This window comes from Bacillus suaedaesalsae, from assembly GCF_016890225.1.
Taxonomy (GTDB): Bacteria; Bacillota; Bacilli; order Bacillales; family SA4; genus Bacillus_BS; species Bacillus_BS suaedaesalsae.
The window spans coordinates 1-57,671 of sequence record NZ_JAFELM010000044.1 but is presented as its reverse complement, the minus strand read 5'-3'; the positions used below and the strand labels follow the sequence as shown (position 1 = coordinate 57,671).

Here is a 57,671-nt window from a genome sequence, read left to right as displayed (position 1 = left end):
CTTACATACTTAGACAATACAGAAAGTGTCAGTGTTACATTATCAGAGGAGCATGATGACTATCATTGGTGTAAAAATGATGAGCTTAGTCGTTACTTACAATCTGACCACATGAAGGAACTTGAAGAAAATCAGTGTTTAACATATTTACAGTAGAGGAGATTTACATTGAATAAAACTCAAATTCTATTAATATTTACTATCGCACTTATTCTAGGTCTTATTAGCGGTTTCTTGAATCTCCCAATTTGGTTTGCGATGATTGCCTTGTGTATGATTGTACTTCCAATGAGTTTATATCCTACTCTAAATAGTCTTTACTTTACTAAGGATATTAACTATGTTGAGAAGTTTCTAGTAGAGAGGAGAAAACAACCGATATACCGTTTCTATTATGCTCTTGCAAATGACAACAAAGCTGACCTAGAGGAAGCGTTAGAAATCTTAAAAAAGAAATATAAAAATAATCCTCACTGGCTAGCAGTTTTTGAAATTGCGTATGCATTGCATGTTAATCACCTTTTATCGGTAAAAGAAAAGATAGGAGATATTAAGCAAAAGGATATTAGAGATTACTATGAGGCATTAGTTTCTGTTGAACAAGGTGACTTTGAGGGTGCTATGAAAACTGAGAATCTAATGAAAAAGGTATGGATGAAGGAAAGTATACTAGCTTCAATTGCAATGAAAAAAGGGTTGAAGGAAGAAGCGAATACCCATAAACAATCTGCCATTGAGCATGCAAAAGGAATTCAAAGATATATTTTAGTTAAGGAACAAGAAAATAAAAAGTAAAGTATTCAAAAAGAAAAGGGACATGTCTTAAAAACTGACATGTCCATTATTTTTGTTCTGTATTATCTATCAAACAAAAGGAGAAATATAACGTCCGACATAAGGAATTCTCGCTACTTCATCCTTTTTTACTAGCTTAAAGATCAGTAGCAGAATGAAATATAAAATGGATGTTACAATGACTGCAATTAGTGTACGAATTGATAGGTGCAGTGATGTAAAGATATATTGTAAGAAATAATGTCCTCCAGCCCCTGCAAGTCCCATCGTAATAAAGCTTTTTACGTAATCTCTTACATAAAACGTATAGGAAATGACTTTAACAACGGTAAAGAAGTGTAATAGTGTGACAAGAACCATCCCGATGACAATAGCGAGTGCTACTCCCATAATACCAAGTTCTGGTCTTGTTGCTAAGGCGAAAATAGCTGCAATTTTTACTGCAGAGCCTATAAAGCTATTAATTAAGGCTGCCTTCGCTAGGTCCATTGCTTGTAGTACGGCAGTAAGTGGTCCTTGGAAATAATAAAAGAGAAAAAAAGGAGCCATTACTTTTACAAATATAGCAGAATTCGATGTTCCGTACATGAGCTGCATGGCAGGCTCTGCAAATACATATAACACCACAACAGCTAACCCACCGGTAACGAAGCTTAAACGAAGTGCCTGCTGCAATCGATGCTCAATCAATAAAGTTTTATTTTGCGCAGCCGCTTCACTTATGGCAGGAACGAGAGATACCGATAATGAGTACGTAATAAACGTAGGAAGCATTAATAACGGCATGGCATATCCTGTTAGCTCACCATACTGCCTTGTTGCAATAACAGTTGTCACCCCGGCTAAAGCCAAACTTTGAGCGACAACAATAGGTTCAAAGAAGTAAGACACAGAACCAATTAACCTGCTTCCTGTTGTCGGTAATGCAATATTCATGAGTTGTCGGAATGTTTCTTTACCAGATTTCACTGATTTGAAGAAATCCTTTCGAATCGGAATACGCTTTTTCATCTTAAACATCGTAATCATATAGATAAGTGAAGCTAGTTCACCAAGAACGACAGAAATCATCGCACCTGCTGCTGCATATTCTACTCCGTATGGAAGAAGTGCACTTGTGAATACAGCGACTAGCGTAATTCTCACAACTTGTTCAATTACTTGAGAAAACGCTGCTGGCTTCATGTTTTGTCTTCCTTGGAAGTAACCTCGAAGTACCGAGGATAATGCAACGATTGGTACAATCGGTGCAATAGCCAATATTGGATATAATGTTTTAGGATTTGCTAGTAGATTTTGAGATAAAAAGGGAGCGAGAAGAATCATTCCGGTTGTGAAAATAATACTTAATATACCTGTAATGGTAAGGGACACAACTAATATCTTCTTTATTTTTTTTCGGTCACCAAGTGCATCTGCTTCTGCTACGAGCTTTGAGATGGCAACAGGTAATCCTATTTGTGTGAGGGTTATCGCTAATAATAGCGTCGGAAAGGCCATCATATAAAGCCCTACGCCCTCTTCTCCCATTACTCTAGCTACTACAACTCGATTTATAAAACCTAAAACTTTCACAATGAGATTTGCTAAGATTAATATTAATGTCCCTTTTATAAATGTTTGTTTCGACATGTGGTACCCTACCTTCTCAAACGAAGTGTTATCATATACAATATTTATATGCATAATGGGTGGCCAAGCATGACAGAAAGAGAACAATGAAACGTGAAAACATGTTGGTCTAAGGAGGAGTATGTGAATGAACTGGGAAGAAATGAGAGAATATGTTCAGCCTGCAATCCAAAGTAAAGTTGAAGAGTTTCACTTATACGGCTTTGATCGTGCAAGTGAAGCTGAAGTATGGGAGTGCTTAAGAAAGAAAAAATGGAAACGAGACGAAGAACCAAAGCCTGTACGAGAAATTATGAATGATGTGCTAAGACTATCGATTAGTGATTATATGAGCTACATAACGGTTGAAGCTTATAAAATGCCATTTGATTTTCCGTCCTCTTAAATTTATTCTATTCTTTTGAAATATTTTGATATAATTGAGAGATACAATTAACTAATAGTGGATACGTTTATGTGTGCAACTTACTAAGGAGGATTCTCTACATAATGGTGAAAAAAGGACGCATTATTATTTTCTTTCTACTTGTCTTGCTTTTAGGTGGCCTAATTGGTACGACAACAAATCAAATCTCAGGAAACATCAAACTAGGTCTTGACCTTCAAGGTGGTTTTGAAGTACTTTACGAAGTTAAACCAGTAAATGGTGACACCATTAATCAAGAGGTGTTAATTAGTACGGTAAAAGCTTTAGAAAAAAGAGTAAACGTGTTAGGGGTAAGTGAGCCTAACATTCAAATTGAGGGAGAAGACCGAATTCGTGTTCAGCTTGCAGGTGTAAGTGATCAAGCGAAAGCAAGAGAGTTACTATCGACAGAAGCACAACTAACATTCCGTGATGTGAACGATCAAGAACTCATGACAGGTGCAGAGCTTGTGGAAAATGGGGCAAAACAAACGTTTGATCCGGAAACGAATAAACCAATTGTTGCTTTAACGATCAAGAGTGCGGAGAAGTTTGCAGAAGTAACAGAGCATGTATTAAATTTAGCGCCGAACAATCAACTAGTAATATGGCTTGATTATAAAGAAGGCGATTCATTTGCTGAAGAAGCAGGAAAAGAAAATCCAAAGTTCATTTCGGCTGCACGTGTTGGACAAGTATTTAACACTACTACAGTTACCATCACAGGTGACTTTACCATTGAAGAAGCAAAGGAAATTGCTGATCTTTTAAATGCTGGGGCACTACCAGTTGAATTAGAAGAAATGTATTCAACTTCTGTAGGAGCTCAATTTGGTGAAAAGGCATTACAAACAACTGTATTTGCTGGAATTATCGGTATTTTAGCTGTATTTTTATTCATGCTAATATTCTACCGATTCCCGGGAATCATTGCGGTTATTACGTTAAGTGTTTATATCTATTTAGTATTGCTTGTATTTGACTGGATGAATGGTGTATTAACTCTGCCTGGTATAGCAGCGATCATCTTAGGGGTCGGTATGGCAGTAGATGCCAATATCATCACGTATGAGCGTATAAAAGAAGAGCTGAAAACAGGTAAGTCTGTTATGTCTGCTTATAAAGCGGGGAATAAGCGATCACTTTCAACGATTCTTGATGCCAATATTACGACATTGCTGGCTGCTGGCGTACTATTCGTATATGGTACAAGTTCTGTAAAAGGCTTTGCGACAATGTTAATTTTAAGTATTTTACTAAGCTTCTTAACAGCAATATACGGAACACGCTTATTCTTAGGTCTTTGGGTGAATAGTCGTTTCTTGAATAAGAAGCTCGGCTATTTTGGGGTTAAACCATCAGAAGTTCAAAATATTGATTCTGATGTCGGTGACTTCAAAGTTCCAACACGATATGATAAGTTTGATTTCGTGAAGCATCGTAAGAAGTATTTTGCATTCTCGATTGCCATCGTAGTCATAGGAATTGTTTTATTATCGACAATGAAACTAAACCTTGGAATTGACTTTGCAAGTGGTTCACGAGTAGAAATTGCCTCAGAACAGAAGTTAACAAAAGAGCAAATTGAAAAAGATATTGAATCATTAGACTTAAATATAGAAGCAAAAGATATTCGATTATCGGGTGATAATTCTGAACTAGGTGTTGTTCGATTTGTAGGGGAGTTATCACAAAAAGAAATCAATGAACTAAAAGGGTTTATAAAAGATAAATATGGTTCTGAGCCGAATGTAAGTACGGTATCTCCAACAGTAGGAAAAGAGTTAGCTAAAAATGCAATGTTTGCGGTTCTAATCGCATCCATTGGGATCATTATTTACGTCACCATTCGTTTTGAAATTTACATGGCGGTTGCTGCGATTGTAGCATTGCTATACGATGCATTCTTTATCATAGCTATATTTAGCTTATTTAGACTTGAAGTTGATTTAACCTTTATTGCAGCTGTCTTAACAATAGTCGGATATTCCATTAATGATACAATCGTAACCTTTGACCGAATTAGAGAAATTATGAAAATTCGTGGCAAGAAGGTTAAAAACTTTGATGATTTAGCCGAAGTTGTAAATGACAGTTTACGTCAAACTTTAGGCCGTTCTGTAAGTACAGTATTCACGGTTGTGATTGTAACAGTTGCTTTATTGCTACTTGGTAGTGAATCGATCTTTAACTTCTCATTAGCCCTATTAATAGGACTAATAGCTGGTACGTATTCATCACTATTTATCGCTTCTCAACTATGGTTAGTTTGGAAAGGTAAAAACATTGGTAAGAAAAAGCCTGTGAAGCTAGTGGAAGAAGATTTAGAGCCTTAATAAGTGATAAGAGGCTGGGACATAAGTATTTCAGCCAATGATAAACCCGAACTATTAGGAGAGATTTTAATGAATCTTTCACTTTATAGTTCGGGTCTTTATTTGTTGCTTTCAATAGATATGTTTGATTTTGCATACTATTTATAATAACTAGTGGAATGGAGCGGAAAGCGAGTGTCTGCAGCGCAATGGAACGAACTTGTTCCTCCAGCTAAACTGATTAATAAATAAAATAGTATACGACAAAAAGTATACTATTTAATAGGTAGAATAATTTTGATATTATTCGCATTTGAGGATGATTTATTTAGTTTGTCCCAGTCTCTTTCTTCTTTTCACCGTGTTACGATTCACAGTATGCACTCTTGAAATTCTAAATTCATCAACAAACTTTTGAAGAACTTGGTTACACTAGTATTTAGATGTTCATTTTTAAAAGGATGTGACAACTTTTGGGAGAGAATCAAGATCGTTTTAGACAAGGAGAAATTGCAGCTTTATCGAGCATTGCAATGAATATTCTACTTGCGATTATAAAAGGGATAGTCGGGGTTATTAGTAATAGTAAAGCATTACTTGCAGATGCCGTGAATTCTGCATCAGATGTTGTAGGATCAATTGCAGTTTTTATTGGAGTAAGGGCAGCAAAGGCACCACCGGATGAAGATCATCCATATGGACATGGAAAGGCTGAATCGATTGCAGCAATCATTGTAGCAGTATTAGTTTTTATGGTAGGTATCGAAATTGGACGATCCTCCATTGAATCCTTTTTTCATGAAATTCAAGCTCCAACGATGCCAGCCATTTATGCAATCGTTTTTTCTATTATAGCTAAGGAAATCATGTTTCGATATAAGATTAAGGTGGGTAAGAGAATAAATAGTGATGCTATTATTGTAAATGCCTATGAAGACCGATCTGACGTGTTTTCTTCACTTGCTGCATTAGTCGGAATTGGTGCTTCTATATTAGGAGGTAAATTCGGCATTGACTGGCTTGTATACGCTGACCCTGTTGCCGGTATATTTGTATCTGTATTTGTTATTATTATGGCTTGGAAGTTAGGTTCTGAATCAATACATACTGCATTAGATCATGTGCTTCACGATGATGAGACAATAGAAATGAGAAAGCTTGTTCTTCAAGTAGAAGGCGTGAAGAAGATTGATGGGTTCTTCGCGCGCGAACATGGACACTATGTCATTGTAGACTTGAAAATCTCCGTCGACCCTTATATTACAGTTGAAGAAGGACACAAAATAGGAAAGAATGTAAAAAATGAACTCATACAGCATGCTAATGTACAAGATGTGTTTATTCATGTCAATCCATATAATGAAGAATAGAAGTTTTTGCTAGGAGGTTTTTGATGAAAGGACAATGGACGTTAATATTAGCTTTGTTATTTGCCCTGATTGTTGCCGTATTTGCAGTCATTAATGTGAATCCAGTAGAAGTGGACTATTTATTTGGGGTTGCCAATTGGCCGTTAATACTTGTCATTTTGGGGTCTAGTGTGATGGGAGCAATTGCTGCAGGCTCAATTGGAATATTCCGGCTGCTTCAGCAGCAAAGAAAAATAAAGCATTTACAAAAAGAAAATAATGAATTACAAAAGAAACTTCATGATCATGAACAAAACGATCAATTACGAAAGCAAAACTACGAGTTGCAAAACGCGACTAAACCTGATGAAAAAATTGAAGACTAGTATTTCCATTGTCACCCTTTGACCACTCTTGTATAATAGGTGGGTCAAGGGGTGATTTTCATGTTTTCGTCCAAAACACGGTGGATGCAAAAAGAAGTTAATGAACAAGTAACGGAACAATTAATGAACGGTCTATCAGTTCCGAAGTTAATTGCCAATTTATTAATTACTAGAGGCATCAATACCGTAGAGGATGCACAGACGTTTTTGAATATCGAAAGTCAGCCGTTTCATTCTCCATTTTTATTAGATGGTATGGAAGAAACGGTTGCGAGAATTAAACTAGCAATTAATAATAATGAAAAAATATTAGTATTTGGGGATTATGATGCGGACGGCGTTAGTAGTACAACCGTTATGATCGGCGCATTAAGAATGCTAGGAGCGACTGCGGACTTTTACATACCGAATCGCTTTTCAGAAGGATATGGACCGAATAGCGGGGCTTTTCAGTGGGCATATGATGAAGGATATCGATTAATTATCACGGTTGATACAGGTATCTCGGCACTAAATGAAGCGAATTTTGCCAAACAATTAGGTATTGATTTAATTATTACAGATCATCATGAGCCAGGACCAACACTTCCGGCAGCGTTTTCGATTATTCATCCGAAAAAGCTTGGAGGCGAATATCCTTTTCATGAATTAGCGGGAGTTGGAGTTGCGCTAAAGGTTGCGCAAGCTTTGTTAGAGGAAGTTCCTCAGGATTTTTTAGCTTTTGCAGCGATTGGTACGATTGCTGATTTAGTACCATTACATGATGAAAATCGTTTAATTGCAAGGAAGGGGATTAAAGCACTTCAACAAACGAAAAATCCTGGTATTCTCGCATTACTAAAAGCTTGTAATGTTAATCAATCCGAAGTGTCTGAAGAAACGATAGGTTTCAGCATTGGGCCAAGAATTAATGCAGTTGGTAGATTAGGAGACGCAGATCCTGCTGTTGATCTGTTCTTAACAAAAGACCCAGATGAAGCGGCATCAATTGCTGATGAGATGAATGCAATTAACAAAGAACGACAAATGATTGTAAATGAAATTACACAAGAAGCGATCGATATGATTGAGGCAGAGTTTCCTCTTACTGATCATTCTGTATTAATCATTGCAAAAGAAGATTGGAATGCTGGAGTAGTTGGGATTGTTGCTTCTAGACTCGTAGAAAAGTATTATCGTCCAACGATTGTGTTAAGTATTGATAGAGAAAAGAACATTGCTAAAGGTTCAGCTCGAAGTATTGAAGGCTTTGATTTATTCGAAAACCTTTCCACTTGCCGCGATATACTTCCTCACTTTGGAGGACATACGATGGCAGCTGGAATGACGCTTTCGTTAGAACATGTGGACGAGCTACGAAAGAGGTTAAACCTCCTTGCAAATGAGAAGTTGACAGATGAAGACTTTATCCCAGTCACTCATGTTGACATCGAATGTAGGATAGAAGATGTAACAATTGATACAATTAAACAATTAAATCTACTATCTCCTTATGGTGTGGGGAATCCTAAGCCTAAAGTAGCAATCCATGATAATGCAATTTCCCAGATGAAGAAAATTGGTTCAGATCAAAGTCACTTAAAGATTTTGCTTGAAGATGCTGGGACAACCTTAGATGGAATTGCTTTCGGATTTGGACATGTCACAGACCATATTTCCCCATTAGCAAAAATCTCGGTATTAGGAGAATTGTCCATCAATGAATGGAACAATCATCTAAAACCACAAATTATGGTGAATGATATTTGGGTAAGAGAATGGCAATTATTCGATTTGAGAGGGAATAAAAGTAATAGTAAGCAGGTAGCTTTGTTAAAAGATAATGACAAAATTGTAACGTTCCATCCTGAATCGATTCAGTCGTTACAACTTCAATCCTACACAGATAAGATTTTTGTTTATGACGAGCAGTCACTTGAAGATCTAGAATCAACGATTGAATCCATTTTCTTTGCGGATTTACCATCTACCACTCAGTCCATACGTACGATTATTGAGAAGGTAAAACCAAAGAGAGTGTACTGTTTATTTCATCCAAAGGAAACTCATTTCTTTGCGACGATTCCAACACGTGAGCATTTTAAATGGTTCTATGCATTTTTAACGAAAAATAAAGAACTAAACCTGTCAATTCATGGTGAGAAGCTAGCAAAAAGTCGTGGTTGGTCAAAAGAAACAATAGATTTCATGTCAAAGGTGTTTTTTGAGTTAGAATTTGTTACAATAAAGAATGGTATTATCACACTGAGTAATCAACCGACAAAACGTGACTTAACAGAATCCAAAACATATTCACAAAAACAAGATCAAATTGAGATAGAGAACGAACTGCTTTACTCTTCCTATTCACAATTAAAGAACTGGTTTGATCATGTTTATACAGGTTTGGTAACAGTATAGGAGGCAATTAACATAATGGATTTCAAAAAGTTTATAACAATCGTACCGGATTGGCCAAAAGAAGGAATTCAATTCAAAGACATTACAACATTAATGGACAATGGTGAGGCTTACAAGGCTGCTACTGACGAAATTGTTAAATTCGCAAAAGAAAAGAAGATTGACTTAGTAGTTGGACCAGAAGCGAGAGGATTCATCATCGGGTGTCCAGTTGCGTATGCACTTGAAGTAGGATTTGCTCCTGTAAGAAAAGAAGGAAAACTTCCACGTGAAGTAGTGAAGGTTGAGTATGGTCTAGAGTACGGTAAAGACGTACTTACAATGCACAAAGATGCAATCAAACCAGGTCAACGTGTTCTAATTACAGATGACCTTTTAGCAACTGGTGGAACAATTGATGCGACAATTAAGCTAGTAGAACAACTAGGTGGAGTTGTAGCGGGTATTGCATTCTTAATCGAATTATCTTATTTAGATGGCCGTTCAAAGCTTGATGGTTACGACGTTTTAACTTTAATGCAATATTAATAAAACCAACATGAGTGTCTAAATGGCACTCTTTTTCTTATACTGGCAGTATTTGTGAGTGAAAAGTTAGTGTTATTCCTTTACATCTGTACGTTTTTTCAAGATAATAGTAACAATAATAATTTTAATCTAATAGTTTGAATAAAGGAATAAAGAGAGAATACTCTCTTCTTTTTTTATTACACACTTAAAATCAGGTGATTCCATGGCAAACGAGCAAGTACTGACAGCTAATCAAGTAATTGAAAAGGCTGCAAAATACTTAAATGAAAAAGATATAAAACTCGTACAAAAAGCATACGAGTATGCAAATAAAGCTCATGAGGAGCAATATAGAAAATCAGGTGAACCCTATATTATACATCCAATTCAAGTAGCGGGTATTTTAGTTGATTTAGAGATGGACCCCGTTACGATATCGGCTGGCTTTCTTCATGATGTAGTAGAGGACACGAATGTAACATTGCAGGATCTCGAAGAGGAATTCGACAAAGAGGTTGCAATGCTAGTTGATGGTGTCACAAAGCTAGGTAAAATCAAATATAAATCTCAAGAAGAACAACAAGCAGAAAATCACCGTAAGATGTTCGTTGCAATGGCACAAGATATTCGTGTTATTTTAATTAAGCTTGCTGACCGTCTTCATAACATGAGGACACTTAAGCACTTACCACAGGAAAAACAACGCCGTATCTCGAATGAAACTCTTGAAATTTTTGCACCTTTGGCACATCGATTAGGGATATCAAAGATTAAGTGGGAGCTTGAAGATACTGCACTAAGATATCTAAATCCGCAACAATATTATCGTATTGTTAATTTAATGAAAAAGAAGCGTGCAGAACGTGAGCAATACTTGGAAGAAGTAATGAATGAGGTGCGAGACCGTCTAAAAGAAGTATCCATTCATGCGGAGATCTCCGGCAGACCTAAGCATATTTATAGCATTTATCGAAAAATGGCGATGCAAAATAAACAATTCAACGAGATTTATGATTTACTTGCCGTTCGTATTGTAGTGAACAGCATAAAGGATTGCTATGCGATTTTAGGAATTATTCATACATGCTGGAAGCCAATGCCTGGACGTTTCAAGGATTATATCGCAATGCCAAAAGCAAACATGTATCAATCTCTGCATACAACCGTTATTGGTCCACAAGGGGACCCATTAGAAGTTCAAATTAGAACGAGTGAAATGCACCAAATTGCAGAATACGGGATTGCCGCTCATTGGGCATATAAAGAAAATAAACAATTGAGTGAGCAAGAATCGTTTGAGAAGAAACTTACATGGTTTAGAGAAATTCTAGAATGGCAAAATGACGCTAATAATGCTGAAGAGTTTATGGAGTCTTTAAAGATCGATTTATTTTCTGATATGGTTTTCGTATTTACTCCAAAAGGAGATGTGTTCGAATTACCATCAGGATCTGTCCCAATTGACTTCTCATACCGAATTCACTCTGAAATCGGAAATAAAACAATTGGAGCGAAAGTAAACGGTAAAATGGTCACTCTTGACTATAAGCTAAAAACGGGTGATATCGTTGAGATTTTAACCTCTAAGCATTCCTATGGTCCGAGCCAAGATTGGTTAAAACTTGCTCAAACGTCTCAAGCGAAAAATAAAATTAGACAGTTCTTTAAAAAGCAACGACGTGATGAAAACGTTGTAAAAGGGAAAGAACTTGTAGAAAAAGAAATTAAGGCGTTATCGTTGGACGTTGAGATGAAAGAAATACTTTCCTCAGAAAATCTAAAAAGAGTAGCTGATAAGTTTAATTTCTCGAACGATGAAGACATGTACGCAGCAGTTGGTTATAACGGAATTACAGCTGCTCAAATTGCAACAAGATTAACTGAAAAATGGCGTAGAAAACGTGATTTAGAGCAAGAGACATCAATTGTTGAAGCGGTACAAGACTTAAAGAAATTCTCTGTATCTAAGAAAAAGGATAGTGGCGTCCGCGTAGAAGGAATTGATAATTTACTCATACGTCTTTCTAAATGCTGTAACCCTGTGCCTGGTGATGAAATAGTAGGCTTTGTTACAAAAGGACGTGGAGTCTCTATACACAGGGAAGATTGTACAAACATTCATACAGAGGAAACGAAGGATCGCCTCTTATCTGTAGAATGGGAAGGCAATGCAAAAGAAGGAAAAGAATATAATGTTGAGATTGAGATTTCTGGATTCGACAGAAGAGGTTTGCTGAATGAAGTTCTTCAGGCTGTAAACGAAACGAAAACAAATATTACAGCTGTTTCAGGGAAGTCAGACCGAAACAAAATGGCAACAATCTCAATGGCAATTTCTATTCATAATGTCAACCATCTACAAAAGGTTGTTGACCGAATTAAACAAATTCCAGATATTTATGCGGTTAGAAGAATGATGCATTAAGGTGAGTGACAATGAAGGTAGTAGTACAAAGAGCAAGAGAAGCATCGGTAATAGTAGAGGGAAATGTCGTGGGTCACATTAACAAAGGACTAATGCTATTAGTAGGTGTAACTCACACTGACACAGAAGAGGATGTTAAATACGTTGCTGAAAAGATAGCAAACCTACGGATCTTTGAAGATGATGAAGGAAAAATGAATCATTCTTTACTCGATATTCAAGGTGAGATACTTTCAGTTTCGCAGTTTACGTTATACGGTGACTGTAAAAAAGGAAGACGTCCTAACTTTATGGATGCTGCAAAACCCGATTACGCAAAAACGGTATATGATGAATTTAATGAGGAACTTCGTAGACTCGGCATTCACGTGGAAACAGGTATGTTTGGTGCCATGATGGATGTGAAGTTTGTGAATGAAGGACCTGTAACCTTAATAATAGAAAGCAAATAAAAAAGAAGCCAAGTGGCTTCTTTTTTATTTAAATTGTTGAGCCAAGCCATTGAATATAGCAGTTGTGACTCTTTCTTGGTAAGTAGAAGTTACTACGTGTGCTTCTTCAGAAATGTTACTTAAAAACCCAAGCTCTAACAATACAGAAGGCCGTTTATTCTGCCTTAGTACTTGAAAATTAGCATACTTAGCTCCTCTGTTCCGGAAAGACGTCTGCTTTATCATTTCAGATTGAAGAGTTTCAGCTAATTTATAATCCTTCGACTTATCATAGTAGTATGTTGTAATACCATTAACTGAAGGATACACCGTGCTATCATAATGTAAACTTAAAAATGCATCAGCTTGATAATAATTAGAAAGACTGACGCGATTACTTAAACTTACATACACATCTTGACTTCGTGTAAGTATGGTTTTAGCACCTGCAGCACGTAGCTTTTCATCTAATAGTTTTGCCGTTCTAAGAGTTAGCGTTTTTTCGAAATTTCCTTTTACTCCTATGGCTCCACTATCTGCTCCACCGTGCCCTGGATCAATGACAATCGTCTTACCATCTAAGTATTGATTCATTCCTGGCTTTTCGACTTTTCCGATAGAACCAGTAGTCGAAACAATCCATCCTGCGACATAGCCTTCTTTCCCATTACCTAAAGATATTTTATACCAATCATTTACCTTTTCAATAATAGTAAAGGTATCTCCTTGATTGGCTCTTGCAACAATGGAATCTGAAGTCGAAGGTCCTTTTCTAATATTCGTTGTGTCATAGAGAATAGTTACCGTTGATGTATCTGAGTTTTTAGGCTCCTCAGGAGTCGTACTAGATGTTGTCTTCTCTAAATACCATCCAGCAACCCAGCCTTCTTTTCCGTTCGGTAGCTTAACATTACTCCAATTGTTTTGTTCATATAAAACTGTTAGCTTATCTCCCTTTTTCACCTTATCGATGACCTTACCATCCAACGTATTTTGGTCACGAACATTTAAGAGTGATGCTGTAACAACGGCTGTTGTAGTAGTTGCGGGTTTATCATCGTTTTTAGGCTGTTCCTCAGATTTACTAATCGTAATATAATCCCTGTGAACCCAGCCTCTTTTAGAGCCATTTAATGCAATTTCATACCAGCTTCCTTGCTCCCCATAAATGCTTACCGAGTCCCCGTTTTCTAAACTGCCGATAACAGCACTTGATAATGAACCTTTTTCTCTAACCTTTAAGGATGTAGCTTTAACTATTCCTTTTTTTAATACTGTTGTGTTTGGTGTTTGTTTCTTTTCTTCAGTTGGGATTCCTTTTAAGTAGTCACTGTGAACCCAACCTTCAAATTGCTTAAACGAAATCTTTATCCAGCTTTCGCTTTTTTCCTTGTACTCAAGCACGTCCCCTTTATTAACTGAACCAACTACTTGAAAACTAGTTCCAGGACCTTTTCTGATGCGTAATCCATCCGCATTTGATATCAACTTTTCATCTGCTTTAACTTCAGGTTTAGCTGGAGAAGTTGTAGAGGAACTGGATTGTTCTTTTGCAAACCAACTTGCGATCCAGCCACTGGCATTTTTTGAAAGCTTAATTTTTATCCAGTCACCTTCTTTCGAAATGACTTCATAGCTTTCATTTTGTTTTACACCATATACGACAGGATAAGATAACCCTGGACCTGAACGAACTTTTAAGCTGTCAGCTGTGATGACTACTTTCGTAGCTTCTGAATGAATAGGTGTTGGTACATAAATAGATAGAACTAAGGTTAAAGCTAAAATTAATGTCATTGCCTTTTTCAATGTTGAAAAACCTCCTTTTGTCTAGCAAGCACGTAATTTTAGGAGTTTGTTTTAATCCAACTAATAGAGTTCGATAAAAGTTGTGAAATTCCTTGTCTTTTTTTGAAATAAATTGAACTTACTGGGCAAGATAAATGATAGAAAATATATTTTTGGATTTTGGAAAGGAAGATATCATGAGATACAGCGATAAAAGTGAATTTGTCTCAAATGGTACTGGACAATTATTTGGGGTAAACTTTCATGATTTTATTGAAAAAGAGAACGTAAATACAACAATGGAATTAGCATCTGAATTTGGTCTTTCTATTCGTGAAGTAAAACAATTAAAAAAGCATTTAGGTCGCTCTTAATGTGAAAATTTCAATCATAGGGGATGACTTTGCCCTAATGGGTTAGAAGAGGAACTTAGGTTAACAGTGAAACTTCAGTTTAGAGTGCTGACTTCCTAAGTTTAGAAGTGGGAATTTGCTACAGTTAGAATAGGATAAATTTTCTTGACAATGCAATTAAACATCCGTATTATAATTAACAATCGAATATACGTATAACCAATGATGGAGACAAGTAATTAAGAAACAAATGACCAGAGATGAAATACCTTGGCTGCGAGTATTTCTGCATGATGCCTTAATGAATGACACTCCGTAGGTTTCTCTCCGAATGTAGTAGGAGATGAACGCAGGCAGGCGTTAACTGTTTAAAGTGGAAGTTTAAAATTTGTATGTGTAAAAACATGAGTTACATATAACTTCAATTAGGGTGGCACCACGGGTTTAGCTCTCGTCCCTACTTCATTAGGAGTAGGAACGGGGGCTTTTTTTATTTTCCTTGGTCTGCTTCAGTAATCACCATTCAATAGGAGGGAAAATCAATGGCAATTCAAATCCCAAGGGGAACACAAGATATTTTGCCTGGCGTTGTTGAAAAATGGCAATTTATCGAAGAACAAGCACGAGACTTATGTAAAAGGTTTAACTACAAAGAAATCCGAACTCCAATATTTGAACATACAGATCTATTTCAAAGGGGAGTAGGGGATACAACAGATATCGTTCAAAAGGAAATGTACACGTTTGAAGATAGAGGTGGTCGGAGCATTACGTTACGCCCCGAAGGAACAGCATCCACTGTACGTTCATTTGTAGAAAATAAGATGTTTGGCTGGGCGGATCAACCTGTAAAACTTTACTATATCGGTCCGATGTTTCGATATGAAAGACCACAATCTGGTCGCTATCGTCAGTTTGTACAGTTTGGTATCGAGGCTTTAGGAAGTGCAGATCCTGCCATTGATGCAGAGGTAATTTCTCTTGCAATGCAAATGTATCAAGGTCTTGGTTTAACGAGATTAAAGCTTATTATTAATAGTCTCGGTGACCAGGAAAGTAGAATTGCACATAAAAATGCACTTGTTTCTCACTTTACACCACACATTTCAGAGTTTTGTTCTGATTGTCAAAATAGACTTGGAACGAATCCTCTTCGAATTTTGGATTGTAAGAAAGATAGAGAACATCCATTAATGGATACAGCTCCGTCAATATTAGATTACTTGAACGATGAGTCAAGAGTTTACTTTGAAAAGGTTCAAGATTACTTAAATACGATGGGAATCCCGTTTGTCGTTGATCCTGGACTAGTACGCGGGTTAGATTACTATAATCATACTGCGTTTGAAATTATGAGTGATGCAGAAGGCTTTGGTGCAATTACGACGCTCAGTGGTGGAGGACGATACAACGGACTTGCAAAAGACTTAGGTGGACCTGAAACACCGGGTATAGGGTTTGCTTTAAGTATTGAAAGATTGTTATTAGCTCTTCAAGCTGAGAATATTGATTTACCAATTGAGACAGGCATTCAATGCTATGTTGTAACGTTAGGTGAAATGGCAAAAAAGAAGAGTATACACCTCGTCAATGAGCTTCGAAAAGCAGGTCTCTCTGTAGAAACAGATTATTTAGATCGAAAGATAAAAGCACAATTTAAAAGTGCTGATCGTTTAAATGCGAAGTTCGTCATCATTATCGGGGATGAAGAGCTAGAAAGAAATGTGGTATCAATTAAGGATTTACAAGCTGGGACACAAGAAGAAGTAGTAATAGAAACACTAGTTGATGTAGTAAAAGGGAAATTGGGATAAAAATAGGAGGAGAGAGAATGGAAAGAACACATTATTGTGGTGATGTAACAGAACATCAAATCGGTCAGTCAGTGCAGCTAAAGGGCTGGGTAAACAAACGTCGTGACTTAGGTGGATTAATTTTTATCGATTTACGTGATAGAGCTGGAATTGTACAAATTGTTTTTAACCCGGATGTTTCAGAAGAAGCCCTAAAAATTGCAGAAGGTATTAGAAGTGAGTATGTTGTTGCAGTAGAAGGGAAAGTCATAGCAAGATCGGAACAAACTGTCAATTCAAACATGAAAACTGGAAAAATTGAAATAGTGGCAGAGAAAATTGAAATACTAAATGCAGCAAAAACTCCTCCGTTTGCGATTTCTGATCAAACGGATGTGTCAGAGGACATTCGTTTAAAATATCGTTACTTAGACTTAAGAAGACCTGAAATGGTAGAAACATTTAAACTAAGACATAACGTGACAAAAACAATGAGAAACTTCTTAGATGCAGAGGGCTTCCTAGAAGTTGAAACACCGATTTTAACAAAGAGTACTCCAGAAGGAGCGAGAGACTATTTAGTTCCTAGCCGTGTTCATCCTGGAGAATTTTATGCACTGCCTCAATCTCCACAGCTATTCAAACAGTTATTAATGGTTGGTGGTTTCGAGCGTTATTATCAAGTAGCACGCTGCTTCCGAGACGAAGACCTTCGTGCAGATCGTCAACCTGAATTTACACAAATTGATATTGAAACATCATTTATGAACCAAGAAGAGATTATCTCACTAATGGAGAAAATGATGCAACAAGTAGTACAAGGTGCGAAAGGTCTTGAAATTTCAACTCCATTTCCGAGAATGACATACCAAGAAGCGATGGACCGCTTTGGTTCAGATAAACCAGATACACGCTTTGGGATGGAATTAATGGATGTTTCTGATCTTGTAAGAGAATCTGGCTTTAAAGTATTCAGCTCGGCTGTTGAAAACGGTGGAAAGGTAAAAGCGATCAATGTAAAAGGCGGGGCGTCAGATTATTCTAGAAAGGATATTGATGCCTTAACAGAATATGTTGCGGTATATGGTGCAAAAGGTTTAGCATGGCTAAAGGCAGAGGCAGAAGGGCTTAAAGGTCCAATTTCTAAATTCTTTAACGAAGAAGAACAAGCTCTTCTAACTTCAGCGTTATCTGTAGAGGAAAACGACTTATTATTATTTGTTGCTGACAAAACGCCTGTAGTTGCTGACGCTTTAGGTGCACTGCGTATGAAATTAGGAAAAGAACGTAAATTAATTGATGAATCAAAATACAACTTCCTATGGGTAACAGAATGGCCATTACTTGAATATGACGAAGATGCAGGGCGTTATTTCGCTGCTCATCATCCGTTTACAATGCCAGCTAGAGAAGATCTTGAGAAACTTTCAACAGATCCAGGAAGTGTTCGTGCTGAGGCGTATGACCTCGTATTAAATGGATATGAGTTAGGTGGAGGTTCACTTCGTATTTTCGAACGTGATATTCAAGAAAAAATGTTTGCGACGTTAGGATTTACACAAGAAGAGGCAAGAGAACAATTCGGTTTCTTACTGGAAGCATTTGAATATGGAACACCTCCACATGGTGGAATTGCACTAGGTCTAGACCGTTTAGTGATGCTACTGGCTGGAAGAAGTAACTTAAGAGATACAATTGCCTTCCCTAAGACAGCAAGTGCAAGCGATCCGTTAACAGATGCACCAGGAGCAGTATCGGAGCAACAATTGGATGACCTTCACTTGAAGTTAAACCTTAAAGAAAAAGTAAAACAAGATTAATTCTTCTTCTTAGGTGTTCCTTGAATCGGGAATTTGGATATGGTATGATTATTTTACAAAGTCCTGATGTGTTCGTCTTATAACCTATTGTTTTGACCGAACAATATGTTATCCGGGAGCCCGGAGTTTCTTAACCGCGTAAATGCCTATTACTGGACTTACATACGTTAGAACAGGGCACCCACCTGCTTAGGTGCGGGTTCAAAACGAAGGCCGGGCGGCACAATCGGGACTTCTTGAACAATGAAATGAACCTATGCTTAGGCATAGGTTTTTTGTATCTTTATTTTTAGCCTATGTAGTTGGAGAATGAAGTCTAAGAAAACGAGAGTTGTTCGCCGATAAAAGGCAAAAAATTCGCTCATATTACGACAACCTTGTTGAAAAATTGTCTCAGGTGCGTAAATACATAATAGAATGGACACAATCTTCTCTAATCACAACATATAAATATATATATTAAAATTCACTTAAAGAAGTTGCAACTTTACTCATACCGTTTTAAAATTCCAATAGAAATACTAGACATTGAAGAAAAGTATGATAATGTTGTAAACGGGAAAAACAAATATAACGAACAGTTTATAAAGAAAGTGGTGCTACTAGATGTTACATCAGTTTTCAAGAAATGAATTAGCGATGGGTAAGGAAGGACTAGACCTTCTGAGAAACTCCACGGTTGCGGTATTGGGAGTTGGAGGAGTTGGAGGTTTTGCTGCTGAGGCTCTTGCAAGATCTGGAGTTGGAAGAATTGTGCTTGTAGACAAAGACGATGTAGATATTACAAATATTAACCGTCAGGTCATTGCGTTATTGTCTACAGTCGGCCGACAAAAAGTGGAAGTTATGAAGGAAAGAATTGCAGATATTAATCCAGAATGCGAAGTTATAGCGTTAAAGATGTTTTATACCGAAGAAACGTACGAACAGTTTTTCAGTCATGGTTTAGATTGGGTGATTGATGCATCAGATACGATTTCATACAAAATTCATTTAATGAAAGAATGTCTGAATAGAAACATTCCTATTATTTCAAGTATGGGGGCTGCGAATAAAACGGACCCAACACGTTTTAAAATTGCAGACATCTCAAAGACACATACAGATCCGCTTGCCAAAGTCATTCGTACACGTCTAAGAAAAGAAGGAATTCATAAAGGAATTAAGGTTGTCTTCTCTGATGAAAGTCCGATTGTCATTCGTGAAGATGTTCGAAAAGAAATTACAGACGAAAATGCAAAAATTCGTAAAGCAAAAATGCCACCATCATCAAACGCATTTGTACCATCAGTTGCAGGATTGATAATGGGTGGACATGTTATAACACAAATTACGAAAGATATTAAAATCAATCGTGTTCAAAATTAAACAAACTCCCGGCAGTTATATGCCGGGAGTTTCTTTTTCGATTTATATTGGTACTAATAATTCCACTTCAAAACTAATAATACGGAGTATTATAATAACGCCAGTTAAAACTAAGGTTGCTTCAACTTACAAGCAGTGGGAGAAACTCCCAATGCTTGTAGTTTCATTATTTTGCTACTTTTTCTAAGTTACCGTTTTTATCCATACGGAAAACAGGTGCTTGTCTTTCTTCTGTTTCCTCAAACATTACCATTCTACGAGCGCGGTCCATTATTTGGACTAATGCTTGGTAATCCTCTTGAATAGTAGAATGCTCTTTTGTTAGTTTTTCTACTTTGTGTTGTAACTCTTCGTTCTTCTTCTTTAACTCATTATTTTCTAGCTTCAATCTGTCATTTTCAAGTTTTACTTGTGTCCCTTGTGATCCTTGTTGTTTATATTGAACAAGAAAAGAGATCACGTCATCTAATGATAGACTTTTATTCATTCTTGTCATATTAGTAGTAGAAACTGGTGTAAACTCTTCAGCCATTTCCTGTTTCATGGCAACTGCAGGTGCAGGTGATTGTGTAGGCCTTGCTACCTGATTTTGCTGAACTCTTGTGGTAGATTCATACTTTTGTCCGGCAGGAGTTGAGTTAGCTAGAGCTCGCTTTCTTTCTTTTCTTTGTTTTTTAGCAATTTGAATCGCTTGCTCATACTGCCTTCGAATTTCTGCATTCCATCTAAAACCACAGGCGGCAGAAGTTCGATTTAACTTATCTCCTACCTCTTCAAAGGCTTGAAGCTGCGTTCCACCTTCACGAATGTATCTAAGTACTGTTTCTGCTAATAGTAAATCATCTTCATGTGTCCAAGCATCTGAACGAACTTTCATCTGTATCACTCCTATTTTCGTAGCTTAGCAATTTTTTATCTAGCATTTACCGAAAAGTAGGATTTTATACGTTTACTAGTTTTGTCGATATAAAATTCTTTAATTTTTATTATTCTTATTTATGTTTTCATAGATTGTCGCTAATGCTTGTTCAAATTTCCCTGTTTTCTTAGGCTCATAATACTTTCTCTTCTTTAAAGGATCTGGTAGGTATTGTTGTGGAACCCATCCCGATTCATAATCATGAGGGAATTTATATTCGACTCCCCGGCCCAATTCTTTTGCGCCATGATAATGGGCATCTTTTAAATGTAATGGGATATCTCCAATATTTCCTTTTCTAATATCATTTATGGCGGCATCAATCGCTGTAATTGCAGAATTGGATTTTGGTGATAAGCATAACTCAATAATAATTTGAGCAAGTGGAATCCGTGCTTCTGGGAAGCCAATTCGCTCGGCTGCTTCAATTGCTGATAAAGTTCTTGCGCCTGCACCAGGATTTGCCAGTCCGATATCTTCATAGGCAATGACTAACAATCTTCTGCTTATACTAACCATGTCTCCAGCTTCTATTAACCTACCTAGGTAATGTAATGCTGCATTTACATCACTTCCACGAATGGACTTCTGAAATGCAGATAAAACATCATAATGTCCATCACCATCTTTGTCATACTGTAAGCTTTTTTGCTGCATACACTCTTCTACAACAGTAACATCAATTTGTATGTTTCCTTCATTGTCAGGTTCAGTTGATAAGACCGCTAATTCAAGTGCGGTTAACGCAGCTCTAGTATCACCATTTGAGGAATAGGCTAAATGCTGCAATGCATCCTCAGTCAGTATTGCATGATATTTCCCTAACCCATTTTCATGATCTTGTAATGCACGGTTAATAAGTTCCATAATATCTTCTGGTGTTAAAGGTTTTAACTCAAATAAGCGACATCTACTTCTAATGGCTGGATTTATTGCGTGAAAGGGATTACTGGTTGTAGCTCCAATTAACGTTATTAATCCTTTTTCAAGGTGAGGTAATAAGAAATCCTGCTTTGCTTTATCTAAGCGGTGCACTTCATCTAAAATTAATAACAGTCTGCCAGACATCTTCGCCTCTTCAACCGCAATTTCCATATCCTTTTTATTATTAACGACCGCATTCAACATTCGAAACGGAATTTTCATACTACCTGCTAGTGCACGGGCAATGGACGTCTTTCCAACACCGGGTGGTCCGTATAAAATCATTGACGATAAATGACCTGCCTTTACCATTCGTTGAAGTATCTTTCCTTCTCCAACTAAGTGTTGTTGTCCGATTATATCTTCAATTGTACTAGGGCGCATTCTATACGCTAATGGTTGTTGATTCATCGTGTACTCTCCTACCTCATTACTATTTTTCTATGATAACATTGTTTTTTAAGCGATAAAAATGTAATCAACTACGAATTGTGCTATAATTTTTTCCGTAACAAGATTGCCAATGGGAAATCAGTGAAGATCTAGAGCGAGAGAAGGGTTCATTTATGAAGAGTGAGTCGAGAAGCAGATTACAGAGTTCTGTGATTAAGTGGTCTGTATTTTTTATTGGTTTAATGATTATGGCGTTTGGCATTGTCTTGATGATTAAAGCTGATATCGGAGTAGCCCCGTGGGATGTACTGCATATCGGTTTATATAAACAATTTGGTTTAACGATTGGTACATGGTCTATTATTATTGGTTTTTTAGTATTGTTTTCGACGAGTGTATTATCTAAATCATGGCCACAGATAGGTGCTTTTTTAAACATGTTGCTAGTCGGAGTATTTATTGACCTCTTCATGTTACTACCCTTTATTACGACTCCTTATCATTTAGTAGGCAGAATCGTAATGCTTATAGCAGGGGTAGCTATTATTGGGTATGGCATTGGGGTTTATATTTCGGCGAAACGTGGTGCTGGGCCAAGAGATACGTTAATGTTAGTCCTAACAGAAAAAACTGGATGGAAAGTATCTCGTACCCGGTTAGGCATGGAAGTAATTGTACTATCTGTAGGGTTTTTATTAGGTGGTCCTGTTTCTTTAGGTACTTTTTTATTTGGTTTTACAATTGGTCCGATCGTCGGTGTTACATTACCTCATTGCGAAAAGATCATGGAGAAATTTCTTCGCGTAAGTAACACAACCATCCAGGCTGAAATGACGATAAGTAAATAACGTTCTACTTTGAAGAATGATCGATATAAAAGGAGTGTTCGTCTGTGAAAATTTCAACTAAAGGAAGATATGGCTTAACCATTATGATTGAGCTTGCGAAGCAATATGGTAATGGTCCGATATCTTTAAAATCGATTGCTCAATCGTATGACCTTTCTGAGCATTACTTAGAACAGTTAATTTCACCATTACGTAATGCAGGACTTGTAAAAAGTATTAGAGGAGCATACGGTGGTTACTTGTTAGGAGAAGAACCAGCTGCTATCACTGCTGGGGATATTATTTCTGTTCTGGAAGGGCCAATAAATCCAGTTGAAGTTCTAGATGAAGAAGAACCAGCAAAACGTGATCTTTGGATTCGAATTAGGGACGCAGTACGAGAAGTATTAGATAACACAACGCTAGAAGATTTAGCGAACTACGAAGACGATCAGAACGCTTATATGTTTTATATTTAGGCTAAAATACTATCAGAACAACGTAGAAAGGAGTGAAAGCGGTGAAAGAAGCAATTTATGTAGATCATGCTGCAACGTCACCCGTGTATCCTGAAGTAGCAGAAAAGATGCTAGCTTTCATGACGACCACATTCGGAAATCCATCGAGTATTCACTCCTTTGGACGAAAAAGCAGACAAGCAATAGATGAGGCAAGAGAAAGCATTGCATCCAGCATTGGGTCGAAGGAAAGTGAAATTATCTTTACATCAGGTGGAACAGAAGCTGATAACCTGGCGATACTTGGAACAGCGATGGCCAATAGTGATAGAGGTAAACATATCATAACCACCTCAATTGAACATCACGCTGTACTTCATACTTGTGGGCAATTAGAAAGACAAGGATTTGAAGTGACGTATCTTCCAGTTGGTGTAGACGGACGTATACAAATGTCTGATTTTAAAGAGGCGTTACGTGATGATACGATTCTCGTTACAATTATGCTCGGTAACAATGAGGTTGGAACCATTCAACCTATACAAGAAATTTCAGATACATTATCTAACCATTCAGCGTATTTACACACAGATGCTGTACAAGCGTTTGGTGCAATACCAGTAAATGTAGATGACTTAAAGGTTGATTTATTATCTGTTTCCGGTCATAAAATTAATGGTCCAAAAGGTATAGGGTTTTTATATGTACGTGAAGGGACAAAACTTTCTTCCCTCACATTCGGAGGAGAACAAGAAAGAAAGAGAAGAGCTGGAACCGAAAATGTCCCGGGTATTCTTGGACTTGCAGAGGCTGTACTACTTTCACAAACTGACATGGAAAACCGTCAAAATACTTATAAGAGGTATAAAGATATTTTTAAATCGATCTTAAACGACAAAAATATTTCCTACGAAATAAATGGTAGTGAAGAACATGGACTACCACATATCTTTAATCTTTATTTTCCTGGAATGAATGTAGAATCCTTTCTAGTTAACTTAGATTTAGCAGGGATTGCGGCCTCAAGTGGATCTGCTTGTACAGCTGGTTCAATTGAACCGTCACACGTCATTGTTGCAATGTTTGGGACTGAATCTGAACGTGGTCGTTCATCAGTTCGTTATAGCTTCGGTTTAGGAAATACAGAAGAACAAATTACAAAAGTTGCAGAAGAAACAGTACGAATTGTGCAACGTTTAATGAGGAGGTGACAGCCATGACAACGAAAACACCTAGTGAAACTAGAGTAGTAATCGGTATGTCTGGTGGTGTTGACTCTAGTGTGGCAGCCCTCTTATTAAAAGAGCAGGGCTACGATGTAATTGGAATCTTTATGAAGAACTGGGATGATACAGATGAAACAGGCTTCTGTACAGCAACAGAAGATTACAATGATGTCATAAAAGTATGTAATCAAATCGGTATACCATACTATGCAGTTAACTTTGAAAAACAATATTGGGATAAAGTATTTACGTATTTCCTAGATGAGTACAAAGGTGGAAGAACACCTAATCCTGATGTGATGTGTAATAAGGAAATTAAGTTTAAAGCATTCCTTGAGCATGCGCTTGATTTAGGTGCGGATTATTTAGCAACTGGTCACTATGCAAAGGTAGGATTTGATGACGGTGAATATAAAATGTACCGCGCAAGCGATACTAATAAAGATCAAACTTACTTCCTAAATCAGTTAGGTCAAGATCAACTATCAAGGGTAATGTTTCCATTAGGAGATTTAACAAAACCAGAAGTGAGGGCAATTGCAGATAGAGCTGGCCTTGCGACAGCAAAGAAAAAAGATAGTACAGGAATATGCTTTATCGGTGAAAGAAACTTCAAGGACTTCCTTAAACAATACCTACCTGCACAACCTGGTACAATGCAGACTTTGTCTGGTGAAGTGAAGGGAAAACATGATGGATTAATGTATTACACAATCGGACAACGACAAGGTCTTGGTATTGGTGGAAGTGGAGACCCTTGGTTTGTTGTTGGGAAAAACCTAAAAGAAAATATTCTTTATGTGGAACAAGGCTTTGAAAATGAATTATTATATTCAGATACGATTACTGCAACGAATATTAGTTGGGTGTCAAATAAGCCGATACATGGAGAAGTGAAATGTACAGCTAAATTCCGCTATCGACAAGAGGACCATGGAGTTACAGTTCAAATTGTTGATGGTCAAAATGTAAGAGTGATTTTTGATCAACCTGTACGTGCTGTAACACCAGGACAAGCAGTTGTTTTTTACGATGGAGAAGTTTGCTTAGGTGGCGGTACGATTGACGATGTGTTTAGAAACTCAGAACAACTTTGGTATGTGTAACTAGAATAAATGAAACGATATAAACCTCAGCCTTTAGTGGTCTGAGGTTTTAAGATTGTTAACAACGTATAGTAGGAGGAACTAATCATGATAGATAAAAATAAACACGGAATCGAGCTTATGCAGGAAGGAAAGCTTGAGGAAGCGGCGAAAGTATTTACAGAAGCACTTGAGGAAAATCCACATGATCCAATCCTAAATGTAAACTTCGGAAATTTACTGGCTGCTATTGGAGAAACAGAGAAAGCACTTGCTTTCTATAAGCGTGCTATTGAGATTGATGAGAATATGGCTACTGCCTATTACAGCGCAGGAAATATTTATTTTGAATTAGAAGAACTGGAAAGTGCTACACATTATTTTTCTAAAGCCATTGAAAAAGGGTTAGAAAATCAAGATGTGTTCTTCATGTTAGGCATAACGTACATGTATCAGGAATTATTTAAACATGCATTACCCTATTTACAACGAGCAGCTGAACTTAATCCTGAGGATGAAGATGCTCTATTCCAATTCGGGATTTGCCAGGCGCAATTAGGGCTAATCGATGAAGCAATTAAAACGTTCGAAACACTAACAGATAGAGATGTTCAAAATGCAGACGTATACTTTAATTTAGGTGTTGCTTATGCATATAAAGAAAATGAATCGAAAGCGTTAGAACAATTCAATAAAGCAATAGAAATTCAACCTGACCATTTATTAGCTGGGAATGGGAAACGCTTGCTAGAACAACAATGATCTACTCAAATTAATAAGGAAAGGGGTGGGAATAGGTGAGTGAACAATATGTTAAAGGTTATCCAATTGTTACGATTTTTCATAATGCTTCGAACTTATACTCTGTTATTAGAATAAAGATTGAAGATACGAGTGAGAATTATGAAGATAAAGAAGCGATTGTTACCGGCTACTTTCCACCTCTTCAGGAACATGAAAGCTACACGTTCTATGGAACGTTTAAAGACCATCCGAAATTTGGTATTCAATATCATGTTACTCACTTTCAAAAGGAAGTACCCAAAACAGAACAAGGTGTCATTCAATATCTTTCTAGTGACTTATTCAAAGGAATTGGCAAGAAAACAGCTTCTAAAATCGTAGAAGTACTTGGTGAAAATGCGATTCGAAAAATTATGAATGATCCGAATGCGCTGAAAGATATTCCTGGTTTAACAGCAGATAAAGCTATAGAAATTGTGAAGACGTTACATGAGCACCAAGGACTAGAGCAAGTAATGATTACTTTGACTCAATATGGATTTGGTCCACAACTTTCAATGAAGATTTATCAAACATATCGAGATCAAGCTCTTGAAATGATCAAGAAAAATCCTTATCAGCTTATTGCTGATGTTGAAGGGGTCGGCTTTGCAAAGGCGGATGAACTTGGAAAGGCGATTGGCATTGTTGGTGAACATCCTGATCGAATCAAGGCAGGATGTTTATACATAATTGAACAGTTCTGTATGCAAGATGGTCACGTGTATGTGTTACTAGAACAGTTTGCGGAAAAAGTAAAACAATTATTAGAATCAAATCAATCACAACGTATTAATGAATCGGATGTTGAAAGGGAGATTAAACATCTCGTTGAGGAAGGTAAGTTGGTCAATGAAGGTAACCGATATTACATGCCATCATTATTTTTTGCTGAAAAGGGCTTTGTTTCGAGTGTGAAGCGAATACTTTCTCAGACAGAATATGAGGATCAATTTCCGGAATCTGAATTTCTTCTTGCACTAGGTTCTTTAGAGGAACGATTAAGCGTTCAATATGCTCCTTCTCAAAAAGAAGCGATTCAAAAAGCTCTTACTTCACCTATGTTGTTGCTAACTGGGGGCCCTGGTACAGGTAAGACAACTGTCATAAAAGGGATTGTTGAATTATATGCAGAACTGCATGGCTGTTCACTTGATCCCAAGGAATATAAAAAGGAAGAGCCTTTTCCGTTTTTATTAGTAGCTCCAACTGGACGAGCTGCCAAAAGGATGAATGAATCAACGGGTCTTCCGGCTGTAACAATTCATCGTTTGCTAGGATGGAATGGTGTTGATGGTTTCGATTATGATGAAGACAATCCAATTGATGGGAAAATATTAATTGTTGATGAAGTATCGATGGTTGATATGTGGTTAGCTAATCAACTATTCAAATCACTGCCAGAACATATTCAAGTGATTCTAGTTGGTGATGAAGATCAATTACCTTCTGTTGGACCTGGCCAAGTATTAAAGGATTTATTAGATTCTTCAAGTATTCCAACCGTTAAGCTTGTGGATATATTTAGACAATCAGAGGGCTCAACAATCATTCAACTTGCACATGAGATAAAAAAAGGATTACTACCACCTGATATTACGCTGCAAAAGCCAGATCGTTCCTTTTTTAAGTGTAATCAATATCAAGTGTTAGATGTAGTGAAAAAGGTCTGTTCAAATGCAATAAAAAAAGGATATTCCTCAAGAGATATTCAAGTGCTAGCACCCATGTATCGGGGTGCAGCTGGAATTGATAACTTGAATTTGGAGCTTCAAGCTCTTTTTAATCCTAAATCAGACCAAAAAAGAGAAATAGCTTTTGGAGATAAGGTGTATAGAGTAGGTGATAAAGTGCTCCAGCTCGTCAATCAACCTGACCAAAATGTGTTTAATGGAGATATGGGGGAGGTTGTATCCATCTTCTTTGCTAAGGAAAATGTTGAAAAGGAAGATCTCCTTGTTATCTCTTATGAAGGTACAGAGGTTACGTATAAAAAGCAAGACCTTACACAAATTACACATGCCTATTGTTGTTCTGTTCACAAATCACAGGGTAGTGAATTCCCAATTGTTATTTTCCCGGTTGTTCGAAGCTACTACAGGATGTTAAGAAGGAACTTAATTTATACCGCTATAACAAGAAGTAAAGAATTTCTAATATTATGTGGAGAAGAAGATACATTATTACAAAGCATTAATCGAACAGAAGATAACAAACGACAAACAACACTTAAGGAAAGAATGAATCGTCATTTAGGAAGTGGAGAATTACAACAAGTAGTAGTTGGAGTGGATGCTGAATTAGAGTTAAGTGTTGAAGCAGAAAGAAGAGCTATGGTAAACGTTTCTCCGTATGACTTTATGGATTAACGCAAAGGATAAGAATGTTCGGAAAGGGTGGGGGTACTTTTGCGAACGTTTACTCTTCTTAAAGGACAACCTGTATTTAATAAAAGTACGGGTGAGATTATTGGGCATGTATCCGATCTGAAGCTATCAATAGAAGGGAATATTGATTCCATTGTTATTGACCAAAAGGGCCTCTTTGGTCGAGATCGTCATATTCCCGTTCAAGATATTACATCCTTTGGACATGATGGGGTAATGATTAAACCCCATGAAGAATCTCAATCAGTTGGATATGATAAGGAGGGCCATTATCTATGCCACGGTCATGGATTAATCGGCCAAATGCTTTTTACAACTGAAGGAGAAAAGTTGGGAATTGTCGAGGATGTATACTTTGATGAGAATTTGGGCACAATCATAGGGTATGAAGTATCAGAGGGTTTTTTTGCCGATATTACCGAAGGAAAAAAAGTTGTGAAAACAGCAAATCCCCTTCAATTCGGACAAGATATAATCCTAATCGAAATTAACACGTAACCTGAGGAGGCCCCTTACCCGTGCAGTGCCCAAATTGTAAAAGTAAAGATATCGGAAAAATTGGTGTGAATCAATATTATTGTTGGAATTGCTTTATTGAACTCTCCGTATCAAAAGGAATACTCAATCTTCATCAAGTAGAAGAAGACGGAACATTAAGTTCGTTAGATGATTTATTCGGTGAAGAGGATCGAATCATCAATATGTAAACTACAACTTAAGGAGTGATTTGAGCATGAACAGAACGATGACAACGTTAGTTGCATTAGGTGTAGGTGCTTACGCGTACAAAATGGCAAGGGGAAATAATCTTATGTCTAACCGTACGATGAAACAACTCCGCAAACGAGTTACAAAAATGATGTAAGCTAAAAAAGGATCCCTTTGGGGTCCTTTTTTATTTTATCCATAATGCAAACCGTATAAAAAAAGACTAGAGCAAGTACCACCCGTCACGGACTTGATGCTGGCTGAGTTTTTCTAATTCTTATATGCATGTGCTTTTATGAATGAATTGTCATCATTTGGCTCACATTAACGAAGGGAGGGTCATCTGGTGAAAAAAATTAATATAGAGTGGATCTCACGTTTAGTAGCTCTTCTTTTACTTTTATTGTGTATCTTTATTTTCATTCGTCTAGAACCATTCTGGAATCCAATTTATCAAGCACTTCTAGCTATTATTGTACCTTTTATTCTCGCTTCATTTATCACTTATTTGCTACATCCTCTAGTAGAAAAATTACATGCTCAAAACATTCCTCGGCCTTTATCCATTTTAATTATTTATGTATTATTTTTTGGGAGTTTAGGACTAGCGCTCTATAAAGGAATTCCACAAATTCTAATTCAAATTAAAGAATTTGGTAATAACGTTCCTGCTATTTTTGAGACCTACAGAGGCTGGACGAATATGATTGATGAACAAACTAGTCGCTTGCCGGAGGGGTTACATGAACGAATTGAGGAATCGCTAGTTTCAGTTGAAGAAGGAATTGCCTCGACATTGGCATCTGCCATTGATGCAATCAAAGGAATTATTAATTACATTCTAATCATCGCAATCATTCCGTTTATTGTGTTTTATATGTTAAAAGATTACGACATGATCAAAAAATCTGTTTGGTATATGACACCTCGACGATACAGACGTTCTGGAATTCGGTTTTTAAAGGATATAGACCAGTCTTTAGGTAGCTATATTAGAGGTCAATTGCTTGTCTGCTTTCTTATTGGAATTATTGCAACAACAGGTCTATGGATTATAGGCATGAAATATCCTCTCTTACTCGGAACAATTATAGGGATTACAAATATTATACCGTACTTTGGTCCAATTATCGGAGCAGTTCCTGCCTTATTGATTGCCATAACAGTCTCTGGGAAAATGGTGTTATGGGTAGGCATATTAATATTCACTCTTCAATTTATTGAAGGTAATTTATTATCACCTATGATAGTCGGGAAAAGTTTGCATATGCATCCTGTTTTTATCATGTTTGCTTTAATAGCAGGAGGAGAAATAGGAGGAGTAATTGGACTCATTTTTGCAGTCCCAATGCTTGCCATTCTTAAGGTGACGATAATCCATGCAAAAGCCCATTTTACAAAGCAGCATTGACAAACGACTTTTGAGTTGTCTATAATAGCGACATAATAAGAAAATCAATGAAGGAACGAGTAAGTTAAAGTCCATCTTAAAGAGAGGAATTCCCGGATCGGCTGAGAGGAATTCTAGGTGAAGGTTAACTGAAGGCTACTCCAGAGTGTAGAAAAAATCTACCGTCTTTCTACGTTACAGAAATCTGAGGTGATGATTACAGTCTTTTGTAATCATAATCAGGGTGGTACCGCGAGCTAACTCTCGTCCCTGTTTTTATAACAGGGGTGGGAGTTTTTTTATTTTTATTGGAAATTAATTTAGGAGGATAAAAAGATGAAGTATTTAACATCAGCACAAGTAAGACAAATGTTTTTAGATTTCTTTAAAGAAAAAGGTCATACTGTTGAACCTAGTCGACCTCTAGTACCACATGAAGATCCATCACTACTATGGATTAACAGTGGTGTAGCAACATTAAAAAAGTATTTTGACGGGCGAGTAATACCTGAAAATCCACGTATTTGTAATGCTCAGAAATCAATTCGAACAAATGACATCGAAAACGTCGGAAAAACAGCAAGACATCATACATTTTTCGAAATGCTTGGCAATTTTTCAATCGGTGATTATTTCAAAACAGAATCCATTCACTGGGCATGGGAGTTTTTAACGAGCAAAGAATGGATTGGGTTTGACCCTGAAAAGTTATCAGTAACCATTCATCCAGAAGATGAAGAAGCATATAAAATTTGGGTTGAAGATATTGGTATACCCAAAGAGCGCATTATCCGCTTAGAAGGAAACTACTGGGACATCGGTGAAGGACCAAGTGGACCGAATACAGAAATTTTCTATGATCGTGGACCGAATTATGGTGATGACCTGAACGATCCAGAACTATATCCTGGCGGTGAGAATGAACGATATTTAGAAGTATGGAACCTAGTGTTCTCTCAGTTCAACCATAATCCAGATGGAACGTACACTCCACTTCCTAAGAAGAACATCGATACAGGAATGGGTCTTGAGAGAATGGTGTCTGTTATTCAAGATGTGCCTACAAATTTTGATACAGATTTATTCATCCCAATCATCGAGGCTACTGAACAAATTTCTGGACAAAAGTACCGTGAAACAAAAGAGAAGGACGTTGCATTCAAAATAATTGCTGACCATATTAGAACTGTAACTTTTGCTATAGGAGATGGGGCACTTCCTTCTAATGAAGGCAGAGGATATGTATTACGTCGATTATTAAGAAGAGCGGTTCGGTATGCTAAGCAACTTACTATTCAAAGACCATTTATGTTTGAGCTAGTACCTGTTGTTGCAGACATTATGGTGGAATTCTATCCGGAAGTAAAAGGAAAAACAGAGTTCATACAGAAGGTAGTAAAAAATGAAGAAGAGCGTTTCCATGAAACGTTACATGATGGACTTGCGATCCTATCATCTGTCATGAAGTCTCAAAAAGAACAAAATCAAACGGTAATTCCAGGGGCTGATGTTTTCCGACTTTATGATACGTACGGATTTCCAGTAGAGTTAACAGAAGAGTACGCAGAAGAAGAAGGAATGACGATAGATCATGCTGGCTTTGAAAAGGAAATGGAAAATCAGCGTGAAAGAGCAAGAGCTGCTAGACAAGACACAGGCTCAATGCAAGTTCAAGGCGGCGTACTCGGTGATATAACAGACAAGAGTGATTTTGTTGGATACGAAAACTATGAAGAGAGTTCAACCATCCTTCAAATTGTTAGTGGAAATGAATTTGTGGAAGAGCTTGTCTCCGGTCAAGAAGGACAGCTCGTGTTAAGCACAACTCCTTTCTATGCTGAAAGTGGTGGCCAAGTTGCTGACAAAGGATATATCCTTTCTAATGGGGTAAAAGTATTCGTTAAGGATGTACAAAAAGCTCCAAATGGACAAAACCTACATCACGTATTCGTTGAAGAAGGAACACTTCAAAAAGGAATGCAGGTTACTGCGCAAATTGATACTAGTATCCGCGCAGATATTATTAAAAACCATACGGCTACACATTTATTACACCAGGCTCTTAAGGATGTTTTAGGAACTCATGTTAATCAAGCTGGTTCATTAGTTACTCCAGATCGCCTCCGCTTCGATTTCTCTCACTTCGGACAGGTAAAGCAAGAAGAATTAGAGAGAATAGAATCCATCGTTAACGAGAAAATATGGGAGAGTATTAAAGTCGAAATCTCAAATAAGTCTCTTGATGAAGCAAAATCTATGGGAGCTATGGCTTTATTCGGTGAGAAATACGGAGATGTTGTACGCGTAGTAAAGATTGGTGAATACAGCTTAGAATTATGTGGTGGTTGTCACGTGCCGAACTCTGCTGTGATCGGTTTATTTAAAATCTTATCTGAATCTGGTATTGGTGCAGGAACAAGAAGAATTGAAGCTGTTACTGGTAAAGCTGCATACGGTGTTATGAATGACCAAATCAATCTTCTAAAAGAAGCTTCTAGCAAATTAAAGGCAAATCCTAAGGATCTCGTTGGCAGAATTGAAGCCCTGCAAGGAGAAATGAAACAATTACAACGTGAAAATGAATCAATGTCTGCTAAATTAGGTAATATACAAGCAGGTAATCTGATCAATGAAGTTAAAGAAATTAATGGTGTTAAAGTACTTGCAAGTAAAGTAAACGCATCTGACATGAACAATCTTCGTTCAATGGTGGATGAATTGAAAACAAAAATTGGTTCTGGTATTGTGATCCTTGGTTCAGCTTCTGGTGAAGATAAAGTGAACCTATCTGCTGGAGTAACTGAAGACTTAATCTCTAAAGGTTATCATGCTGGAAAGTTAATTAAAGAAGTTGCGACGCGATGTGGCGGCGGCGGTGGTGGCCGTCCTGATATGGCTCAAGCTGGCGGAAAAGATCCAAACAAGCTAGACGAAGCACTAGCATATGTACAAGAATGGGTTCAATCTATTTAAATAAAGTCAAGTTGGTGAGCTAGTCTCACCAGCTACTTACATAAAAATAGAGTAATTTTATTCAATTGCTTTATTATAAGAATTGGTTAGTGTACAATGAAGGTAAATGTTGACAAGCTTTTGCTTGGGAGTGAGGTGTAAACATGAGCTCTTTTGATAAGACAATGAAATTCAATATTCAAGATGAGCAACTTGATACAAATGTGGATGATGTACTTTTCACTGTATACGATGCGCTTCAAGAAAAAGGATACAATCCGATTAATCAAATCGTTGGATATTTATTATCGGGTGATCCAGCTTATATTCCTAGACATAACGACGCTAGAAATATAATCCGTAAACTTGAACGTGATGAACTAATTGAAGAGTTAGTAAAGTCATACTTAGCGAACAGAAAGTAATAGTCCCTAACCAACTTGCAGAAGTTTTGTGAATTCCCTCTAATAGCAGTGGGAGCGGTCGCTACCCCATTGGTGGTGGCTAGATTGAGATTTTGAGGTATAGAATGAGAATATTAGGTTTAGACGTTGGTACAAAAACAGTTGGAGTAGCTGTTAGCGATGAAATGGGTTGGACTGCTCAAGGGCTTGAAACGATACAAATAAATGAAGAAAAAAAAGAGTTTGGATTTAAACGTTTAAAGGAAATTATTGAAGAATATGATGCAGATTCAATAGTAGTAGGACTTCCCAAAAATATGAACGGAACAATAGGTCCACGCGGTGAAGCATGCCAAATGTATGCAGAAATGTTAAAGGAGACCTTCGGGTTGCCTGTTCAATTATGGGACGAGCGATTATCAACGATGGCCGCAGAAAGAATTTTAATTTCGGCAGACGTAAGTCGTAAAAAACGTAAAAAAGTTATTGATAAACTAGCAGCATCAGTTATTCTACAAGGATTTTTAGACAGCAAAAAATGATGAGGTGACAAGGAAATGGAACACGGTGAAAAGCAAATAACAGTTATTGATGATAATGGAAACGAACAATTATGTGAGGTACTCTTCACATTTGATAGCGAAGAATTCGGTAAATCTTACGTACTATACTATCCACTTGGAACAGACGAAGATGAAGAGGACATTGAGATTCATGCTTCAAGCTTCAAGCAAGGTGAAAACGATGAAGGTGAATTATCACCTATTGAAACAGAAGAAGAGTGGGATATGATCGAAGAAATGCTAAACGCTTTCCTTGACGAAGAGGAAGACGGAGAGTAATAAATGAAACGAGCCTATGGGCTCGTTTTTTTATTGTTAAGGAAATTATAAAATATATCACTTGTGTATAACTAAGTGTGTGTCTTTTGAGTCCAGCTCCAGCACCAAGCCCGCCTGAGGTCAAATAACAAGGAGTTAATAAAAGGGAAGAACACCCTTTTATTAACTCCGAAACATTTGCTATGCCTGAGGCTAAACGGGGCGGCCCGAGCCTTTTGTTCTATGTTTTGTTTCTTTTGAATTCAATTTTTTTGTATAGTGTAATGGAACGGAAGACACTTTCTCCCCCGCGGAAAGCAAGTGTCTGCAGTGGAATGGAACGACCTAGCCTAAGCTACTGTATATGTGCAATATATTAGAAGAATCCTTCCCTTAAGATCACCTTTCGATAGCAATGGAACAGAAAAAGGAAATAACTGTATGAAATTTTTGTGATTTATTGACGAAATAGATGGAAATTGTAGTATAATAGGACTGTTGAGGGGAGGGGACATCGATGACTTCCATCGGTTCTGATTCAAATAAAGAGGAATTTAAAGAGAAACTATTAGAAAAACATAAAGAAGCGAAGCTAGTAAGAAGAATAGTATTGATTTCTACGATTGTAATATTTTTAATAATAGGTTCAGTTATAACGTTTGGTTATTTATATATTAAATCTGCGTTAGAACCAGTTGACCCAAAAGATAAAAAGCCTATCGAAGTAACGATACCAATTGGCTCTTCGTCTCGAAAGATTGCATCAATTTTAGAAGAAAACAAAGTAATTAAAGATGACAAAGTATTCCGTTATTATGTGAAGTTTAAGAACGAGTCAGGCTTTATGGCTGGTGACTACAAACTAAATCAGTCAATGACATTCGATGAAATTATTGCAAGCTTAAAATCGGGTAGAATTCTTCAAGAAGCAGTATTCTCGTTAACATTACCAGAAGGTAAACAACTTGTAGAAATTACGAAGATTCTCTCTGAAAAAACAGGGTATACCGAAGAGGAATTAATGACGCAACTGAATGATAGAAAGTTCCTTGAGGACTTAATGGCGAAGTACCCAACTGTATTAACAGATGAAATTTTCCAGGAAGGAATTCGCTATCCACTAGAAGGGTATTTATATCCTGCAACTTATTCTTATTATAAAGAGAAACCAAGTATTGAAGAGTTAATTACCCCAATGCTGGAAAAAACAGAAGAGATATTTTTAGTATATCAAGAAGAAATGATTGAAAAAGATATGTCGGTTCACCAATTATTAACGTTTGCTTCTTTAATTGAAGAAGAAGCAACACAAAAAACAGATCGTGAGAAGATAGCGAGTGTCTTCTATAACAGACTTGACCAGGGCATGAAGCTCCAAACTGACCCGACTGTTTTATATTCACTAGGTGAACATAAAGATCGTGTCTTATATGATGATTTAGAAGTAGAGTCACCATATAACACATATGTGATAACAGGTATTCCAGTTGGACCGATTGCGAATGCTGGTGAAATGTCCATCAAAGCAACGATTAACCCAGGAGAAACAGATTACTTATACTTCCTTGCAGCAAAGGATGGCGAAGTCCATTACGCGAAGACTTTGGATGAGCACAACAGACTTAAGGCAAAATATATTACAAACCAAGACTAATAACAGTTATGACTAGGAAAAAGGGGTGCGAAAAAAGTTCGCATTCCCTTTTTTATTGTGGTAAAATATATCGAGTTGTGATGAGATGGAGGCATAATGATGGTACCATCAGAAATGGAACAGTATTTGCATGCATTAATTCCTGAGAGAGAGCCTCTTTTGATGGAGATTGAGCGATATGCAAAAGAAAATGAAGTTCCGATTATGGAACTAATTGGAATAGAGGCACTGATGCAGTTCTTAAGGCTTATAGAGCCAACTTCCATTTTAGAAGTGGGAAGTGCAATTGGCTATTCTGCACTAAGAATGGCAAAAACGATTCCAAACGTGAACATTGTTACGATAGAAAGAGATCAAGAGCGCTATGATAGAGCGCTTTATTATATTGATAGAGCAAATGCCAAAGATCAGATTGAAATTATCTTAGGTGACGCGTTAGAGGTGTCACTTACTCAAACTTTCGATGTGATTTTTATTGATGCGGCAAAGGGGCAGTATACAAGATTTTTTGAGAAATATGAAAAATTACTCAATGATAACGGAGTAATTATTAGTGATAATGTCCTATTTAAAGGATTTGTTGCAATGGATAACTCTGATAAACATAGAAGAACAAAGAGTCTGATCAAAAAGATTCATGATTATAATACATGGCTAATGCAAAATCCTAACTATAATACAACAATTTTGCCGATTGGGGATGGCATAGCAATTAGTAAGAAAAAGAGGGTGACAGAATGAAAAAACCTGAGTTATTAGTAACACCTACTAAGCTTGAGGATGTGAAGCCTCTAATCGAAGCAGGAGCGGACGCTATCATGATCGGTGAACAACGTTTCGGCTTACGTTTAGCAGGCGAATTTTCAAGAGAAGATGTAAAGACTGCAACCTCAATTGCCCATGCTGCAGGCAGAAAAGTGTATGTAGCTATGAATGCGATTTTTCATAATGAAAAAGTGGACGAGCTTGAAGACTACTTAACGTTCCTTCAAGAGGTAAAGGTCGATGCCGTTGTATTTGGAGATCCGGCCGTTTTGATGGCTGCAAAACAGGTAACGCCTTCAATCCCTCTTCATTGGAACACAGAAACAACAGCAACAAACTGGTTTACATGTAATTACTGGGGAAGAAAAGGTGCGAAGAGAGCTGTACTGGCACGTGAAATTAACATGGATGCGATTGTGGAAATGAAAGAAAATGCAGAAGTTGAATTAGAGGTTCAGGTTCATGGAATGACGTGTATGTTCCAATCAAAACGTACACTACTTGGAAACTATTACGAATTCCAAGGTAAATCATTGGAAATTGAGAAACTGTCGCAAGACCAAACCCTATTTCTGCATGACAAAGAGCGTGAAAATAAATATCCAATCTTTCAAGATGAAAATGGAACTCATATTATGAGTCCTAATGATATTTGTATCATTGACGAACTGGAAGAAATGATTGATGCAGGTATAGATTCATTAAAAATTGATGGTATATTAAAAAGCACGGAATATATGATTGAGGTCACGAAGAAATATCGACTTGCAATTGATCTCTGCGTAGATGATCGTGATGCATATGAGGACCAAAAAGCAGAATTACTGGAAAGTATAGAGGCAATTCAACCTTCAAACCGTCCGCTTGATACTGGGTTTTTCTTTAAGGAAACCGTTTATTAATAAGCTGGACGATTGAATGTTACTTGTAATGTAAAAGCACTTATACAGAGTATGAAGAACAAAGGAGGAGAAGATATGGCAATTGGTCAAATTTCACAAGTTGTGAATGGGAAGCGTATTGTTACAAAAAAACCCGAACTACTAGCCCCTGCCGGCAACTTAGAGAAACTCAAAATTGCGGTTCGCTATGGTGCTGATGCTGTATTTATCGGTGGACAAGAGTACGGATTGCGTTCAAATGCCGATAATTTCTCGTTTGAGGAAATGGCAGAGGGAGTTCGCTTTGCCAAAGAATATGGAGCGAGAATTTATGTAACCACAAATATATTTGCACACAATGAAAATATTGACGGTCTAGATGATTATCTGAGTGGTATTCAAGAAGCTGGAGTTCACGGTATTATCGTGGCAGATCCACTTATCATCGAGACGTGTAAAAGAGTAGCACCTAAACTTGAAATTCATTTAAGCACGCAGCAATCTCTTTCTAACTGGAAAGCCGTTCAATTTTGGAAGGAAGAAGGTTTAGAACGTGTCGTACTTGCACGTGAGACAAGCTATGAAGAAATTAAAGAAATGAAAGAAAAAGTGGATATTGAGATTGAAACATTCATTCATGGTGCAATGTGTATTGCCTATTCTGGGCGTTGTACGTTAAGTAATCACATGACTGCTCGTGATTCAAATCGTGGAGGTTGCTGTCAATCATGTCGTTGGGACTATGATTTGTATGCACAAAATGGTGAAGCCGAAAACCCACTATTTGCTGAGGAAGATGCGCCGTTTGCAATGAGTCCAAAAGATTTAAACTTACTTCAATCCATTCCTAAAATGATTGAAGTTGGAATTGATAGCCTGAAAATTGAAGGCCGAATGAAGTCTATACACTACGTAGCAACAGTCGTAAGTGTTTACCGTAAAGTGATAGATGAATATTGTGCAGATCCAGATAACTTCGTATTTAAACAAGAATGGATTGACGAATTAGATAAGTGTGCAAACCGTGAGACGGCTCCTGCATTTTTTGAGGGAGTTCCTGGGTATAAAGAGCAGATGTATGGAAATCATAGCAAGAAAACAACCTATGATTTTGCAGGACTTGTTCTTGATTTCAATATTGATACAAACATCGTGACGTTGCAACAACGTAACTTCTTTAAAAAAGGAGACGAAATTGAATTCTTTGGACCAGAAATTCAAAACTTCACACAAATAGTCGATACAATTTGGGACGAATATGGTAATGAGCTTGATGCTGCAAGACACCCACTTCAGATTGTAAAGTTTAAAGTGGATCGTCCAGTATTCCCTTACAACATGATGCGAAAGGAGAATTAATAATGGGAAGAAAGCCCATTGTGATTGGGATCGCTGGTGGATCTGGTTCTGGAAAAACAAGTGTTACCAAAGCAATATATCAACATTTTAAAGGTCACTCCATTTTATTATTAGAGCAAGACTCTTATTATAAGGATCAAACGGATTTGCCAATGGAGGAACGACTCAAAACCAATTACGATCATCCTCTGGCATTTGATAATGACCTTCTAATTAAACATATGAAAGTACTGCTTGATTATAGAGATATTGATAAACCTGTTTATGATTATAAACTGCACACAAGATCTCAAGAGGTAATCCATGTAGAACCGAAAGATGTTATCATCCTCGAAGGTATACTAGTATTAGAGGATGAGCGACTCCGCGCCTTAATGGATATTAAGTTATTTGTAGATACTGATGCAGATCTTAGAATTATTAGAAGAATGCTTCGAGATATTAAGGACCGTGGTCGATCTATTGATTCAGTAATTGATCAATATGTTTCGGTAGTAAGACCCATGCATAATCAATTTATCGAGCCGACGAAAAGATATGCTGACGTGATCATTCCTGAAGGTGGGCATAATCACGTTGCGATTGATTTAATGGTGACGAAAATTCAAACAATTCTTGAAGAAAAAGCAATTTTGTAATAGCATAGATAAAGACAACTACAATATAATACGTTTAATAAGTAGTAGAGGCAATGTGCTTGCCTCTACCTTATTACATTCAGGTAAGCAACGTACATACTAGAAATAAAATCATGTTCTGTTTTCTTAAAGTTAGTTGTTATGAATGCACCTTATTTGTTTTCAACCAAAAGGCGAAATGAAAAATGAACAATGAATGGTCGAGGTATCTCATATTGTACAAGTACTGTATATAAGGAGTACCTTTATAAATTGAAGGAGTGAATGATATGTCAGCTGAAAAAACGTACCCAATGACGAAAGCAGGAAAAGAAAAATTAGAACAAGAGCTTGATCACTTAAAATCGGTTAAACGTAAAGAAGTTGTTGAGCGTATTAAAATTGCTCGTGGCTTCGGTGATCTATCTGAGAACTCAGAATACGATGCAGCAAAAGATGAGCAAGCATTCGTTGAAGGTCGCATTAGCTTGCTAGAAAATATGATTCGTAAAGCAGTAATCATTGAAGAAGTAGCAGGAAATTCTAAAGTAGTATCTTTAGGAAAAACGGTTACTTTTATAGAACTTCCTGATGGTGAAGAAGAAACTTACACAATTGTAGGTAGTGCAGAGGCAGATCCGTTCGAAGGGAAAATATCTAATGACTCTCCAATTGCAAAGAGCTTAATGGACAAACAAGTCGGAGATAAAGTGACAGTACAAACTCCTGGTGGAGACATTTTAGTCGAAATTAAATCAATTCAATAATATTCATACTTATAAAAATGGTTCACCTCGTCGACAATGTTGACGAGGTGTTTTTTTATGATAATACGAAAACGGGCAACTATTTTTATCGTTATTACTTTTTTATTTTTGTTAGGACTCATTTATAGGTTAGCAGAAATTCAGTTAATTCGAACTGAATCATTTTCTGCAAGTAAAGTAAATCTCATAGAAGAGAGTGTTAGACAACGTACTCAGGTAATGGTATTAGATCAAGGACGGGGTCGATTTGTTGATCGAAACGGAAAGGCGTTGACTCACGATTATTTTCCTAGTCTCATATTGTTTCCATTCTTAAAGCATACACAATGGCCAGTTGAGGAATTAGCTTCAATCTTACAGGTTCCTTCAAGTGAGATAATAAAGTCTATTAAAGATATTAAAGAACCTATTGTCTATGGAGCACCAGATCCTGTTGCCCTATCTGAAACACAAATGGAGCAAATTAATAAATTGAAAATACCGGGTGTATTCGCGGTACATCGTCAGTCAAAGGTAGAGGACTTAGTAGCTGAGCATCTAATAGGAATCATCCGCCAAGATAGAGATCAAGTTCTGAAAAGATATGCTGACAAGGTAGAGGAAGGCAATCTCTCTGTTCATACACCAATTGGAATCCTTGGCTTACAACAAGTATTTGATGAGTTTTTGTTGCCTGAAGGTGAATCAAAACTCATGTATCATGTTGATAACCAAGGTGGACCACTATTCGGTATTGATGTGAAATATACAGCACCGGCAAATCCGTATTATCCAATTTCGATACAAACAACGATTGATAAATCGATACAAGAGGAAGTAGAAAAGATTACGACTGATACAAAGCTGAAAAAGGGAGGTGTAGTCCTCTTAGATATTAAAACGAATGAAATTGTTGCAATGGTAAGTAGTCCTAGCTTAAATCATTCTAATCCCTTTTCCTCTGAAGGGGGAGCGCATAACTATTTATTAGAGCCTCAAATACCAGGGTCTGTTTTTAAGACAATCGTTGCAGCTGCTGCAATTGAAAATAATATCATTACACCAAATCGCCTGTTTAATTGTGATCTTGATATATATGGCCAAATAGATGATCATAAGCTGGGGCAACTGAATTTTGAAGATAGCTTTGCTCAAAGTTGTAATCAAACGTTTGCAAGCTTAGCGAATGAACTTGTAAAACATAAGCCAAGTACAATTGAAGATTTCGCTAACAAATTAGGGCTTATTCAGCCTGTTGGCTGGAATGGTGATGTCTTTCATTTTGATGACTTCAATCAACTTCCAGTAAATCGTTCCGGGCGTATTTGGGAAGATGATACTGATAAATCTGCTGAAAGAGCTGTAAGTCAAACTGCCATTGGACAGAAAGAGGTTCGAGTTACGCCACTTGCTGTGGCAAATATGATGGGAACCATTGCCAGAGGTGGAGAAAAAAAACAAGTTAAAGCTGTATCAAAGATTCTTTATAAAAATGGCTCAACTTTGTTTACCTTTAAGGATCAAGCGCTTGAGGGAGAAGCACTTTCACCATACACGATTGCTAAACTACAACAGTTACTTCATCGGGTTGTAACTGATCCGAAAGGGACTGGAAGAAGGTTTCAAGCGTTAGATACAGAGGTGGCAGGTAAATCTGGTACTGCAGAGACAGGTCGAGAAAATATACAAAAAGAAAAGCTATATAATAAATGGTTTGCGGGCTATTTTCCTGCGACTAGTCCGAAATACGCACTAGTCGTAGTCGAGCTAGATGTTCCAGGGAATCAAGCGGTAACGAATGATGTGTTTTATAAAATTGTAGATTCACTTGAGTAATCAATATAGTTATAAAGTCCCCTCCTCTATATAGGTAAAATAAATCTTCATGTCTAGTACTAACAATGCTAGAATAGAAGGTAAGCTAAAAATGTTACTTGGGAGGAAGATTCAGGTGGATTTTAAGGACTTATATGAGGGACCACGTTTTGAAAAAAGAGCGAAAAGACGAAAAGTAAATAAGCTTTTAAATATTGGAATTGTACTAGTGGTTATAGGAATTGTTTTTTTCTCTTATAAATTGTTTTTTGGAGGCACTGAACAAGCTTCTACTGAAGTAAGCAGTGAGAAGACGATTACAAGTGCGAAAGACCTTCCAGCTGCTGATGAGAAGGAAAAGGAAGAAGAGCCTTTAGAGGAAGAAACGAATACAGAAGATGACACGAAAGAGACAACAGAAGAAGAAAGTGAAGTTGAAGAAGTAGAACCGGCAACAAAAGAAACAGAGAAGACTATAGAAAATAGTGAGGACCCGAACGTAAAAGAAACCATTGTAAATGAAGCATGGAAGCCAGTTGGTACCACGCAAGCTGAACCTCATGTTGCTACATATGATTCGAAGTCTACTGATTGGCAGGAAATGATGAAGGCATTAGAGTATGCAACAGGCCTAACCCAACAAGACTGGATCTTATGGAGAATTGGAAATGGTGGTAGTCCCAATCATGCACAAGGTGTTGTCTCAACAAAAGACAAAAAATATGTATATCGTGTGCAAATGGAATGGGTAAAAGGTGAAGGCTGGAAACCTAGTAAGCTTGAAACATTAAATCAAGTACCAGCTGAATATACAGGAACTTCAATGAATTCAACAAATGAAGCAGAAACATCTACTGAGGAATAGGTGAAAGAGGCAGGGCCAAAAGTATTTTCGCGAAGAAAAATCCGAACAATCATCTCAAATTCGTTTAATAGGATTTGAATGAGTTCGGATTTTTTTTATTTATTTTTTTGAGACTACGTTTTGTTTTAAGGTATGTTCTAGCTGTTAATTGGAGTGCAAGACGAAGACTCCTGCGGGAGAAGCGAGTTAGGTGAGACCCCGAAGGGAGGAACGACTGAGGAGGCACACCAACACCCCGCGGAAAGCGAAGTCTTGCACGGAAATTAACAGCTGTATTAAAAGCCTATCTAATTTGAAATTGTTCGTCTTTAGAGTATCGTGTTTTAGTATTGTCCCAACCCTTTTTTTATAACTTTTTTCTCTTAAAGTGCACCATTGCAGTAAAATAAGGCTTATTTGTTTTAGAGTCTGCCGCCATTGTATGTGAAACATGATGTACTTCTAATAAAATTGCTTTATTCAGGTCAATCTTCTCTTGAATCTTTTTCTCTAATGTTACTAAGTCATGGGCTTCAAAAAACTCCACTTTGTCATCAATTTGATCTAACATAAATTGCATATATTGTTGCTCCTTCTTATCTTATTAGATGATACTGCGAGACATCTGCCTTCATCGTGTGAATACAAGTCAATCTTGTTAAACGATTCCTCTTTAAAATTAGTGTAATTCAACTTAAAACCTAACACAAATAAATTGAACAAAGGTTAGAATTATGTTAAGTTATTAGCAATTCCAACTTTTATTCATAGTATATTGATAGGAATTATAAGGAATGGAGTGTATCGGATGGGTAGAGAATTTCTTGATTTATTTGAACAATGGGCTGGTAGTTATGATGAATCTGTAAATGGACATGACGAAGAATATAAAGAGGTATTTAAATATTATGAGCAGATATTAGAAACAGTTGTTGAACGGTCAAAGGGAAATGTATTGGAATTTGGGGTAGGCACTGGAAACCTAACACAAAAATTTATAAATAAAGGCTTTAACATAACGGGTATTGAACCCTCTCAACCAATGAGAGAGCTTGCGTTACAAAAGCTTCCGAAGGAAATTACTATTTCAGACGGTGATTTTTTACAGTTTACGTTGCCGGATGAAAACCCAAACACCATTGTGAGCACTTATGCTTTTCATCATTTAACAGATGATGAAAAAGGAATTGCGATAGCAAAGTATGGTAACTTCCTTGTAAAAGGTGATAAAATAGTTTTTGCAGATACTATGTTTGAATCAAACAAAGCTTATCAAGACATGATAAAAAAATCATATGATCAAGGATTTCATAACCTAGCAAAAGACTTGGAAAGAGAATATTATACGACGATTGAGGTATTACAGAATATATGTGAAGAAAATGACTTCGAGGTAAGATTCTCTCGATGCAATGAGTTTGTTTGGGTTATGGAGGCTGTGAAACAGTAGAAAGTGAGGACATAGAAATGAAAGTAGCTATTATCGGAGCAATGGAAGAAGAAGTGCAAATTCTGCGTGGAAAGCTGGAGGGAGCAGAGGTTGAGGTTGTTGCTGGCTGCGAATTTACATTTGGAAAATTACAAGGAACGGACGTAGTCTTATTACGTTCCGGGATTGGGAAGGTAAATGCAGCAATGAGTACAACAATTCTCATGCAGCGTTTTCAACCTGATTATGTTATAAATACTGGTTCTGCTGGTGGGTTCTTACAGACATTAAATGTTGGAGACGTTGTCATTTCGACTGAAGTTCGTCATCACGATGTAGATGTTACCGCATTTGGATACGAATACGGACAAGTTCCAGGATTACCTGTAGCATTTAAGGCCAATGATTTACTCATTGAAGCAGCTACAGGAGCTGTTCATGAATTAGAGGGAGTTCAAGTTGTTGAAGGTGGTATTGCAACCGGAGATTCCTTTATGAATGATCCTGAGCGTGTTAGCTATGTTAGATCTAAGCTACCGAACCTTTATGCAGTCGAAATGGAAGCAGCTGCAGTTGCACAAGTATGTCACCAATTTGATAAACCGTTCGTTGTAATTCGTGCCCTTTCAGATATTGCAGGAAAAGAATCTAATATTTCATTTGATCAATTCCTTCAAAAGGCTGCTCTTCATTCATCTGAACTGGTTGTTTCAATGGTTCAAAAATTGAAGGAGAAGGTTACTCATGCAGGTCTATAAACATGTACATGAGTTAATCGGTAATACCCCATTACTAGAATTAACTAGCTTTTCTTTACCAAATGGAGTCCGACTTTTTGCAAAGCTTGAATATTTCAATCCTGGTGGAAGTATAAAGGATCGCTTAGGAATTGAATTATTACAGGAAGCAATCGATACTGGAAAGATTCAAGAGGGTGGAACAATAATAGAACCTACTGCTGGAAACACTGGGATTGGCCTTGCGTTAGCAGCAGTAGGAAAAAACATAAATGTCATCTTTTGTGTACCTGAGAAATTTAGTATAGAAAAGCAAGAATTAATGAAGGCACTTGGAGCAAAAATTGTCCATACACCAACGAGTGAAGGAATGAAAGGTGCAATTTCCAAAGCACAAGAATTACTCAAAGAAATACCAGGGGCATATTGTCCACAACAATTCGGTAATCCTGCGAATCCAAATACGTATTATAAAACATTAGGTCCCGAGCTTTGGAAACAGCTAGAAGGACATATTGATGTATTTGTGGCTGGGGCAGGTACTGGTGGAACGTTTATGGGAACAGCGAGATATTTGAAAGAAATGAGTTCAAGTATTAAGACTGTAATAGTCGAGCCAGAGGGATCGATTTTAAACGGTGGAGAATCTGGCCCTCATAAGACAGAGGGGATTGGGATGGAATTTCTTCCTGAATATATGGAACCATCTTATTTTGACAGTATTCATACCGTTTCAGATCAAGATGCTTTTCGATTAGTGAAGGAATTAGCAGTAAAGGAAGGTCTGTTAGTAGGCAGCTCAGCAGGAGCTGCATTACAAGCAGCATTACTTGAGGCTCAAAAGGCAAAACCAGGGAGTCATATTGTTACAATCTTTGCAGATAGTAGTGAACGGTACTTGAGTAAAAAGATTTATGAAGGAGGGATTTAAGTGAGAAGGAAAACAAAACTTATACATGGTGGCATTTCTGGTGATCCTCACACAGGAGCAGTTTCAGTACCAATTTATCAGGTAAGTACGTATAAACAAGAAGCTGTAGGAAAGCACAGTGGTTTTGAATATTCACGTACAGGTAATCCAACGAGACATGCACTAGAAGAACTGATTAAAGATCTTGAAAATGGTGAAGCAGGCTTCGCTTTTGGTTCGGGAATGGCGGCAATAACAGCTGTCATGATGCTATTCAAAAGTGGGGATCATATTGTTCTTACTGACGATGTGTATGGCGGAACGTTTCGAGTAATGACAAAGGTGTTAAACAGATTTGGTATTGAATCTACGTTTGTTGATACGAGTGATCTCACAAATCTGGAAAAGGCAATACAACCTAATACAAAGGCTGTTTATATTGAAACACCGACAAATCCATTATTGAAAATTACAGATATTGAAAAAGCTAGTGAACTAGCGAAGAAGCACAATTTGTTAACAATCGTCGATAATACATTTAGTACTCCATATTGGCAAACACCAATCACACTCGGTGCCGATATTGTTCTTCATAGTGCTACTAAATACATTGGTGGACATAGTGATGTGGTTGCAGGACTTGTTGTAGTAAACAGTAAAAAACTTGCAGAAGATTTACACTTTGTTCAAAATTCAACAGGTGGGGTTCTTGGTCCGCAAGATTCATGGTTATTAATGAGAGGAATTAAGACACTTGGTGTTCGGATGGAAGAAACTGAACAAAATACAATAAAACTTGTAGAATTCCTGTTGAATCATCCGTTAATTGAAAAGGTATATTATCCAGGCCTTGAAAGTCATCCAAATCATGATACCGCCAAAAAGCAAGCAGGTGGATTTGGAGGTATGATTTCCTTTGATGTAGGAAGTGCAGAAAAGGCAGATCAACTGTTAGAAAAGATTCACTATTTTACATTAGCTGAAAGTCTAGGTGCAGTAGAAAGCTTAATTTCAGTTCCAGCAAGAATGACTCATGCATCCATTCCAGCTGAGCGTCGTGCGGAACTAGGTATTACTGATGGACTTGTTAGAATTTCAGTAGGGTTAGAAGATGTGGAAGATTTAATTGAGGATTTAACTCAGGCATTACAATAACAAACAACAGTCCTCCAAGTCGGAGGGCTTGTTTTTTTGAGTGGAAAGCACTAGTTTTGGTTTTATTTACATAGAGAGTTTTGATCTATCGCTATGATAAAATAGATTGAAAGATTGAGAGAAATGAGGCGTCATAGCATGGATATGGATAAAAAATCTCTTCAAGATAAGATTACTGATTTTACTCGTTTCGGAATGGTTTTACTTGCAGTAAGTGTGTTCTTGTTTATTGGAACGCTCATACCGAACGAAGGGAAAAGCATGATTCAAACTTATTTGATGTTAGGAACAAATTTTATTTTATTAGGTGCTGCTTTTTACTTTTTTCAAAAGAGTGTTAAGCTTAAAAATAAACTAGTAGAAATGCAAGAAGATTAAAAGAGACTTAAGGAATGCGCGAATGTGCATATCCTAAAGTCTCTTTTCTTATGGTCTTGAAAGGATTGTATTCAATGAATCTTGCCATTTTTGATCATCTAAAATAATTTGGAAAGAGATGCGACGGTTCTTTTCATTAGCTTCTATTGAATTTCCTTCGACAATGGGTTTGTATTCAGAATAACCGGTTGCAGCTAAATACTGAGCATACTTTTTATCAGTAAGTCTTGGATTTGCTTCAAGCAACTGTTTAACGACAGAAACAGCCCGTTCAGTTGATAGTGTCCAGTTATCATAAGGAACAGAATCTGTATGACCTTCAATCAGAATAATGTATAAGTATTGACTGAGTTCCGGATCATCAAGTATTGTGACAATACCATCACTTAAATTAGCAAGAACTTCTTTACCTTCTGGACTTATATCAGCACTACCTGTATCGAACAAGATGTCGCCTTCAATGGAAATCGTGTTATTAGGGCCTCTCGTTACATTATCTTTTCCTACATTTTCTTCTAATCTCTTTTCGATTAAATCAGATATCTGTTTTTTTATTGATGCCGTTTGTTGTAGTTCTTGTTTAATTTCTGCCTGGTCGTATGCTTGGTATATAGACTGAATAAAGGCAATAATCGCGATAAATAGAATTACAAGCACAATCATTGCCATCATATCCGTAAAGGATGGCCAATAGTAATCGTGACTTTCTTCGTCTTCTACTAGCATTCTTCTTCGTGCTCTATTCATTTTTTGATCACCTACTCCGGAATCCTAGTTGGGAGATGTGGACGCTTTGTCTGGATGGCAGTATATTGCTGACCTTCGTAAAATCTAATTAACATCTGATATACTTCAGCTAAATATTGCTGAATTTGACTAATCTCATATTGTGACCGCTCACTTACGAGTTCAATCGTACGTATAAGTTCTCTATTATCATTTTGTGGTTGCACCTGTCTATGGCGTGATTGATCCATTTTATCAATGACTTCCCTTCTTAATCGTTCAATCACTTCATGCCAAGATCGTTCCAACTGCTGAACAGAAGAAGAGAAGTCCTGTGCTGCGTGATAATATTGAGATTGTTTATCTTGGAAGGAATAGTTTAATTCTTCTTGCTTTTGATACAATCTTCGTTCCATTTCTTCTTGCTTCGCATATGCACGATTAGATTGTTCCTCTAAGCCTTTTAAAAATAAACCACTGATTTCTGCGGTTTTTGTTGAAGAATCCTTTAATAATTGATCTGAGCGTTGAAGCATTTGCTCAAATCTTCTTTGACCAACCTCTTGCTTCTCAAGAGAGCTGTGTAAATGTTTTTCAAGACCCTTTATGGCACTTTGCAGAGTATTTAATTCATGGTCAATGCCACTTCGGACAGAAAGTAAACCATTTACAGAAGTAGTGAGGTCGGATCCGAAATCTTTTAGCGCATGCGTACTTGTTGAATACGTGTCAGCTGTCTCTGTCTGCTTTACAATTAATTGTTTCATATCGTTTGTGACTACATGTAGTTCTTCAGTTAGTTTGATAATATTACCTGCAAAGTCTTTAACGGATTCTTGAAACGCTTCTTGAACTTTATTTGAGAAACGATCAAGTAGCTTTTCTAATTGATCCTTTGGCTTTTCATTTTCTATTTGACTTGAAATTTTATGATCTAATAAACTTTCTGCTTCAGATAAGATACTCCCTTTATAGTAGCTAACGGAAGTTCCCCCGGATAAAAAACCTGTCTGAAATAAATTTAATAATAAGGAGCTACTAATACCCGCAATACTTGTGATAAAAGCAAGGCTCATTCCTTGGAATGGGGCAGATATTGCCGATACAATTGAATTCATAGATAAATCAGCAGAAGAGCCTGGGAGTGTAATTAATATCTCCTCCATTGAAAACATAGAGATTGTGAGACCTATAAACGTTCCTAAAATCCCACAAATAATGACGGTCATCGGTAGCAATTGTTGAAGCTTTAATACATTTCCAACAGGTGATTTAATAATCCCAAACAGTCGAATTGGCTCTTTCATGAAATTCTTTTCAACAAGAGAGATCGTATTGATCGATTCATGCTTTTGAACTTTATATGTTTCATATTCCTTAATAAGCTTATTAATCCATTTTACAGATGAACTTGATACGTGACCTTCATCCAAGTTAATGAATTCCTGTTGCCATTTTTGAAGAATATAAATCGTTTGAAAATGACAAACAACTCCAAACAAGGTAATAAAACCAATGATACCTAAAATAAAGATGGAAATGCCCATATTTGTCCCTCCTTTGTAAAGCGTATGGGGAATATAGAGAGGAATTGCCTATTTTTTTAAATAGAAAAAAATATTTTCAAAAACAAGTTTACAAATGCATGAATTTTGGATATAATTACCACTGTAATCAAAATTATCCAAAGGAGGTCGAATTAAATGTTAATTGTTGCAAATGTACTTTCTTGTAAAACTCAATATATGAAATTAGAATTCGACCATAACTGGATCTGTTAGAAATTAATTTATTGTCTACTACATCCACAGGGCCGAATTGTGCTCCTGTGGATTTTTTATGCCATTAAAAAAAACCATAGGACGCCAGCCTGTGGTTTTTTGTGCCCAAATGTAGTGTGGATAAGAAACATTTTAAGGAGGTGATAGGATATGACATTCAACCTATTATTTATAACCGTTTCACTAAACAAAAGAACATATTCACAAGAAGAAGTACTTCGAGAATTAGAAGTTCAAAGGATATCAGAAGAAATTACTGATCGTAAGTGTTCTGTGCAACACCGAGTTTACTAAGACCTAATAATAAAAGGGAGGGTATTATCATGTTTTTAATGAAAAAGAAGGTGCTTGTAGCTTGGTTATGGGTGGAGAAAGATTCCACCTAACGAATGATTAAATTGCTAGAAACAGGAGGAATTAGCATGATACCATTTCATCTATTTTTATTTACCCTTTTCACAAAGAAAAAGGAAGTAACAGTGGATCAATATAAACATGATTTATTAGTAAAGAAATTACGTGATAAATCTTTAAACAATCGTCATAAAATGTATCCATATATCTAAAGGATGTTACCCATAGATTGTTGTTTTTCGAACAAGTCGAGAAACTCGCAATGATTATAATTCCGGGCCATCTATCGTCTTGTAATACACATTAAATATGCATGCAAATGATTAATCAAAACAATGTTTAGAAAAGAGCCTTTCTAAAACAAAAAGAAGGTCCCATATAAGGGACCTTCTTTTTCATCAACCTCTTCTTTTTTCCTTTTCTGCACGATAAAACTCATGAAACATCTTCATTAATGCGCGCTTCTCAATTCTTGATACATAACTTCGAGAAATACCAAGCTCTTTTGCAATTTCTCTTTGAGTCTTTTCCTTCTGTAAATCCAACCCGAACCTTCCAGTAATCACTTCTCGTTCACGTTCATCTAATATATCAATATACTCTTTTATTTTCTCAAGCTCCATATTTAATTGAATCGTATCAATGACATCCTCAGATTCAGATTTTAGCACGTCAATTAATGAAATTTCATTACCTTCTTTATCCTGACCAATTGGGTCATGTAAGGAGACATCCTTTTTCGTCTTTTTTAGAGCTCTTAAATGCATCAGTATTTCGTTTTCAATACAACGTGCAGCGTAAGTAGCAAGCTTTGTTCCTTTGCCTTGTGAATAGCTTTCAATCGCTTTAATTAATCCAATCGTTCCAATTGATATTAAGTCCTCAGAATCTTCACCTGTGTTTTCAAACTTCTTTACAATATGAGCAACTAATCGCAAATTGTGTTCAATAAGCAGATTGCGTGCTTCATCATCACCTTCTGCCATGCGTTTTAAGTATTTCTGCTCATCACTTGCAGATAAAGGCTGAGGAAATGCGTTGTTCTTTACGTATGATACAAATAATAGTAACTCTTTGACAAAGAATCCTATCGCTGTCAGCAATCCTGTCATTTCCATTCACCCCCAAGATAGTCCATATGTAGGCAGTTGCCTATTTTATAACTATGTACGGTTAGGCTTGTTTGTGTCTGTACAGGAAAAAAAAGACTAGTACCATAGCACATTGTAAAGATTGTTGTAAAATAGACAAAACTAAACGAATGTCCTATACACATTTGACCTACAAACATACAATAAATTAACAAGACATTAGATTAAAAGGAGGTAACCTACATGTCTTATTATGGCTTTGGTCCATACTCACCTTATGGCTATCCAGGATATTATGGAGGAGGCGGCTACAACTGGGGATACGCTCTCATTGTAGTGCTGCTAATTCTATTAATCATCCTTGGCGGAGGATATTACTATAACAACTATTATAAGAAATAAATGTAATGAAAGCCGGTTTGAATGAACGAACCGGTTTTATTCATTGAGTTGGCTGTTTTTTACTAAACTAATAGTAATCAAACAAATAGTTCGTTATACTAAATAGAATGAATAGTACAAAATTTGTAAGCATTTAAGGGGGAAATTTATGAGTACATATAGTTTAACTTGGGATTTAGACTCAATTTTTAACGGAGGTAGTGAATCAGAAGAGTTTCAAACTTATGTAAAATCGTTAGAACAAGGTATTCATGAGTTCAAATCATCACTAGATCACTTAATAAATGAGAAGAAGCTTGCAGAAATTATACATGCAATTCAGCCGTTAATGAATCAAATGAAAGAAGCGGGTGCTTTTGTTTCTTGTCTTCAGGCACAGAACGTAAATGATAGTAAAGCTGGAGAATTGAAAGGGAAAATCACAAGTATATCAGCTGAATTCCAAACATTGTTAACTAAATTTGATCAATATTTAATTTCAATTTCTTCTGATGAGTGGGCTACAAAGATAAACGAACCTGAAATAAAATCGTTGCAGTTTGTACTTGAAGAGAGAAGAGAACGTGCTGCAGAGAAGCTTGATTTAGACCAAGAATCTTTAATCTTGCAATTAGGAGTTGACGGTTATCACGGATGGTCACAATTGTATGACACGATCACGGGTCGTATTACAATTCCTTTTGAGAAAGAAGGAGAAACGGAGCATTTATCAGTAGGACAGGCAGCTAATAAATTTTCAGATCCTGATCGAAATGTAAGAAAATCAACATTTGAGAATTGGGAACGTACTTGGGAAGAGAACGGTGATTTATTATCACAAACTTTAAACCATTTAGCTGGCTATCGCTTAAGTGTTTATAAAAAACGCGGATGGGAAACGTTAAAGGAGCCATTATTTATCAATCGTATGCAACAAGAAACATTAGATACGATGTGGAATGTAATTGATCAATATAAACATGTTTTCGTTGAATATATGAACAAAAAGGCTTCGATTCTAGGTCTTGAAAAGTTATCATGGTACGATTTAGATGCACCTCTTTCTACATCAACTAGTACGGTATCGTATCAAGAAGGCGCTGAATTTATTCTTAAGCATTTTGAAAGATTTGGTCCAAAGATGGCTGAAATGGCGAAGAGATCATTCGAAGAGCGTTGGATCGAAGCGGAAGATCGTAAAGGGAAGATGCCAGGTGGCTTCTGCACAAGCTTTCCTGAGCAAGAGCAATCTAGAATTTTTATGACCTACTCAGGTACCGCTTCAAATATCTCGACACTTGCTCATGAATTAGGCCATGCGTTCCATCAATATGTGATGAACGATTTAGAGCCAATGAATCAACGTTATGCGATGAATGTAGCCGAAACAGCTTCAACATTTGCTGAAATGATTGTAGCAGATGCAGCAGTGAAAACGGCTAAATCTGAGGAAGAAAAATTAGCACTTCTAGAAGATAAGGTTCAACGAAGTGTTGCGTTATTTATGAATATTCATTCTCGATTTATTTTTGAAAAGCAGTTCTATGAAGAGCGACGAGAAGGTATGGTTAGTCAAAAGCGATTAAATGAACTTATGGAAAATGCACAAAAAGAAGCCTACAAAAATTCCCTAGATGAATATCATCCAACATTCTGGGCATCCAAGCTTCATTTCCATATTACAGGGGTCCCATTCTACAATTTCCCATATACATTCGGTTATTTATTCTCTTTAGGTATCTATGCTAGAGCATTAGAAGAAGGTAGTGAATTTGAAGAGAAATATATTGCATTGTTAAGGGATACAGGTAGAATGACGGTAGAAGAACTTGCACAGAAACATTTAGAGGTCGATTTAACGAAGCAGGATTTCTGGGAAAAAGCCATTTTATTATCTGTTCAAGATGTTCATGACTTCCTTGAAATGACGAGTAAAAACTAATACAAAAAGAGAAGGCCCCTGCACACGAATGAATCCGTCTTCAGGGGTCCTACCTTTGTATTTAAACTTTCTTAAGCTTAAATGTACTAATCATTAATATGGAGAGTGCTAACGTAAGGTACATGAAAATGTACGATGGTATATAAGGTGTTGCTAAATAACTTAATGTTAGCAAACAGCCAGCAGCTGTAATAGGTAACCCAGTGAAATATCCGTTATTTTCAGTAATATTAAACCTTGCTAGACGAATAGCTCCACATGCAATATAAATGATACAAAAAATCATACCTGGTGCATTGTACGTAAACAATATACCTTGATAGATCAACAAAGCAGGTGCTACACCAAATGAAATAATGTCACACATGGAGTCAAGTTGCTTTCCAAACTCCGATTCAATTTGTAACTTCCTTGCAACCATACCATCAAACCGATCAGCTAATGCAGCTAAAAATATTAATAATAAGCTTAAATTTAACTGTCCTTGCATGGCAAAGATGATGGAGAAGGCACCAAGCATTAGATTAAATAATGTTAGAATATTGGCTGTTTGTGATTTCAATTTTTTCATTGTATGATCTACATATTCCCATAAAAACAAACTAATCACTCCCTAGAAGGGTAAATCTTTTTACATAAGCTTATAAAGTTACTATTTTAAAGCAATGATTTCCCATGTTACTATGATAACAAGAAATTAACAAAAAGGGCACATAAAAAATCACAAATTAATAATTTTATTCATTATATGAACATTCATAAATAGTATTTCACATCAGGAGGAACAATTATTGAAGAAATTTTTATATCGGTTTTTCATTGAATTAACCAATCAAGCGTTTTTATCAAAATGGTTAGAGAACTTTACAAAGTCTTCCTACAGCAGACACTTTATCCCTACATTTGTAAAAACCTATAAAATCAACGAAACAGAAATGCTTCACCCAATAACCGAGTATGGATCTCTTCATGAGTTATTTACAAGGCAATTAAACATGGTGAATCGTCCAGTTGCAATAGGTGATGAGATTGTAGTAAGTCCTGTTGATGCAGTAGTTGAAGAGTTTGGCTCGATTGATGCAGACCAAACCTTTATCGCAAAAGGAAAGTCGTACTCTATATCTGAAATGCTACATCGTGATGAGGTAAAGAAAAAGTATATCAATGGTATATTCCTTATTCTTTATTTAAGTCCTAGTCATTATCACCGAATTCATGCCCCAATATCTGGTGATATTATTGGACAATGGTCATTAGGCACTTCCTCATATCCTGTGAATAATTGGGGGATTACATACGGTAAAAGTCCATTTACTAAAAATTATCGTGTGATATCGGAAGTAGTAAAAGATGATTCACATCTTGCTATTGTTAAAGTAGGAGCAATGTTTGTAAATGGAATAGAATTAACCCACGAAGGAGATAAAATCAAAAAGGGAGAAGAAATTGGTTTCTTTGAATTTGGGTCAACCATCATACTTTTATTTGAAAAAGATTCATTTACCCTTAATCCTTCAATTCATAAGAAAATGGATATCTTAGTCGGTCAACCCTTAGGAACGCTAAAAAAGAGGACAATGCATTAATTTGAACTGCCCCCTGTCAAGTAGACAGTGGAAATAATAAAAAGGATCTAAGCGGCTTTAGCTCTATATTCCATAGGGCTAAGGCCGTTTAATCGTTTTTGGTATCTCTCATGATTATAAAAATGAATGTACTCATTTATCGCAAGAGAAAGATCCTCAAAAGTCTTATATTTATGCAAATAATATTTCTCACATTTTAGTGTTCCAAAAAAGGATTCCATTGGTCCATTATCAATACACCGACCAACTCGTGACATACTTTGTGTCATATTCGCCGCATCTATTTTACGTTTAAATCCTTTAGAGGTGTACTGAAATCCACGGTCACTATGGATAAGTGGTTTTTCCGCAGCTAATAGTACTGTAGCTTGGTCAAGTGTCTTAAATACAAGTTGGTTATTATTAGAATGTCCTAGAACATAACTTATGATTGAACCATCATATAGGTCACGAATCGCACTTAAATAGGCCTTTTTTGATTGACCATACTTAAATTCTGTCACATCCGTAACCCATTTTTCATTTGGTTTTTCCGCGGTAAATTCTCGATTTAATATATTGTCTGCCACATGTTGAGGTGTAGAACGTTTATATTGTTTCCTCTTAATCCTAATGACAGAGCGTAAACCAGCCACTTTCATTAATCGGTAAATTCTTTTATGATTAAGGTTCTCCTCAAACATTCTGTTCATATGAAGCGTCATTTGTCGGTAGCCGAAGGTGTTATCAACCTTTTTATGGAGAATTTTCATCTCTTTAATGATTTCTTCATTCAGTATTTCTCGGGTAGAAGGGGTACGGTTAAGCCACTTATAGTATGCAGAACGTGCAATTTCAGCGATCTCACAAAGTAAACTAATGCTTAAATTCTCATTTTTGTGAAGCTCCTGAATAGCGATATACTTATCCTCAAATCGGATTAGGCTTATTTTCGCCTCCTTTCGATCTCCTCTAACTTTTTTAAGAATAAATTCTCCGCACGTAACCGTTCATTTTCTCTTTCTAACTTTTTCATTTGAAGTTCGATTTTCTCTTCTGGAGTAAGCTTAGCTTCTTCTTTCTTAATACCACGTTTATCTTTTAGTGCTTCATCTCCGCCACTTCATACTTCTTAACCCATTGATAGACTTGTTGATAAGAAACATTATAAGTATTAGCTGCTTCTTGATAATCTTTTCCGCTCCCCAAGCAATCAAGTACAATTTGTATTCGTTCTTCCCAAGTTGTTTTTCTTCCCTTAGTCATAGAGCTCGTCCTTCCTTTTGACGTATCCTTTAAATCTCTATGAGTATTATACTTCTTAATCCACTCGTGGAGGACGGAATGACTTGATATTTCATACTTTTTGACAACCTCAAGTAAAGAGTATTTACCAGACAGATAATCACTAACAGCTAAAAGCTTTATTTCCTTCGAGTACCTTTTCCAAGTTGAGGATTCTTTAAGACCTTCAGAACCAAATGTATCAAAAC

Annotated in this window: 57 protein-coding genes, 1 other RNA gene and 2 other annotated features (1 of these 60 running past the window's edge); of the genes, 47 read left to right on the top strand and 11 right to left on the bottom strand. The window is 36.7% G+C overall.

Annotated features, from left to right (window positions below):
• Together JR050_RS18800 and JR050_RS18795 are read left to right on the top strand one after the other, a co-directional pair.
• Positions 1 to 156 carry the 3' portion of an NUDIX domain-containing protein gene (locus tag JR050_RS18800; protein WP_239454480.1) on the top strand. The gene continues 174 nt to the left of window position 1, outside the view, so only the last 156 of its 330 coding nucleotides appear in the window; the start codon falls outside the window, past its left edge; its stop codon occupies positions 154 to 156.
• A gap of 12 nt (positions 157 to 168) precedes the next feature.
• Positions 169 to 795 carry a hypothetical protein gene (locus JR050_RS18795; RefSeq protein WP_204205201.1) on the top strand — a complete coding sequence of 209 codons (627 nt, stop codon included), beginning with the start codon at positions 169 to 171 and terminating at the stop codon, positions 793 to 795.
• Between the two features lie 69 nt (positions 796 to 864).
• On the opposite strand, the gene spoVB is transcribed toward JR050_RS18795, so the two are convergent.
• Positions 865 to 2,427: a stage V sporulation protein B gene (gene spoVB, locus JR050_RS18790; protein ID WP_204205200.1), complete on the bottom strand. Its 1,563-nt coding sequence runs from the start codon at positions 2,425 to 2,427 to the stop codon at positions 865 to 867.
• A gap of 127 nt (positions 2,428 to 2,554) precedes the next feature.
• On the opposite strand from spoVB, the gene JR050_RS18785 reads away from it, so the two are divergent.
• The 8 genes from JR050_RS18785 (at position 2,555) to dtd (ending at position 12,670) form a co-directional block, all read left to right on the top strand.
• Positions 2,555 to 2,812, top strand: a complete 258-nt coding sequence (locus tag JR050_RS18785; protein ID WP_149218319.1) for a post-transcriptional regulator — start codon at positions 2,555 to 2,557, stop codon at positions 2,810 to 2,812.
• A 104-nt stretch (positions 2,813 to 2,916) separates the two neighbouring features.
• Positions 2,917 to 5,169, top strand: coding sequence for a protein translocase subunit SecDF (gene secDF / locus JR050_RS18780; RefSeq protein ID WP_204205199.1), 2,253 nt, complete (start codon positions 2,917 to 2,919; stop codon positions 5,167 to 5,169).
• Positions 5,170 to 5,621: 452 nt separating this feature from the next.
• A complete protein-coding gene (locus tag JR050_RS18775) occupies positions 5,622 to 6,518 on the top strand; it encodes a cation diffusion facilitator family transporter (protein ID WP_204205198.1) in 897 nt (298 codons plus the stop codon).
• 23 nt (positions 6,519 to 6,541) lie between these two features.
• A complete protein-coding gene (locus JR050_RS18770) occupies positions 6,542 to 6,883 on the top strand; it encodes a LapA family protein (RefSeq protein ID WP_204205197.1) in 342 nt (113 codons plus the stop codon).
• A 60-nt stretch (positions 6,884 to 6,943) separates the two neighbouring features.
• Positions 6,944 to 9,283: a single-stranded-DNA-specific exonuclease RecJ gene (recJ, locus tag JR050_RS18765; protein ID WP_204205196.1), complete on the top strand. Its 2,340-nt coding sequence runs from the start codon at positions 6,944 to 6,946 to the stop codon at positions 9,281 to 9,283.
• Positions 9,284 to 9,298: 15 nt separating this feature from the next.
• Positions 9,299 to 9,811: an adenine phosphoribosyltransferase gene (locus JR050_RS18760; RefSeq protein ID WP_204205195.1), complete on the top strand. Its 513-nt coding sequence runs from the start codon at positions 9,299 to 9,301 to the stop codon at positions 9,809 to 9,811.
• A gap of 205 nt (positions 9,812 to 10,016) precedes the next feature.
• Entirely contained in the window at positions 10,017 to 12,218 is a 2,202-nt protein-coding gene (locus tag JR050_RS18755; protein WP_204205194.1) for a RelA/SpoT family protein, read from the top strand.
• 11 nt (positions 12,219 to 12,229) lie between these two features.
• The gene (dtd, locus tag JR050_RS18750) at positions 12,230 to 12,670 is read left to right on the top strand and encodes a D-aminoacyl-tRNA deacylase (protein ID WP_204205193.1); all 441 of its coding nucleotides are present in this window, start codon (positions 12,230 to 12,232) and stop codon (positions 12,668 to 12,670) included.
• A gap of 24 nt (positions 12,671 to 12,694) precedes the next feature.
• Here dtd and JR050_RS18745 read toward each other — a convergent pair whose 3' ends face one another.
• Complete coding sequence (locus JR050_RS18745; RefSeq protein WP_204205192.1) at positions 12,695 to 14,458, bottom strand: N-acetylmuramoyl-L-alanine amidase family protein; 1,764 nt, start codon at positions 14,456 to 14,458, stop codon at positions 12,695 to 12,697.
• 176 nt (positions 14,459 to 14,634) lie between these two features.
• Between JR050_RS18745 and JR050_RS18740 the strand changes: the two genes are divergently transcribed.
• The 5 genes from JR050_RS18740 (at position 14,635) to JR050_RS18720 (ending at position 19,771) form a co-directional block, all read left to right on the top strand.
• On the top strand, positions 14,635 to 14,811 hold the full coding sequence (locus tag JR050_RS18740; RefSeq protein ID WP_204205191.1) for a hypothetical protein: 177 nt from the start codon (positions 14,635 to 14,637) through the stop codon (positions 14,809 to 14,811).
• A gap of 192 nt (positions 14,812 to 15,003) precedes the next feature.
• Positions 15,004 to 15,252, top strand: a binding site (T-box leader).
• 80 nt (positions 15,253 to 15,332) lie between these two features.
• Entirely contained in the window at positions 15,333 to 16,604 is a 1,272-nt protein-coding gene (gene hisS / locus JR050_RS18735; RefSeq protein ID WP_204205190.1) for a histidine--tRNA ligase, read from the top strand.
• Between the two features lie 17 nt (positions 16,605 to 16,621).
• Positions 16,622 to 18,403: an aspartate--tRNA ligase gene (gene aspS / locus JR050_RS18730; RefSeq protein WP_204205189.1), complete on the top strand. Its 1,782-nt coding sequence runs from the start codon at positions 16,622 to 16,624 to the stop codon at positions 18,401 to 18,403.
• Positions 18,404 to 18,460: 57 nt separating this feature from the next.
• Positions 18,461 to 18,640: non-coding RNA, 6S RNA (gene ssrS, locus JR050_RS18725), on the top strand.
• A 369-nt stretch (positions 18,641 to 19,009) separates the two neighbouring features.
• Positions 19,010 to 19,771, top strand: coding sequence for a tRNA threonylcarbamoyladenosine dehydratase (locus tag JR050_RS18720; protein WP_204205188.1), 762 nt, complete (start codon positions 19,010 to 19,012; stop codon positions 19,769 to 19,771).
• 166 nt (positions 19,772 to 19,937) lie between these two features.
• Here JR050_RS18720 and JR050_RS18715 read toward each other — a convergent pair whose 3' ends face one another.
• Positions 19,938 to 20,648 (bottom strand): RsfA family transcriptional regulator, encoded by a 711-nt coding sequence (locus JR050_RS18715; RefSeq protein WP_204205187.1) that lies wholly within the window; start codon positions 20,646 to 20,648, stop codon positions 19,938 to 19,940.
• A gap of 99 nt (positions 20,649 to 20,747) precedes the next feature.
• Positions 20,748 to 22,025 carry a replication-associated recombination protein A gene (locus tag JR050_RS18710; protein ID WP_204205186.1) on the bottom strand — a complete coding sequence of 426 codons (1,278 nt, stop codon included), beginning with the start codon at positions 22,023 to 22,025 and terminating at the stop codon, positions 20,748 to 20,750.
• Between the two features lie 155 nt (positions 22,026 to 22,180).
• Here JR050_RS18710 and JR050_RS18705 point away from each other — a divergent pair, with 155 nt between their 5' ends.
• From JR050_RS18705 to JR050_RS18600, 22 genes are all read left to right on the top strand, one after another.
• Entirely contained in the window at positions 22,181 to 22,855 is a 675-nt protein-coding gene (locus tag JR050_RS18705; RefSeq protein WP_204205185.1) for a YczE/YyaS/YitT family protein, read from the top strand.
• 44 nt (positions 22,856 to 22,899) lie between these two features.
• On the top strand, positions 22,900 to 23,313 hold the full coding sequence (gene cymR / locus JR050_RS18700) for a cysteine metabolism transcriptional regulator CymR (RefSeq protein WP_204205184.1): 414 nt from the start codon (positions 22,900 to 22,902) through the stop codon (positions 23,311 to 23,313).
• Positions 23,314 to 23,354: 41 nt separating this feature from the next.
• On the top strand, positions 23,355 to 24,503 hold the full coding sequence (locus tag JR050_RS18695) for an IscS subfamily cysteine desulfurase (protein ID WP_204205183.1): 1,149 nt from the start codon (positions 23,355 to 23,357) through the stop codon (positions 24,501 to 24,503).
• Positions 24,504 to 24,508: 5 nt separating this feature from the next.
• Complete coding sequence (gene mnmA, locus JR050_RS18690) at positions 24,509 to 25,624, top strand: tRNA 2-thiouridine(34) synthase MnmA (protein WP_204205182.1); 1,116 nt, start codon at positions 24,509 to 24,511, stop codon at positions 25,622 to 25,624.
• An 87-nt stretch (positions 25,625 to 25,711) separates the two neighbouring features.
• Positions 25,712 to 26,365: a tetratricopeptide repeat protein gene (locus tag JR050_RS18685; RefSeq protein ID WP_204205181.1), complete on the top strand. Its 654-nt coding sequence runs from the start codon at positions 25,712 to 25,714 to the stop codon at positions 26,363 to 26,365.
• Between the two features lie 35 nt (positions 26,366 to 26,400).
• Entirely contained in the window at positions 26,401 to 28,755 is a 2,355-nt protein-coding gene (gene recD2 / locus JR050_RS18680) for an SF1B family DNA helicase RecD2 (RefSeq protein WP_204205180.1), read from the top strand.
• 39 nt (positions 28,756 to 28,794) lie between these two features.
• Positions 28,795 to 29,271 carry a PRC-barrel domain-containing protein gene (locus JR050_RS18675; RefSeq protein ID WP_204205179.1) on the top strand — a complete coding sequence of 159 codons (477 nt, stop codon included), beginning with the start codon at positions 28,795 to 28,797 and terminating at the stop codon, positions 29,269 to 29,271.
• 20 nt (positions 29,272 to 29,291) lie between these two features.
• Positions 29,292 to 29,480, top strand: a complete 189-nt coding sequence (locus tag JR050_RS18670) for a hypothetical protein (protein WP_204205178.1) — start codon at positions 29,292 to 29,294, stop codon at positions 29,478 to 29,480.
• A 26-nt stretch (positions 29,481 to 29,506) separates the two neighbouring features.
• Complete coding sequence (locus JR050_RS18665; protein WP_204205177.1) at positions 29,507 to 29,638, top strand: YrzQ family protein; 132 nt, start codon at positions 29,507 to 29,509, stop codon at positions 29,636 to 29,638.
• A 189-nt stretch (positions 29,639 to 29,827) separates the two neighbouring features.
• Positions 29,828 to 30,892, top strand: a complete 1,065-nt coding sequence (locus JR050_RS18660; RefSeq protein ID WP_204205176.1) for an AI-2E family transporter — start codon at positions 29,828 to 29,830, stop codon at positions 30,890 to 30,892.
• Positions 30,893 to 30,930: 38 nt separating this feature from the next.
• Positions 30,931 to 31,146, top strand: a binding site (T-box leader).
• Positions 31,147 to 31,207: 61 nt separating this feature from the next.
• The gene (alaS, locus tag JR050_RS18655) at positions 31,208 to 33,844 is read left to right on the top strand and encodes an alanine--tRNA ligase (protein WP_204205175.1); all 2,637 of its coding nucleotides are present in this window, start codon (positions 31,208 to 31,210) and stop codon (positions 33,842 to 33,844) included.
• Positions 33,845 to 33,987: 143 nt separating this feature from the next.
• Positions 33,988 to 34,248, top strand: a complete 261-nt coding sequence (locus tag JR050_RS18650) for an IreB family regulatory phosphoprotein (RefSeq protein ID WP_149218382.1) — start codon at positions 33,988 to 33,990, stop codon at positions 34,246 to 34,248.
• A gap of 104 nt (positions 34,249 to 34,352) precedes the next feature.
• A complete protein-coding gene (gene ruvX, locus JR050_RS18645; RefSeq protein WP_204205174.1) occupies positions 34,353 to 34,769 on the top strand; it encodes a Holliday junction resolvase RuvX in 417 nt (138 codons plus the stop codon).
• A gap of 15 nt (positions 34,770 to 34,784) precedes the next feature.
• Positions 34,785 to 35,069, top strand: a complete 285-nt coding sequence (locus JR050_RS18640) for a DUF1292 domain-containing protein (RefSeq protein WP_204205173.1) — start codon at positions 34,785 to 34,787, stop codon at positions 35,067 to 35,069.
• A gap of 496 nt (positions 35,070 to 35,565) precedes the next feature.
• Positions 35,566 to 36,702, top strand: coding sequence for an endolytic transglycosylase MltG (mltG, locus tag JR050_RS18635; RefSeq protein ID WP_204205172.1), 1,137 nt, complete (start codon positions 35,566 to 35,568; stop codon positions 36,700 to 36,702).
• Positions 36,703 to 36,801: 99 nt separating this feature from the next.
• Positions 36,802 to 37,443 (top strand): O-methyltransferase, encoded by a 642-nt coding sequence (locus JR050_RS18630; protein ID WP_204205277.1) that lies wholly within the window; start codon positions 36,802 to 36,804, stop codon positions 37,441 to 37,443.
• A complete protein-coding gene (locus JR050_RS18625; RefSeq protein ID WP_204205171.1) occupies positions 37,440 to 38,369 on the top strand; it encodes a peptidase U32 family protein in 930 nt (309 codons plus the stop codon). Before JR050_RS18630 ends, JR050_RS18625 begins: the two co-directional genes overlap by 4 nt.
• A gap of 75 nt (positions 38,370 to 38,444) precedes the next feature.
• The gene (locus JR050_RS18620; RefSeq protein ID WP_204205170.1) at positions 38,445 to 39,707 is read left to right on the top strand and encodes a peptidase U32 family protein; all 1,263 of its coding nucleotides are present in this window, start codon (positions 38,445 to 38,447) and stop codon (positions 39,705 to 39,707) included.
• 2 nt (positions 39,708 to 39,709) lie between these two features.
• The gene (gene udk, locus JR050_RS18615) at positions 39,710 to 40,345 is read left to right on the top strand and encodes a uridine kinase (protein WP_204205169.1); all 636 of its coding nucleotides are present in this window, start codon (positions 39,710 to 39,712) and stop codon (positions 40,343 to 40,345) included.
• A gap of 269 nt (positions 40,346 to 40,614) precedes the next feature.
• Entirely contained in the window at positions 40,615 to 41,091 is a 477-nt protein-coding gene (gene greA / locus JR050_RS18610; protein ID WP_204205168.1) for a transcription elongation factor GreA, read from the top strand.
• Between the two features lie 57 nt (positions 41,092 to 41,148).
• Entirely contained in the window at positions 41,149 to 42,906 is a 1,758-nt protein-coding gene (locus tag JR050_RS18605) for a peptidoglycan D,D-transpeptidase FtsI family protein (RefSeq protein WP_204205167.1), read from the top strand.
• A 115-nt stretch (positions 42,907 to 43,021) separates the two neighbouring features.
• Positions 43,022 to 43,750: a DUF1510 family protein gene (locus tag JR050_RS18600; RefSeq protein ID WP_204205166.1), complete on the top strand. Its 729-nt coding sequence runs from the start codon at positions 43,022 to 43,024 to the stop codon at positions 43,748 to 43,750.
• Between the two features lie 346 nt (positions 43,751 to 44,096).
• On the opposite strand, the gene JR050_RS18595 is transcribed toward JR050_RS18600, so the two are convergent.
• On the bottom strand, positions 44,097 to 44,309 hold the full coding sequence (locus tag JR050_RS18595; RefSeq protein ID WP_204205165.1) for a DUF2536 family protein: 213 nt from the start codon (positions 44,307 to 44,309) through the stop codon (positions 44,097 to 44,099).
• Between the two features lie 228 nt (positions 44,310 to 44,537).
• Between JR050_RS18595 and JR050_RS18590 the strand changes: the two genes are divergently transcribed.
• From JR050_RS18590 to JR050_RS18570, 5 genes are all read left to right on the top strand, one after another.
• The gene (locus tag JR050_RS18590) at positions 44,538 to 45,179 is read left to right on the top strand and encodes a class I SAM-dependent DNA methyltransferase (RefSeq protein WP_204205164.1); all 642 of its coding nucleotides are present in this window, start codon (positions 44,538 to 44,540) and stop codon (positions 45,177 to 45,179) included.
• Positions 45,180 to 45,196: 17 nt separating this feature from the next.
• Positions 45,197 to 45,916, top strand: coding sequence for a 5'-methylthioadenosine/S-adenosylhomocysteine nucleosidase (gene mtnN / locus JR050_RS18585; protein WP_204205163.1), 720 nt, complete (start codon positions 45,197 to 45,199; stop codon positions 45,914 to 45,916).
• Positions 45,903 to 46,826 (top strand): PLP-dependent cysteine synthase family protein, encoded by a 924-nt coding sequence (locus JR050_RS18580; RefSeq protein WP_204205162.1) that lies wholly within the window; start codon positions 45,903 to 45,905, stop codon positions 46,824 to 46,826. Before mtnN ends, JR050_RS18580 begins: the two co-directional genes overlap by 14 nt.
• Complete coding sequence (locus tag JR050_RS18575) at positions 46,827 to 47,960, top strand: bifunctional cystathionine gamma-lyase/homocysteine desulfhydrase (RefSeq protein WP_204205161.1); 1,134 nt, start codon at positions 46,827 to 46,829, stop codon at positions 47,958 to 47,960.
• A gap of 138 nt (positions 47,961 to 48,098) precedes the next feature.
• Positions 48,099 to 48,338: a YrhC family protein gene (locus JR050_RS18570; protein ID WP_239454479.1), complete on the top strand. Its 240-nt coding sequence runs from the start codon at positions 48,099 to 48,101 to the stop codon at positions 48,336 to 48,338.
• Between the two features lie 48 nt (positions 48,339 to 48,386).
• Here JR050_RS18570 and JR050_RS18565 read toward each other — a convergent pair whose 3' ends face one another.
• Together JR050_RS18565 and JR050_RS18560 are read right to left on the bottom strand one after the other, a co-directional pair.
• Complete coding sequence (locus JR050_RS18565) at positions 48,387 to 49,085, bottom strand: OmpA/MotB family protein (protein WP_204205160.1); 699 nt, start codon at positions 49,083 to 49,085, stop codon at positions 48,387 to 48,389.
• A gap of 11 nt (positions 49,086 to 49,096) precedes the next feature.
• On the bottom strand, positions 49,097 to 50,611 hold the full coding sequence (locus tag JR050_RS18560) for a hypothetical protein (RefSeq protein WP_204205159.1): 1,515 nt from the start codon (positions 50,609 to 50,611) through the stop codon (positions 49,097 to 49,099).
• A gap of 384 nt (positions 50,612 to 50,995) precedes the next feature.
• On the opposite strand from JR050_RS18560, the gene JR050_RS18555 reads away from it, so the two are divergent.
• Both JR050_RS18555 and JR050_RS18550 read left to right on the top strand, forming a co-directional pair.
• Positions 50,996 to 51,139: a YrzI family small protein gene (locus JR050_RS18555; RefSeq protein ID WP_204205158.1), complete on the top strand. Its 144-nt coding sequence runs from the start codon at positions 50,996 to 50,998 to the stop codon at positions 51,137 to 51,139.
• Between the two features lie 128 nt (positions 51,140 to 51,267).
• Positions 51,268 to 51,411, top strand: a complete 144-nt coding sequence (locus JR050_RS18550) for a YrzI family small protein (RefSeq protein ID WP_204205157.1) — start codon at positions 51,268 to 51,270, stop codon at positions 51,409 to 51,411.
• 186 nt (positions 51,412 to 51,597) lie between these two features.
• Here JR050_RS18550 and sigK read toward each other — a convergent pair whose 3' ends face one another.
• Complete coding sequence (sigK, locus tag JR050_RS18545; RefSeq protein ID WP_204205156.1) at positions 51,598 to 52,311, bottom strand: RNA polymerase sporulation sigma factor SigK; 714 nt, start codon at positions 52,309 to 52,311, stop codon at positions 51,598 to 51,600.
• A 222-nt stretch (positions 52,312 to 52,533) separates the two neighbouring features.
• Here sigK and yjcZ point away from each other — a divergent pair, with 222 nt between their 5' ends.
• Together yjcZ and JR050_RS18535 are read left to right on the top strand one after the other, a co-directional pair.
• Positions 52,534 to 52,692: a sporulation protein YjcZ gene (gene yjcZ, locus JR050_RS18540; RefSeq protein ID WP_204205155.1), complete on the top strand. Its 159-nt coding sequence runs from the start codon at positions 52,534 to 52,536 to the stop codon at positions 52,690 to 52,692.
• A gap of 148 nt (positions 52,693 to 52,840) precedes the next feature.
• Positions 52,841 to 54,613 (top strand): M3 family oligoendopeptidase, encoded by a 1,773-nt coding sequence (locus JR050_RS18535; protein ID WP_204205154.1) that lies wholly within the window; start codon positions 52,841 to 52,843, stop codon positions 54,611 to 54,613.
• A 61-nt stretch (positions 54,614 to 54,674) separates the two neighbouring features.
• On the opposite strand, the gene pssA is transcribed toward JR050_RS18535, so the two are convergent.
• Entirely contained in the window at positions 54,675 to 55,214 is a 540-nt protein-coding gene (gene pssA, locus JR050_RS18530) for a CDP-diacylglycerol--serine O-phosphatidyltransferase (protein ID WP_204205153.1), read from the bottom strand.
• A gap of 190 nt (positions 55,215 to 55,404) precedes the next feature.
• Between pssA and JR050_RS18525 the strand changes: the two genes are divergently transcribed.
• Positions 55,405 to 56,199 carry a phosphatidylserine decarboxylase gene (locus JR050_RS18525; protein WP_204205152.1) on the top strand — a complete coding sequence of 265 codons (795 nt, stop codon included), beginning with the start codon at positions 55,405 to 55,407 and terminating at the stop codon, positions 56,197 to 56,199.
• Positions 56,200 to 56,246: 47 nt separating this feature from the next.
• Here the strand turns inward: JR050_RS18525 and JR050_RS18520 are convergent, their stop codons facing one another.
• Together JR050_RS18520 and JR050_RS18515 are read right to left on the bottom strand one after the other, a co-directional pair.
• The gene (locus JR050_RS18520; protein WP_204205275.1) at positions 56,247 to 57,167 is read right to left on the bottom strand and encodes an IS3 family transposase; all 921 of its coding nucleotides are present in this window, start codon (positions 57,165 to 57,167) and stop codon (positions 56,247 to 56,249) included.
• 112 nt (positions 57,168 to 57,279) lie between these two features.
• A partial coding sequence (locus tag JR050_RS18515) for a helix-turn-helix domain-containing protein (protein ID WP_204205151.1) occupies positions 57,280 to 57,671 on the bottom strand: 392 nt, incomplete at its 5' end.

Coding starts and splice junctions, on each gene's coding strand:
- udk (WP_204205169.1), top strand. CDS start 39,710: ATGGGAAGAAAGCCCATTGTGATTGGGATCGCTGGTGGATCTGGTTCT.
- JR050_RS18620 (WP_204205170.1), top strand. CDS start 38,445: ATGGCAATTGGTCAAATTTCACAAGTTGTGAATGGGAAGCGTATTGTT.
- JR050_RS18565 (WP_204205160.1), bottom strand. CDS start 49,085: ATGAATAGAGCACGAAGAAGAATGCTAGTAGAAGACGAAGAAAGTCAC.
- spoVB (WP_204205200.1), bottom strand. CDS start 2,427: ATGTCGAAACAAACATTTATAAAAGGGACATTAATATTAATCTTAGCA.
- aspS (WP_204205189.1), top strand. CDS start 16,622: ATGGAAAGAACACATTATTGTGGTGATGTAACAGAACATCAAATCGGT.
- JR050_RS18755 (WP_204205194.1), top strand. CDS start 10,017: ATGGCAAACGAGCAAGTACTGACAGCTAATCAAGTAATTGAAAAGGCT.
- JR050_RS18715 (WP_204205187.1), bottom strand. CDS start 20,648: ATGAAAGTTCGTTCAGATGCTTGGACACATGAAGATGATTTACTATTA.
- JR050_RS18555 (WP_204205158.1), top strand. CDS start 50,996: ATGACATTCAACCTATTATTTATAACCGTTTCACTAAACAAAAGAACA.
- mtnN (WP_204205163.1), top strand. CDS start 45,197: ATGAAAGTAGCTATTATCGGAGCAATGGAAGAAGAAGTGCAAATTCTG.
- JR050_RS18705 (WP_204205185.1), top strand. CDS start 22,181: ATGAAGAGTGAGTCGAGAAGCAGATTACAGAGTTCTGTGATTAAGTGG.
- JR050_RS18595 (WP_204205165.1), bottom strand. CDS start 44,309: ATGCAATTTATGTTAGATCAAATTGATGACAAAGTGGAGTTTTTTGAA.
- JR050_RS18785 (WP_149218319.1), top strand. CDS start 2,555: ATGAACTGGGAAGAAATGAGAGAATATGTTCAGCCTGCAATCCAAAGT.
- mltG (WP_204205172.1), top strand. CDS start 35,566: ATGACTTCCATCGGTTCTGATTCAAATAAAGAGGAATTTAAAGAGAAA.
- ruvX (WP_204205174.1), top strand. CDS start 34,353: ATGAGAATATTAGGTTTAGACGTTGGTACAAAAACAGTTGGAGTAGCT.
- JR050_RS18550 (WP_204205157.1), top strand. CDS start 51,268: ATGATACCATTTCATCTATTTTTATTTACCCTTTTCACAAAGAAAAAG.
- greA (WP_204205168.1), top strand. CDS start 40,615: ATGTCAGCTGAAAAAACGTACCCAATGACGAAAGCAGGAAAAGAAAAA.
- JR050_RS18760 (WP_204205195.1), top strand. CDS start 9,299: ATGGATTTCAAAAAGTTTATAACAATCGTACCGGATTGGCCAAAAGAA.
- alaS (WP_204205175.1), top strand. CDS start 31,208: ATGAAGTATTTAACATCAGCACAAGTAAGACAAATGTTTTTAGATTTC.
- JR050_RS18535 (WP_204205154.1), top strand. CDS start 52,841: ATGAGTACATATAGTTTAACTTGGGATTTAGACTCAATTTTTAACGGA.
- JR050_RS18740 (WP_204205191.1), top strand. CDS start 14,635: ATGAGATACAGCGATAAAAGTGAATTTGTCTCAAATGGTACTGGACAA.
- sigK (WP_204205156.1), bottom strand. CDS start 52,311: ATGACAGGATTGCTGACAGCGATAGGATTCTTTGTCAAAGAGTTACTA.
- JR050_RS18570 (WP_239454479.1), top strand. CDS start 48,099: ATGGATATGGATAAAAAATCTCTTCAAGATAAGATTACTGATTTTACT.
- JR050_RS18560 (WP_204205159.1), bottom strand. CDS start 50,611: ATGGGCATTTCCATCTTTATTTTAGGTATCATTGGTTTTATTACCTTG.
- JR050_RS18710 (WP_204205186.1), bottom strand. CDS start 22,025: ATGAATCAACAACCATTAGCGTATAGAATGCGCCCTAGTACAATTGAA.
- JR050_RS18770 (WP_204205197.1), top strand. CDS start 6,542: ATGAAAGGACAATGGACGTTAATATTAGCTTTGTTATTTGCCCTGATT.
- JR050_RS18650 (WP_149218382.1), top strand. CDS start 33,988: ATGAGCTCTTTTGATAAGACAATGAAATTCAATATTCAAGATGAGCAA.
- JR050_RS18580 (WP_204205162.1), top strand. CDS start 45,903: ATGCAGGTCTATAAACATGTACATGAGTTAATCGGTAATACCCCATTA.
- JR050_RS18720 (WP_204205188.1), top strand. CDS start 19,010: ATGTTACATCAGTTTTCAAGAAATGAATTAGCGATGGGTAAGGAAGGA.
- JR050_RS18625 (WP_204205171.1), top strand. CDS start 37,440: ATGAAAAAACCTGAGTTATTAGTAACACCTACTAAGCTTGAGGATGTG.
- mnmA (WP_204205182.1), top strand. CDS start 24,509: ATGACAACGAAAACACCTAGTGAAACTAGAGTAGTAATCGGTATGTCT.
- dtd (WP_204205193.1), top strand. CDS start 12,230: ATGAAGGTAGTAGTACAAAGAGCAAGAGAAGCATCGGTAATAGTAGAG.
- yjcZ (WP_204205155.1), top strand. CDS start 52,534: ATGTCTTATTATGGCTTTGGTCCATACTCACCTTATGGCTATCCAGGA.
- recJ (WP_204205196.1), top strand. CDS start 6,944: ATGTTTTCGTCCAAAACACGGTGGATGCAAAAAGAAGTTAATGAACAA.
- JR050_RS18590 (WP_204205164.1), top strand. CDS start 44,538: ATGGGTAGAGAATTTCTTGATTTATTTGAACAATGGGCTGGTAGTTAT.
- JR050_RS18605 (WP_204205167.1), top strand. CDS start 41,149: ATGATAATACGAAAACGGGCAACTATTTTTATCGTTATTACTTTTTTA.
- secDF (WP_204205199.1), top strand. CDS start 2,917: ATGGTGAAAAAAGGACGCATTATTATTTTCTTTCTACTTGTCTTGCTT.
- hisS (WP_204205190.1), top strand. CDS start 15,333: ATGGCAATTCAAATCCCAAGGGGAACACAAGATATTTTGCCTGGCGTT.
- JR050_RS18640 (WP_204205173.1), top strand. CDS start 34,785: ATGGAACACGGTGAAAAGCAAATAACAGTTATTGATGATAATGGAAAC.
- JR050_RS18630 (WP_204205277.1), top strand. CDS start 36,802: ATGGTACCATCAGAAATGGAACAGTATTTGCATGCATTAATTCCTGAG.
- JR050_RS18685 (WP_204205181.1), top strand. CDS start 25,712: ATGATAGATAAAAATAAACACGGAATCGAGCTTATGCAGGAAGGAAAG.
- JR050_RS18665 (WP_204205177.1), top strand. CDS start 29,507: ATGAACAGAACGATGACAACGTTAGTTGCATTAGGTGTAGGTGCTTAC.